This is a genomic window from Flavihumibacter stibioxidans (assembly GCF_014332695.1).
Lineage (GTDB): Bacteria > Bacteroidota > Bacteroidia > Chitinophagales > Chitinophagaceae > Flavihumibacter > Flavihumibacter stibioxidans.
Map to the genome: position 1 here is coordinate 57,672 of NZ_MBUA01000001.1, position 57,671 is coordinate 115,342.

49 protein-coding genes (2 of these 49 cut by a window edge) are annotated in these 57,671 nt (G+C 46.7%); 31 read left to right on the plus strand and 18 right to left on the minus strand.

Annotated elements, in window-relative coordinates; all coding sequences use genetic code 11:
* The 4 genes in view from BC349_RS00245 to BC349_RS00260 are tightly spaced (at most 34 nt apart) and all read left to right on the plus strand, a layout consistent with a single transcriptional unit that may run on beyond the window.
* Window positions 1-1,379: the 3' portion of a DNA topoisomerase IV subunit B gene (locus BC349_RS00245; RefSeq protein WP_187254743.1), read on the plus strand. Its footprint begins 520 nt before the window's first position; only the last 1,379 of its 1,899 coding nucleotides appear in the window; its start codon lies beyond the left edge, outside the window; it ends in the stop codon at window positions 1,377-1,379.
* Between the two features lie 34 nt (window positions 1,380-1,413).
* Window positions 1,414-2,244 carry a DUF1835 domain-containing protein gene (locus tag BC349_RS00250; protein WP_187254744.1) on the plus strand — a complete coding sequence of 277 codons (831 nt, stop codon included), beginning with the start codon at window positions 1,414-1,416 and terminating at the stop codon, window positions 2,242-2,244.
* Window positions 2,245-2,254: 10 nt separating this feature from the next.
* The gene (locus BC349_RS00255; protein ID WP_187254745.1) at window positions 2,255-2,638 is read left to right on the plus strand and encodes a VOC family protein; all 384 of its coding nucleotides are present in this window, start codon (window positions 2,255-2,257) and stop codon (window positions 2,636-2,638) included.
* A 13-nt stretch (window positions 2,639-2,651) separates the two neighbouring features.
* Window positions 2,652-5,171, plus strand: a complete 2,520-nt coding sequence (locus tag BC349_RS00260; protein ID WP_187254746.1) for a DNA gyrase/topoisomerase IV subunit A — start codon at window positions 2,652-2,654, stop codon at window positions 5,169-5,171.
* A gap of 73 nt (window positions 5,172-5,244) precedes the next feature.
* On the opposite strand, the gene BC349_RS00265 is transcribed toward BC349_RS00260, so the two are convergent.
* From BC349_RS00265 to BC349_RS00290, 6 genes are all read right to left on the minus strand, one after another.
* Entirely contained in the window at window positions 5,245-6,216 is a 972-nt protein-coding gene (locus BC349_RS00265) for a hypothetical protein (protein ID WP_187254747.1), read from the minus strand.
* 69 nt (window positions 6,217-6,285) lie between these two features.
* Entirely contained in the window at window positions 6,286-6,720 is a 435-nt protein-coding gene (gene smpB, locus BC349_RS00270) for an SsrA-binding protein SmpB (RefSeq protein ID WP_343063557.1), read from the minus strand.
* 11 nt (window positions 6,721-6,731) lie between these two features.
* Window positions 6,732-7,646: an acetyl-CoA carboxylase, carboxyltransferase subunit beta gene (gene accD, locus BC349_RS00275; protein ID WP_187254748.1), complete on the minus strand. Its 915-nt coding sequence runs from the start codon at window positions 7,644-7,646 to the stop codon at window positions 6,732-6,734.
* 20 nt (window positions 7,647-7,666) lie between these two features.
* A complete protein-coding gene (locus BC349_RS00280) occupies window positions 7,667-7,951 on the minus strand; it encodes a hypothetical protein (protein WP_187254749.1) in 285 nt (94 codons plus the stop codon).
* A 69-nt stretch (window positions 7,952-8,020) separates the two neighbouring features.
* Window positions 8,021-9,676, minus strand: a complete 1,656-nt coding sequence (pgi, locus tag BC349_RS00285) for a glucose-6-phosphate isomerase (RefSeq protein ID WP_187254750.1) — start codon at window positions 9,674-9,676, stop codon at window positions 8,021-8,023.
* A 36-nt stretch (window positions 9,677-9,712) separates the two neighbouring features.
* Window positions 9,713-10,729 carry a threonine aldolase family protein gene (locus tag BC349_RS00290; protein ID WP_187254751.1) on the minus strand — a complete coding sequence of 339 codons (1,017 nt, stop codon included), beginning with the start codon at window positions 10,727-10,729 and terminating at the stop codon, window positions 9,713-9,715.
* A gap of 397 nt (window positions 10,730-11,126) precedes the next feature.
* On the opposite strand from BC349_RS00290, the gene smc reads away from it, so the two are divergent.
* Window positions 11,127-14,645 (plus strand): chromosome segregation protein SMC, encoded by a 3,519-nt coding sequence (gene smc / locus BC349_RS00295; protein WP_187254752.1) that lies wholly within the window; start codon window positions 11,127-11,129, stop codon window positions 14,643-14,645.
* 88 nt (window positions 14,646-14,733) lie between these two features.
* The gene (locus tag BC349_RS00300) at window positions 14,734-15,063 is read left to right on the plus strand and encodes a DMT family protein (protein ID WP_187254753.1); all 330 of its coding nucleotides are present in this window, start codon (window positions 14,734-14,736) and stop codon (window positions 15,061-15,063) included.
* A 31-nt stretch (window positions 15,064-15,094) separates the two neighbouring features.
* On the opposite strand, the gene BC349_RS00305 is transcribed toward BC349_RS00300, so the two are convergent.
* The 3 genes from BC349_RS00305 to BC349_RS00315 are packed head-to-tail and all read right to left on the minus strand — an operon-like array spanning window position 15,095 to window position 18,145.
* Window positions 15,095-15,841 carry a methyltransferase gene (locus BC349_RS00305; protein ID WP_187254754.1) on the minus strand — a complete coding sequence of 249 codons (747 nt, stop codon included), beginning with the start codon at window positions 15,839-15,841 and terminating at the stop codon, window positions 15,095-15,097.
* A 25-nt stretch (window positions 15,842-15,866) separates the two neighbouring features.
* A complete protein-coding gene (gene tsaD / locus BC349_RS00310; protein ID WP_222840041.1) occupies window positions 15,867-16,871 on the minus strand; it encodes a tRNA (adenosine(37)-N6)-threonylcarbamoyltransferase complex transferase subunit TsaD in 1,005 nt (334 codons plus the stop codon).
* A gap of 32 nt (window positions 16,872-16,903) precedes the next feature.
* Complete coding sequence (locus BC349_RS00315; RefSeq protein WP_187254755.1) at window positions 16,904-18,145, minus strand: ABC transporter permease; 1,242 nt, start codon at window positions 18,143-18,145, stop codon at window positions 16,904-16,906.
* 116 nt (window positions 18,146-18,261) lie between these two features.
* On the opposite strand from BC349_RS00315, the gene BC349_RS00320 reads away from it, so the two are divergent.
* From BC349_RS00320 to BC349_RS00355, 8 genes are all read left to right on the plus strand, one after another.
* Window positions 18,262-18,639 (plus strand): hypothetical protein, encoded by a 378-nt coding sequence (locus BC349_RS00320; RefSeq protein ID WP_187254756.1) that lies wholly within the window; start codon window positions 18,262-18,264, stop codon window positions 18,637-18,639.
* 76 nt (window positions 18,640-18,715) lie between these two features.
* The gene (locus BC349_RS00325; RefSeq protein ID WP_187254757.1) at window positions 18,716-20,854 is read left to right on the plus strand and encodes an elongation factor G; all 2,139 of its coding nucleotides are present in this window, start codon (window positions 18,716-18,718) and stop codon (window positions 20,852-20,854) included.
* Between the two features lie 140 nt (window positions 20,855-20,994).
* Window positions 20,995-21,240, plus strand: coding sequence for a hypothetical protein (locus tag BC349_RS00330; protein ID WP_187254758.1), 246 nt, complete (start codon window positions 20,995-20,997; stop codon window positions 21,238-21,240).
* Window positions 21,241-21,325: 85 nt separating this feature from the next.
* A complete protein-coding gene (locus tag BC349_RS00335; protein WP_187254759.1) occupies window positions 21,326-23,929 on the plus strand; it encodes a calcium-translocating P-type ATPase, PMCA-type in 2,604 nt (867 codons plus the stop codon).
* A 21-nt stretch (window positions 23,930-23,950) separates the two neighbouring features.
* Window positions 23,951-24,979 (plus strand): AI-2E family transporter, encoded by a 1,029-nt coding sequence (locus tag BC349_RS00340; RefSeq protein ID WP_187254760.1) that lies wholly within the window; start codon window positions 23,951-23,953, stop codon window positions 24,977-24,979.
* Between the two features lie 68 nt (window positions 24,980-25,047).
* On the plus strand, window positions 25,048-26,232 hold the full coding sequence (locus BC349_RS00345) for an acetyl-CoA C-acyltransferase (protein ID WP_187254761.1): 1,185 nt from the start codon (window positions 25,048-25,050) through the stop codon (window positions 26,230-26,232).
* 205 nt (window positions 26,233-26,437) lie between these two features.
* The gene (locus BC349_RS00350) at window positions 26,438-27,808 is read left to right on the plus strand and encodes a S41 family peptidase (protein ID WP_187254762.1); all 1,371 of its coding nucleotides are present in this window, start codon (window positions 26,438-26,440) and stop codon (window positions 27,806-27,808) included.
* 120 nt (window positions 27,809-27,928) lie between these two features.
* Entirely contained in the window at window positions 27,929-28,918 is a 990-nt protein-coding gene (locus BC349_RS00355; protein ID WP_187254763.1) for a pyruvate dehydrogenase complex E1 component subunit beta, read from the plus strand.
* A gap of 71 nt (window positions 28,919-28,989) precedes the next feature.
* Here BC349_RS00355 and BC349_RS00360 read toward each other — a convergent pair whose 3' ends face one another.
* A complete protein-coding gene (locus BC349_RS00360; protein ID WP_187254764.1) occupies window positions 28,990-29,142 on the minus strand; it encodes a hypothetical protein in 153 nt (50 codons plus the stop codon).
* A 571-nt stretch (window positions 29,143-29,713) separates the two neighbouring features.
* On the opposite strand from BC349_RS00360, the gene BC349_RS00365 reads away from it, so the two are divergent.
* Window positions 29,714-30,877 carry a sigma-54-dependent transcriptional regulator gene (locus BC349_RS00365; RefSeq protein ID WP_187254765.1) on the plus strand — a complete coding sequence of 388 codons (1,164 nt, stop codon included), beginning with the start codon at window positions 29,714-29,716 and terminating at the stop codon, window positions 30,875-30,877.
* Window positions 30,878-30,880: 3 nt separating this feature from the next.
* On the opposite strand, the gene BC349_RS00370 is transcribed toward BC349_RS00365, so the two are convergent.
* Window positions 30,881-31,759 carry a MerR family transcriptional regulator gene (locus BC349_RS00370; RefSeq protein WP_187254766.1) on the minus strand — a complete coding sequence of 293 codons (879 nt, stop codon included), beginning with the start codon at window positions 31,757-31,759 and terminating at the stop codon, window positions 30,881-30,883.
* 152 nt (window positions 31,760-31,911) lie between these two features.
* On the opposite strand from BC349_RS00370, the gene BC349_RS00375 reads away from it, so the two are divergent.
* Together BC349_RS00375 and BC349_RS00380 are read left to right on the plus strand one after the other, a co-directional pair.
* Window positions 31,912-33,468, plus strand: coding sequence for a S26 family signal peptidase (locus tag BC349_RS00375; protein WP_187254767.1), 1,557 nt, complete (start codon window positions 31,912-31,914; stop codon window positions 33,466-33,468).
* A gap of 33 nt (window positions 33,469-33,501) precedes the next feature.
* Window positions 33,502-33,993 (plus strand): cytidine deaminase, encoded by a 492-nt coding sequence (locus BC349_RS00380; RefSeq protein ID WP_187254768.1) that lies wholly within the window; start codon window positions 33,502-33,504, stop codon window positions 33,991-33,993.
* Here the strand turns inward: BC349_RS00380 and BC349_RS00385 are convergent.
* Window positions 33,990-34,319, minus strand: a complete 330-nt coding sequence (locus BC349_RS00385) for a tRNA-binding protein (RefSeq protein WP_187254769.1) — start codon at window positions 34,317-34,319, stop codon at window positions 33,990-33,992. The two genes, BC349_RS00380 and BC349_RS00385, sit on opposite strands and share 4 nt — an antisense overlap.
* Window positions 34,320-34,436: 117 nt before the next feature.
* Here BC349_RS00385 and BC349_RS00390 point away from each other — a divergent pair, with 117 nt between their 5' ends.
* Window positions 34,437-35,858, plus strand: coding sequence for a Gfo/Idh/MocA family protein (locus BC349_RS00390; protein WP_187254770.1), 1,422 nt, complete (start codon window positions 34,437-34,439; stop codon window positions 35,856-35,858).
* Between the two features lie 44 nt (window positions 35,859-35,902).
* Here the strand turns inward: BC349_RS00390 and BC349_RS00395 are convergent, their stop codons facing one another.
* Window positions 35,903-36,781, minus strand: a complete 879-nt coding sequence (locus BC349_RS00395; RefSeq protein WP_187254771.1) for a transglutaminase family protein — start codon at window positions 36,779-36,781, stop codon at window positions 35,903-35,905.
* A 143-nt stretch (window positions 36,782-36,924) separates the two neighbouring features.
* Window positions 36,925-39,516, minus strand: a complete 2,592-nt coding sequence (gene topA, locus BC349_RS00400) for a type I DNA topoisomerase (RefSeq protein ID WP_187254772.1) — start codon at window positions 39,514-39,516, stop codon at window positions 36,925-36,927.
* 183 nt (window positions 39,517-39,699) lie between these two features.
* Between topA and BC349_RS00405 the strand changes: the two genes are divergently transcribed.
* Window positions 39,700-40,758 carry a DUF4407 domain-containing protein gene (locus tag BC349_RS00405; RefSeq protein WP_187254773.1) on the plus strand — a complete coding sequence of 353 codons (1,059 nt, stop codon included), beginning with the start codon at window positions 39,700-39,702 and terminating at the stop codon, window positions 40,756-40,758.
* Here the strand turns inward: BC349_RS00405 and BC349_RS00410 are convergent.
* Window positions 40,755-41,216 carry a hypothetical protein gene (locus BC349_RS00410; RefSeq protein WP_187254774.1) on the minus strand — a complete coding sequence of 154 codons (462 nt, stop codon included), beginning with the start codon at window positions 41,214-41,216 and terminating at the stop codon, window positions 40,755-40,757. The genes BC349_RS00405 and BC349_RS00410 overlap by 4 nt on opposite strands.
* A 66-nt stretch (window positions 41,217-41,282) precedes the next feature.
* Here BC349_RS00410 and BC349_RS00415 point away from each other — a divergent pair, with 66 nt between their 5' ends.
* Complete coding sequence (locus BC349_RS00415) at window positions 41,283-41,744, plus strand: nuclear transport factor 2 family protein (protein WP_187254775.1); 462 nt, start codon at window positions 41,283-41,285, stop codon at window positions 41,742-41,744.
* On the opposite strand, the gene BC349_RS00420 is transcribed toward BC349_RS00415, so the two are convergent.
* Window positions 41,745-43,049: a hypothetical protein gene (locus BC349_RS00420; RefSeq protein WP_187254776.1), complete on the minus strand. Its 1,305-nt coding sequence runs from the start codon at window positions 43,047-43,049 to the stop codon at window positions 41,745-41,747.
* A 151-nt stretch (window positions 43,050-43,200) separates the two neighbouring features.
* Complete coding sequence (locus BC349_RS00425; RefSeq protein ID WP_187254777.1) at window positions 43,201-43,635, minus strand: Hsp20/alpha crystallin family protein; 435 nt, start codon at window positions 43,633-43,635, stop codon at window positions 43,201-43,203.
* Between the two features lie 226 nt (window positions 43,636-43,861).
* On the opposite strand from BC349_RS00425, the gene BC349_RS00430 reads away from it, so the two are divergent.
* The 10 genes from BC349_RS00430 (at window position 43,862) to BC349_RS00475 (ending at window position 55,564) form a co-directional block, all read left to right on the plus strand.
* Window positions 43,862-44,275: a BrxA/BrxB family bacilliredoxin gene (locus tag BC349_RS00430; protein WP_187254778.1), complete on the plus strand. Its 414-nt coding sequence runs from the start codon at window positions 43,862-43,864 to the stop codon at window positions 44,273-44,275.
* A 130-nt stretch (window positions 44,276-44,405) separates the two neighbouring features.
* Complete coding sequence (locus tag BC349_RS00435; protein WP_187254779.1) at window positions 44,406-45,566, plus strand: prolipoprotein diacylglyceryl transferase; 1,161 nt, start codon at window positions 44,406-44,408, stop codon at window positions 45,564-45,566.
* A 361-nt stretch (window positions 45,567-45,927) separates the two neighbouring features.
* On the plus strand, window positions 45,928-48,411 hold the full coding sequence (locus BC349_RS00440; protein WP_187254780.1) for an outer membrane beta-barrel protein: 2,484 nt from the start codon (window positions 45,928-45,930) through the stop codon (window positions 48,409-48,411).
* 250 nt (window positions 48,412-48,661) lie between these two features.
* Complete coding sequence (locus tag BC349_RS00445; protein ID WP_187254781.1) at window positions 48,662-51,121, plus strand: TonB-dependent receptor domain-containing protein; 2,460 nt, start codon at window positions 48,662-48,664, stop codon at window positions 51,119-51,121.
* 84 nt (window positions 51,122-51,205) lie between these two features.
* The gene (locus BC349_RS00450; RefSeq protein WP_187254782.1) at window positions 51,206-51,700 is read left to right on the plus strand and encodes a YajQ family cyclic di-GMP-binding protein; all 495 of its coding nucleotides are present in this window, start codon (window positions 51,206-51,208) and stop codon (window positions 51,698-51,700) included.
* A gap of 130 nt (window positions 51,701-51,830) precedes the next feature.
* A complete protein-coding gene (locus BC349_RS00455) occupies window positions 51,831-52,079 on the plus strand; it encodes a type B 50S ribosomal protein L31 (RefSeq protein WP_187254783.1) in 249 nt (82 codons plus the stop codon).
* Between the two features lie 81 nt (window positions 52,080-52,160).
* Window positions 52,161-53,348 (plus strand): putative sugar nucleotidyl transferase, encoded by a 1,188-nt coding sequence (locus BC349_RS00460; protein ID WP_187254784.1) that lies wholly within the window; start codon window positions 52,161-52,163, stop codon window positions 53,346-53,348.
* Between the two features lie 15 nt (window positions 53,349-53,363).
* Window positions 53,364-54,125, plus strand: a complete 762-nt coding sequence (gene tpiA / locus BC349_RS00465; protein ID WP_187254785.1) for a triose-phosphate isomerase — start codon at window positions 53,364-53,366, stop codon at window positions 54,123-54,125.
* 6 nt (window positions 54,126-54,131) lie between these two features.
* A complete protein-coding gene (locus BC349_RS00470; protein WP_187254786.1) occupies window positions 54,132-54,599 on the plus strand; it encodes a hemerythrin domain-containing protein in 468 nt (155 codons plus the stop codon).
* A gap of 26 nt (window positions 54,600-54,625) precedes the next feature.
* Window positions 54,626-55,564, plus strand: coding sequence for a glycosyltransferase family 9 protein (locus BC349_RS00475; protein ID WP_187254787.1), 939 nt, complete (start codon window positions 54,626-54,628; stop codon window positions 55,562-55,564).
* On the opposite strand, the gene BC349_RS00480 is transcribed toward BC349_RS00475, so the two are convergent.
* On the minus strand, window positions 55,503-56,645 hold the full coding sequence (locus BC349_RS00480; RefSeq protein ID WP_187254788.1) for a glycosyltransferase family protein: 1,143 nt from the start codon (window positions 56,643-56,645) through the stop codon (window positions 55,503-55,505). The two genes, BC349_RS00475 and BC349_RS00480, sit on opposite strands and share 62 nt — an antisense overlap.
* Before the next feature lie 34 nt (window positions 56,646-56,679).
* Here BC349_RS00480 and BC349_RS00485 point away from each other — a divergent pair, with 34 nt between their 5' ends.
* Window positions 56,680-57,671: the 5' portion of a glycosyltransferase gene (locus BC349_RS00485; protein ID WP_187254789.1), read on the plus strand. Its footprint extends 28 nt past the window's final position; 992 of the gene's 1,020 nt are visible here — the first part of the coding sequence; the start codon lies at window positions 56,680-56,682; its stop codon lies off the right edge, out of view.

Sequence of the window (57,671 nt, forward strand, 5' to 3'; positions counted from 1 at the left end):
AAACCGTGTTCCGCAACTTTCATTTCCAGGAAGAATATATTGAGAACCTGCTGTGGAATTATTGTTACCTCAACGCTGGATTGGTCATCCTGTTCAATGGCAAGCGATATGTGAGTAAGAACGGCCTGCTGGACCTGCTGCAACGTAAAACCAATGAGGACGAACTTCGTTACCCGATCATTCACCTGAAGGGAAATGATATTGAGGTGGCCATCACCCACAACAATGATTATGGTGAAGAACTGTTCAGTTTCGTGAACGGCCAGTTTACCACACAGGGCGGAACCCATCAGCAGGCTTTCCGGGAAGCTTATGTAAAAGTGATCCGAGATTTTTATAAGAAAGATTACGAAGCTTCGGATATACGTGCCAGTATTACAGCTGCAGTATCTGTGCGGGTGGTAGAACCGGTATTCGAATCCCAGACCAAGACCAAGCTCGGCTCGCAATACGTGGAAGAAGGCGGGCAGAGCATGAAGAATTTCGTGTATGAATTTTTGGCAAAAGAACTGGACAACTATCTGCACAAAAACACCACTACTGCAGAAGCCCTGAAGAAAAGGATCGAACAGAGCGAACGCGAAAGAAAGGAGCTGGCGGGCATTAAGAAATTGGCCAACGAAAGGGCAAAGAAGGCCAACCTGCACAATAAAAAGTTACGCGATTGCCGCTTCCATTATAACGAAGAACCATCTGGCAAGGATAAGGAAACCGTACTGCAGAAACAACGGGAAAGCACCATCTTTATCACTGAGGGTGATTCAGCCAGCGGATCAATTACAAAAGCACGTAATGTCGAAACCCAGGCTGTGTTCAGCCTTCGTGGAAAGCCCCTGAACTGCTTCGGGCTCACTAAAAAAGTGGTGTATGAGAATGAAGAATTCAACCTGCTGCAACACGCCCTGAATGTGGAAGAAGGCGTTGAAAACCTGCGCTACAACAATATCGTTTTCGCTACCGATGCCGATGTGGATGGTATGCATATCCGCCTGTTGCTGATGACCTTCTTCCTGCAGTTCTTCCCCGACCTGGTGAAAAACGGCCATGTGTATATCCTTGAAACGCCTTTATTCAGGGTTCGCAACAAACAGGAAACCATTTACTGTTATGATGAAACGGAAAAACAGGCTGCCGTTAAAAAGCTGGGCAGCAAACCGGAGATCACTCGATTTAAGGGATTGGGTGAGATCTCACCCGACGAATTTGCCCGTTTCATTGGTGAAGACATGCGTAAACAACCGGTATTGGTAATGCCGGAAACGCATATCCAGCAACTGCTGGAATATTACATGGGCAAGAATACACCCCAGCGCCAGGACTTTATTATTGACAACCTGAAGGTGGAACTGGACCTGGTTGAAGAAGTAACAGAAGGTTGATTCATTGACAGAATGACGAAAAAAACAAGCCTACATGATTCACATTGTTTTTAACGAACCGGATATCGAAGTATTACAACAGGCCATCGCGATGGACGAAAGCCTCCAGGGTGAAGTGATGCTTATAAGAGATGACTATGCTGTTGGTCCGATCGAGAATATATATAAAGGTGAGGGCCGGGAAACCCGTCATAACTGGTGGCGAGAGGTACTGGCAGGAGGTGATTACGATGGCAAGGCGGATACCGGTGAAGTGGATGATTATAAGACCGTGGCTGAGTTGGTTGGAACCCTGCGCCGTGATCCGGAAGCGACCGTTTGGATATGGGCCGCACAGAACAAACATGATGTGAGTGGCTATTACTGGCTGCTGCATTTCATGAAAGAATTTCAGGGCAGGGTATTTATTCTCTACCTGAATAATCTTCCCTTCCTGAATGAGAAAGGCCAGTTGTTTTATCCAACCTGGCTCAGTACCATCCCGCCAAAGGAATTCCTGAAAGCAAAAAAACTTTCCAGGCCGATTACCCTCAGTGAGTTTGAAGTGGACCCCGATGAGTGGACCCGCCTTTCCAGTGAAAACAAAGGTGTTCGCATCCTGGAAGGAGGGAAGAAACTGGTGCAGTATGATTACGATTTCTTTGATGCCGACCTGCAGAAATTCATTACCGCAGAGTGGCAGAAAGCCAGCAAGATCATCCACCAGTTCCTGTCAAAGAACAAGCAAACTACCGGCGATGCCTACCTGTTATGGAGACTGAAAAAACTGGTTGCTGACGGGAACTTTGATGTTCAGGGAGAAATTAAGAACATGAAGGATTTTGAAGTGAAGGCAAAAAGCAACCTTCCCGTTGAATCAGAATAAAGATTTTTAAATGGTAAAAGCCGTTCACCATATTGCCATTATTGCAGGGGACTATGAACGCAGCAAGAAGTTCTATACCGAAGATCTCGGTCTGCAGGTTGTCAGAGAGGTCTTCAGGGAGGATCGTAATTCCTGGAAACTGGATCTTGCCCTCAATGGTAATTATATTATTGAGCTCTTCTCCTTTCCGGGCGCACCGGTCAGGCCTTCCAGACCCGAAGCGCAGGGGTTGAGACACCTGGCTTTCAGTGTGGAAAACCTTGACAGGTCAGTTGCTGAATTGGAAGCAAAGGGTGTCATTACCGAACCTGTGAGGGTTGATCCCTATACCGGTAAACGGTTTACTTTTTTCAGTGACCCGGATGGGTTGCCATTAGAATTATACGAAATATAAACAAGCAAGGATAATGTCGAAAGGGAAGCTAAACGAACAATTGTACACGAATGAATCCGGGATCCAGGGGCAGTATAAGACCTGGTTTCTCGATTATGCATCCTATGTGATCCTGGAGCGTGCGGTTCCTGCCATTGAAGACGGACTCAAACCGGTACAGCGAAGGATCCTGCATGCCATGAAGGAAATGGACGACGGCCGTTTCAACAAAGTGGCCAATATTATCGGGCAAAGCATGCAATACCATCCGCATGGGGACGCCAGTATTGGTGATGCGTTGGTAAATATGGGGCAGAAGGACCTGATGATCGAAACCCAGGGTAACTGGGGCGATGTAAGAACCGGTGACCAGGCTGCTGCACCCCGTTATATTGAAGCACGACTCAGCAAGTTTGCACTGGAGGTTGCTTTCAATAACAAGACCACCAACTGGCAGCTCAGTTATGACGGCAGAAAGAACGAACCGGTAACCCTGCCAATGAAATTCCCCCTGCTGCTGGCCCATGGAGCAGAAGGGATCGCAGTAGGTTTGTCTACCAAGATCCTTCCGCATAATTTCTGCGAACTGATTGACGCTTCCATCAAATACCTCAAAGGGAAAAAATTCGAGATCTTTCCCGACTTCCAGACCGGAGGCATGATTGATGTCAGCAATTACAACGAAGGGAAAAGAGGGGGCAAGGTAAGGGTACGTGCCCTGATCGAGGAATTCGATAAAAAGACCCTGCTGATAAAAAACGTGCCTTATGGTGTGACCACCGGCGGACTGATTGATTCCATTATCAAGGCCAACGACCAGGGTAAGATCAAGATCAAAAAAGTAACGGACAATACCGCAGCGGATGTGGAGATACAGGTTGACCTTGCACCGGGTATATCTCCCGATATTACCATTGATGCCCTGTACGCCTTTACAGATTGTGAAGTCAGCATTTCACCGAATGCCTGCGTGATCGTTGACCAGAAGCCGCGCTTCCTGAGTGTGAACGATTTGTTGACCACTGCTACCGAAAACACCAAGGACCTGCTGAAACGCGAACTGGAGATCAAACTGGCTGAACTGCAGGAAAAATGGCATTATACCTCACTGGAAAAGATCTTCTTCGAAGAAAAGATCTACAAGGAACTGGAGAAAAAACACGAAACCTGGGAGAAGGTGCTCGAAGCCATCGACAAGGCCTTCTTACCGTTCAGGAAGCAATTGAAGCGCGCTGTCACCAGGGAAGATATTGTCAAACTAACGGAAAAGCCTGTCCGCAGGATCTATAAACTTGATATTGATGAGCTGAATGCGCAGATACTCGGACTGGAAGCAGAGATCAAGCAGGTTCATTACGACCTCGAGCACCTGGTTGAATTTGCCATCGCTTATTATGAAAACCTGCTGAAAAAATTTGGCAAAGGGCGCGAAAGGAAAACAGAGATCAGGCCTTTCGAAGCCATCCAGGCCAAGCAGGTAGCCATAGCCAATACCAAACTCTATGTGAACTGGGCCGACGGTTTCATAGGAACTTCCCTGAAAAAGGATGAGCTGGTTTTTGAATGTTCCGACCTGGATGATATCATTGTCTTTACCCGGCGCGGACTCATGAAAGTAGTGCGGGTAGGCGAGAAGGTCTATATAGGAAAAGATATTATTCATGTGGCGGTGTTCACCAAGAGCGATGAACGTACTACCTATAATATGATCTATGTGGACGGCGGTACAGGAACCAGCTATGCCAAAAGGTTTAATGTTACCGGTATTACACGCGACAAGGAATATGACCTCACCCGCGGTAATGAAAAAAGTAAAGTGCATTATTTCACTGCCAATGCCAATGGTGAAGCGGAGGTAGTGACTATTGTGCTGAGTCCCAACTGTCCGGCGCGTAATAAATCCTTCGACTTCTATTTCGAAGAACTGGAGATCAAAGGAAGGAGCGCGATGGGCAACCAGGTCAGCAAATACCCGATTAAAAATGTGAAGTTCAAGGAGGCTGGCCGTTCCACACTCAGTGCCATCAAATTGTGGTTTGATGATAAATTCGGCAGGCTGAACACAGAAGAAAAGGGTATTTACCTGGGTAATTTTGATGGTTCGGAAAAATTGCTGGTGGTATACGGAGACGGCAACTATGAATTGACCGACCTGGAAATGACCCAGCGTTTTGAGCCTGATAAAATCCTGCTGATTGAGAAATTCAACCCGGATAAAATTATTACCGCGGTATATCTGGACAACGAAAAGCTTCAGTTCAATGTGAAGCGGTTCAGGATCGAAACATCCACCCTGCAGAACAGGTTCCTCTTTATCAAGGAAGGTAATGGCAACCGGCTCGAAGTGGTAACCACAGACAGTAAGCCTGTGTTGTTATTGCATACCGGCAGAGGAGCCCAGGCAAGGACACAGAAGATCAAACTCGGAGATTTTGTGGAAGTAATGGGCTGGAAAGCTGTAGGTAACAAACTGGCAGATTATAATAAGAGCACCGAAATGGAATGGGAACCGAAGGAAAAGGAAGAGGATGGACCCCAGGCATCATTGTTCTAATATAAAGGCCATCTGTAACAGATGGCCTTTAATTATTTCAGGTTGTTTAAAATCAGGTTAATCCAACCACCTACTATTTTATTGGTGGTTTTCGTCTCACCCTTACACTTCCATTTTGCTGCAGGTTACTGGAAAGGAATACTTCCTGCGGCGTATTGCCATCATATACAATCATCAGGGCAGTGTTGGGTGGAATACTGCCAAGATTCTCGGCAAACATCGCGATATCATTGAATTCCTTGGCAGGATCTAGCTTGATATAAATAGTGGTTGCCTTTGCGGAGATCATTTGTTTTTCCAGCACCGGCGTGCCATTTAAGAAAACTGTAATTGTATCTCCATCTATATCACCGTTATCATAAAAACTTACCCTGATCGAATCAGAATTAACAGTAACCTCATTTGCAACGATGGTTTGACGCTGCTTGAACCGGGAGGTTAAAGAGTTGGCATCAAGGGTTGGGCCTTTTACCACACTTCTGTTATTGCCGGCAGAAGTAACTGCATTCTTGATTTCCGGACCGTCCTTGTCATCCAGCACGATCACATCTTCAATGGATGGCTGCCAAAGCTTTTTGGCAATCCCTTCATTGATCGCCTCATCTTCCTGAACCAGGGAGTCAAGGGAGAACAGCACCCTTAGTTCCGGGCAGGTGTAACGGTATTTGCCTTCAGACATGAATGCCCCGCGAACAAAACTTCCAACCTTGGAAACACGTAATGTACCTTCGAAACTCATGTTACAGGTCACCCCGTCAATGGAATTTTCCTTGTAGAAAACCACAGGTATATCCGGTATACTTACCTGCCTGGTTTTGGGATCATAGGTTCCCTTGATATAAAAACTTTGGTATCCATTCCGAAAATAATACCCAAAAACACCCTCTACCTTATTTCCTTTTTGCTTGATAATCAATTGAGTAAGGTAGTTGTTAAAGTTGCCATCCATCACAACGTCGGCTTTCCCAAACCAGCTGCCCGCCATATTTTGCGCTGCAGCATTCAGGCTGAGGAATAATAAGGATATTAGAATTATACGATGCATACTGGAAAATTAAAGAAATAATCAGACTATAAATGGGATTTTACCTATGGATATTTTGCATGCAATAAATTACTTCAGATAGCGTTTTATGTCGCGCTCAACCTCCCGTTTTTTGATGGATTCCCGTTTATCGTGTACCTTTTTCCCCTTTCCAAGCCCGATTTCAATCTTTACAAGATTCTTGTCAGTAAAAAATATCCTTAAGGGCACCAGGGTATAACCCTTCTCTTTTATCTTGGCTTCCAGCTTTTTCAGTTCCTTTTTATGTAATAAAAGCTTCCTTTCCTGCATGGGCTCATGCCTTTGTGTAGTTCCAAATGCATATTCTGAAATATGCATGTTCTTCACAAACAGTTCGCCCTTGTGAAACTGGCAATAACTGTCATTAAAACTGACCTTGCCTGCCCTGATGGCTTTTACTTCCGTGCCCACGAGCACAATGCCGGCAATATAAGTCGATTCGAAATAATACTCATGAAATGCCGACCTGTTCTTTAATTCCACTATGTCTGTATTTAATTTTTGAACAGAAGGAGCACTGCACCCAATCGTTCTTTCAACGCCTTTCTGTCAACAATAAAATCCAGGAAGCCGTGTTCCAGGAGAAATTCACTACGCTGGAAGCCCTCCGGTAAATCACGTTTGATGGTTTCCTTGATGACCCTGGGTCCGGCAAAACCTATCAGCGCGCCAGGTTCGGCAATATTGAGGTCTCCCAACATACCAAAAGAAGCAGAGATCCCACCGAAAGAGGGGTCGGTCAGGAAAGAAATATAGGGAATACCTGCATCGGTCATTTGAGATAATTTTCCGGACACTTTGGCCAGTTGCATCAGGGAAAAAGCACTTTCCATCATCCTGGCGCCACCGGATTTGCATATGATCAACAGAGGGGTTTTATGTTCCAGGCAATAATCTACCGCCCTGGAAATCCTTTCCCCCATGACACTGCCCAGAGACCCCCCGATAAATTCAAAATCCATACAGGCCACCACAAGTGCATGGCTGTTGACATTGCCACTTGCCACCCGGATGGAATCAGTGATATCTGTCTTGGCCCAGATCTCATTCAGGCGCTTTTCGTATGATTTTAAATCGGTAAACTTCAGGAAGTCTTTGGAACGGATGTTTTCAAACATCACCTGAAAAGCTCCATCGTCAAACAGTATCTCAAAATATTCATCACTTCCGATCCGGTGGTGGTAATTGCACTTGGGGCAAACGAACAGTTGCTCACGCAGCTCGTTCATGGTGCAAATGAAATTACATTCAGGGCATTTGGTCCAAAGGCCCTCGGGAGTTTCTTTTTTCTCTGCAGTACTAGTCAGAATACCTTTTTTGATACGCTTGAACCAACTGGACTTTGTTTCCTCTGTTTGTCCTTCTTCACCAGCCAGGTTTGCATCAAAATCTTCTTCGTGTTGTGCCATGCTCCGTTTGGTTTTGGCGGCTAAGATAAGAAACCTGAAACTATTTTCTTGCTTTGGGCTTTACCGTTATTGCATTGGGTAGGTAGGAGAGCACCGCCAACAGGTTTCCCAAATATTCTTATCATTGATTCACCCGTAACAGGGGATTTGTCTTTTAACCGCAAATCCGGAAGAGCAATCATTGGTGGTTGATGGTAAATTTTCCCCGCCGGCTCAAACTTTCGACCTGGCATAGCCGGTTTTGTAATCTGGGCTGCCAGTGTTACCGAAGAACCGGTAAGGAACAGCAGGATAAAATAACGCACATATTAAATTATTATACAATTTATAAAATAAAAGCGACCTCCGGGCCGCTTTTAAATAAGAACATTTTTTTATCCCCGCATATTTTTAAACGCGTTGATCAGACCGTTGGTTGAAGAATCATGCCCGTTCACCGCTTCATTGCCCCCCAATTCCGGCAGAATCTGGTTGGCCAGTTGCTTACCCAGTTCAACACCCCACTGGTCAAAACTGAAAATATTCCAGATGATTCCCTGTACAAAAATCTTATGTTCATACAAGGCGATCAGTTGTCCCAGAGAAAATGGAGTAACCTGTTTCAATAAAATGGAATTGGTAGGTCTGTTGCCCTCAAATACTTTAAATGGCAGCAATTTTTCCAGTTTTTCGGGGTCCATGCCGGATTTCTGTAGTTCTGCCCTTGCCTCATCAGTTGATTTACCATTCATCAGGGCTTCGGTTTGCGCGAAGAAATTGGACATTAGCTTCAGGTGATGGTCGCCCAGTGCGTTATGGCTGATGACAGGTGCTATAAAATCGCAGGGAATCAGCGGTGTTCCCTGGTGGATCAACTGGTAAAATGCATGCTGCCCGTTGGTTCCGGGCTCGCCCCAGATAATGGGTCCGGTTGCATAACTCACCCGCTCACCGTTACGGTCAACCGATTTCCCGTTACTTTCCATATTACCCTGCTGAAAATAGGCTGCAAAGCGGTGCATATACTGGTCATAGGGGAGAATGGCTTCACTCTGGGCCCCAAAGAAATTCGTGTACCAGAGACCGGTCAGGGCCATCAGCACGGGAATATTCTGGTCGAAAGGGGCTGTCCTGAAATGTTCATCCGTATGATAGGCGCCTTTCAGTAAAGCTTCAAAATTGCCATATCCGATGGTAAGCGCAATGGAAAGTCCGATTGCACTCCAGAGGGAATATCGTCCACCCACCCAATCCCAGAACCCGAACATATTTTCCCGGTCGATTCCAAATTTAACCACTTCCTTCTCATTGGTGGAAAGCGCCGCAAAATGTTTGGCCACATGAGCCTCGCTGCCGGCTTTTTGCAGAAACCAGCTACGTGCGGTGAGTGCATTGGTCATCGTTTCCTGAGTGGTAAAGGTCTTGGAGGCCACCAGGAAAAGGGTCTGCTCGGGATCAAGTTTTTTCAGGGTCTCGGCAATATGGGTGCCATCCACATTCGACACAAAAAACGGCTGCATGCCATCCACCCAATATGGTTTCAGGGCTTCGGTTACCATCAGGGGGCCCAGGTCGCTGCCACCGATGCCAATGTTCACGATATAACGGATAGGCTTACCCGTGTATCCCTTCCATTCACCGGAATGGACTTTTTCACAAAAAGTTTTCATGCGCGAAAGCACCTGCTTCACATCGGGCATAACATCTTTCCCATCAGCATGTACAGCCTTACCGGAAAAATTTCTCAATGCGGTATGCAATACAGCCCTGCCTTCAGTCTGGTTAATTGGCTCGCCATCAAACATGGCATGGATGGCATCCTTCAACCGGCACTCGTCCGCCAGGTTTATCAGCAATTGCCAGGTTTTCTCTGTGATGATATTTTTTGAAAAATCGATCACCAGGTCATGGCTGCAGCGGGAAAACTTTTTGAATCGGTCCGGGTCATTTGTGAACAGGTTCCGCATCCGCACCTGTTTCATATCGTTCTGGTAATGGTCCTGCAATAATTGCCAGGCCCCGGTTCTGGTAGGGTTAACAGTAGGTAACATTAGGTTTGTTTTGCTTGCGGTGGTAAAATTAGCAAATTAGAGACCATCTATAACCGAAAGCAGTTTTTCTATCATTGCAGCACTTACATCCAGGTGGGTTACCATCCGGATCTGTGTAGGGGAGATGGCCATACAATGAATGTCGTAATGCCTTAGTGTATCGGCGAGCGTCTGCGCTGTAAACCTTCCTTTCACTTCAAAAATCAGGATATTGGTTTCTACGGGCATGATCTCTCCGGTAAAATCTTTTTTCGCAAGGGCGGTTGCAATACTTTTCGCATGTGCATGATCGTCAGCCAGGCGGTTGATATGATGATCCAGGGCATAGATACCTGCAGCGGCCATATAACCGGCCTGTCGCATTCCCCCGCCAAATACCTTGCGAACCCTGCGGGCTTTTTTAATGAATTCCGCCGAACCCGTCAGAACACTGCCGATTGGACATCCCAATCCCTTATTCAGGCAAATGGAAATACTATCGAAAACCTCACCGTATTGGGATGCTGTTTGTCCCGTTGCCACCAGTGCATTGAAAAGGCGGGCCCCGTCCAGGTGCAGCCTGAGGCCGTTCATCTGGCAGACCTGCCTGATGGCAACAATATCTTCCCAGTTATAACAGGCGCCGCCACCACGGTTGCTGGTATTTTCAAGGCAAACCAGGGAAGTACGGGCCCGGTGAATATCATCCGGATTAATTGCCCCCACTACCTGTTCCGCTGTTATCCGCCCCTGCTTTCCCGGAACAGTCTTTACCTGGGAGCCGGAATGAAAGGCAATGCCGCCTCCTTCATAAATGTACACATGCGCCTGTTGTTCGCAGATAACCTCATCTCCGGGCTGGGTATGCACTTTAATAGCCACCTGGTTACTCATGGTACCGGTGGGACAGTAAAGAGCGGCTTCCTTTCCGAAAAGAGCGGCAACTTTCTGCTCAAGCAGGTTTACACTGGGATCTTCACCAAAAACGTCATCACCCACTTCAGCATGCATCATAGCATGCAGCATTTCGGTTGTGGGCCGGGTAAATGTGTCGGAGCGGAGTTCAATTCTCATGGCACAAAGATAAGGGGGAAGCGCTGAGGGCTTTAAAGGAGAAGATAGAGCCGGGTCGAAAATATTTGAAGGGGTACCCTATGTACCAATATTGGATCAAAAGAAATGGATCAACAGACTACTAAACAATACATATCAGATAATTACAACAGTATTAATTACAAATAATAACATTAATACATTTTTAAATAATTTACATATACATTTATATTAATGAATTTCATTTAGTTATAACCTTTTAACGCCATTTAATATATTTATTATTTTCATCTTTCATCCAATATTTGGTCCCCTGTTGTGTATAACTCGTGGTAAATAAAGCGAGGCTGGTAGCGCACCCCCACACCAAGGTTGCAATCAAACCTATATATTTGCTTCCCTCTAAAATCGGATTATTGTGCGTTTAAAGAGTTTAGAAATAAAAGGTTTCAAAAGTTTTGCTGACAAAACGGTGGTTCATTTCGACCAGAATATCACCGGTATTGTGGGCCCTAACGGCTGCGGAAAGAGCAATATCATTGACAGCATCCGCTGGGTGATAGGTGAACAGAAGATCAGCCAGTTGCGATCCGAGAACCTCGATAGTCTCGTTTTCAACGGGTCCAGAACCCGCTCGGCTTCAGGACTGGCGGAAGTTAGCCTGACTTTTGAAAACACCAGGAACCTGCTTCCGACCGAATTCAATACGGTGACCATCACCCGCAAATTCTATAAAAGTGGTGAAAGTGAATACCGCCTGAACGATGTAAGCTGCCGCCTGAAAGACATCCAGAACCTGTTCATGGATACCGGTGTCAGCACCGACAGTTACAGTATTATCGAGCTGGGCATGGTGGACGACCTGATCAAGGACAAGGACAACAGCCGTCGCCGTATGCTTGAACAGGCCGCCGGTATCTCCATTTATAAAACCAGGAAAAAGGAAGCCCGCCAGAAACTGGATGCCACAGAACAGGATCTGGCACGCATTGAAGATCTCCTGTTTGAGATCAACAACCAGCTTAAGACGCTTGAAAACCAGGCTAAGAAAGCGGAGAAATACTACGAAATAAAGAAGGATTACCGAGAATTGTCCATAGAGCTGGCAAAGGCAGCACTGGAAGGATTTAATATTACCTATCGCGACCTGAACGAGCAAACCAGCAGCGAAACAGATAAGAAGGTACGCCTTGAGGCGATCATTGCCCAGGAAGAAGCCTCCATAGAACAGGAAAAAGTTGGCTTTATTGAAAAAGAAAGGATGCTCCAGAGCATGCAGCATGAGTTCAATGACTTGCTGCAGGTACTCCGCTCTAAGGAAAATGACAAGAACCTGGCTTCCCAGCGACTGAATTTCCTCCAGGAAAAGGAAACCAGCCTGCAGGAGTTCCTGCAAAAAAGTGAAGGCCAATTAATGGGACTGGAGGAAAGCATCGCCTTTACCAGCCAGCAGGTTAGCGAAGAAGAAGGCAAACTCGAAACCTTCGAAAACCAACTGGATGAATACAAACTGGCAGTTGAAGAAAAGCGCAGCATATTTGATCAGCAAAGGGCATCGGTAGACGCCATCAGGAGTGAAAACCTCCAGATCCAGCGTAACCAGTTCGAAGCGGAGAAAAAAGTGGCGGTTGCGGATACTTCCATCCAAAACCTGCAGCGTACCATACACCAGATAGAAGAGGAGCGGGAAGCGCGTGGCAGCCAGCTGAAGCAACTGGAAGAAGAGCGCACCGAAAAGGAACTGGAACTGGAAAGCCGCCAGAAAGACCTGCAGCAATTACAGGAACACCATGAACGCACCAAGGAACAGATCCTGCAGACCCAGGGCGAACTGGAAGTATTACGCCAGCACCTGGCGGAAGAAAGCCGCAAGCTGGATGCCAAAAAGAATGAGCACGATCTGCTGAAAAGCCTTATCGATTCCATGGAAGGCTATCCGGAAAGTGTGAAATTCCTGCACAATAATCCCAACTGGAACCATACTGCCCCGATACTTTCCGATATAATATATGTAAAAGAGGAGTTCCGCGCTGCTGTAGAAAATGTGCTGGAACCATACCTCAACTACTACGTGGTAAACAACCTGCAGGAAGGCTTACAGGCCGTTCACCTGCTGGATAACAATAAAAAAGGGAAGGCCAACTTTTTCCTGCTGGATAAATTCAGCGAGGTCTCTGGCATCGGCCACCAGCCGGCAGGAACCATCCCGGCTATGTCGGTGATAGAGGTGGACGGGCAATTCCGCCGGCTGGCCGAATACCTGCTGGGTAATGTTTTCATAGCCGAAGACGAGTCTGCGCTGGAAAACAGCAATGGTGCAGTGGTGCTGGAAAAGTCCGGTAAGTATGTAAAAGGAAAATATTCTCTTACAGGTGGTAGCGTAGGTTTGTTTGAAGGAAAGAAGATTGGTCGCGCCAAGAACCTGGAAAAACTGATCGAGGAGATCCATATACAGGAAACCAGGGTGAATGGTTTGAAGGCCGATATTCAACACAAACACAACGAGGTTATCGGTTTCAATGAGCAATTGAAAGAGCAGGCCATCAGGCAAAGCCAGCAGGATATCAATAACCTCACCAACCAGGCATTTGCCCTGCAGAACAAGATCGAAAACCTGCATGCGCAGCAATCAACCAGCCGCAACAGGCTGGAAGACATGCAGCAGCAGCTCGAGGCCACTCAGCAATCCATTTCCGGCACCCGCAATGATCTGGCCGAACTGTTACAGCTCATTGAAGTGACCGGCAGCAAACTGGTGGAAGTGGAAGCATCCTATCGTGCTGCAGAACAGGAATATAGCAGCGCCAATGCAGTGTACAATGAGTTCAATTTATCACTGACCCGCCAGCAGAGCCGCATTAATTCTCTTAAACAGGAACTGGTTTTCAAGAACAACCAATTGCGAGACCTGAACGTACAGATCGAAAGCAACCAGAGCCAGTTGAAACAAACACTGGAAAGCATTACAGAAAGTGCGGAATTGCTGACCCAGGCCGAGAGTGGACTGTTGGACCTGCTGCGTAAAAAGGAAGAAGACGAGAAAGTCCTGAATGAAGCCGACCAGGCTTATTATAATATGCGCAACAAGCTGAATGAAAAGGAAAGCGAACTTCGCGCGAAGGTTAAAGAAAGGGAACAACTGGAACAATACCTGGGGGGCATCAAGGACCGCCTGAATGAACTGAAACTGCAACTGGCCGGTATGAAGGAAAGACTGCAGGTGGAATTCAGGATAAACCTCGATGATATCATCGACCAGCCCCGTTCCTCCGAAACGCCGGTGGAAGAATTGCAGGAAAAAGCAGACCGGATGAAAAAGCGGCTGGAAAACCTTGGTGAGGTGAACCCCACCGCCATCGAAGCATTCACGGAGATGAAGAAACGCTATGAGTTCATCCTCGAACAAAAGAACGACCTGGTTACCGCCAAGGACAGTCTGCTGCAGACTATTGCTGAAGTGGAGAGCACAGCCAACCAGAAGTTCCTGGATACCTTCAACCAGGTAAAAGAAAATTTTATAAGGGTATTCAAGGCCCTGTTCACTGAAGAAGACCAGTGTGACCTGATCCTGGAGAACCCCGAGAACCTGGCAGAAACCGGAATTGATATCATCGCCAAACCAAAGGGTAAGCGACCTTCCTCCATCACCCAATTGAGCGGGGGAGAAAAAACCCTTACTGCAACGGCACTGCTTTTTGCAATATACCTGATCAAACCGGCGCCATTTTGTATCCTCGATGAGGTTGATGCGCCGCTGGATGATGCCAATGTTGGTAAATTCACCAATATGATCAGGCGTTTCAGTGAAGAGAGCCAGTTCATTATCGTTACCCACAACAAAATGACCATGAGCGCCGTGGATGCCATTTACGGTGTAACCATGCAGGAACCCGGAGTAAGCAAACTGGTACCGGTAGATTTCCGCAACCTGAATTGATAATTTTACTTACTTTTAATATAGTAACCGTCCACCATTATAGAAGCACTGCCGAAAGGTGGTGCTTCTTGTTTTTAATATCCCTGCCATGCGCACCATACTTCTACTACTCATCTCCAATGTATTCATGACCATTGCCTGGTATGGCCACCTGAAGCACAAGGGCATTCCCATCTGGAAAGCCATCCTGCTAGCCTGGGGTATTGCATTTTTTGAATATTGCCTGATGGTACCCGCTAACCGGATGGGCTATGCCAGTGGTTTTTCGGGCTTTCAGCTGAAAATGACTCAGGAAGTGATTACCCTTGTGGTGTTTGCAGTATTTGCTGTCTTATACCTGAAAGAACCTTTCCGGTGGAACTACCTGGTGAGTTTTGGCTTGCTGCTGGGAGCCGTATATTTTATGTTTAAAAAATAAATATGACGGTGAACAACAACCGATAAATGAATTACAGGAAGAGGTAATAGGGCTGCAGCAATGCTGAAAACCGTTCCGTGTAATTGCCTTCCCTGCGGATGCTGATCTCTTCTTCTTTCGCTATTCCCTTTTCTTTTGAAAAAATAAGCATGGTCCTGAAATAACCGTGTTTTTCCGTTTGCCTGACCATGGCTTTATTCCGGAGATGCATAGCCGCTGAATGGGCATTTTGTATGGCGTCATCAACCCTTTCTGCAGGAAGCAGCAAGGCAAAACACCCGTCCGCTGTGGTAAAAGCCTCTGCGAGCCGGAACAAAACCTGCAGATCAAGGGCTGCTTCATGTTTTGCGAGATTCCGGTGTGAGTAGACTGATTTCAGGGAGTTTTCAAAAAAAGGCGGATTCGATATCACCAGTTCATACCTGCGAAATGATTTAAAATCGAGGATATCGGCATGATGTACGGATATGCGCTGATTCCATTTACTCGCTCCCACATTTTCCTGTGCCTGGGAGAATGCGTTTTCTTCCAGTTCAACCGCATCGATGACTGCATACAATTGCCGGGCCAGCATGAGGCTTAGCAAACCTGTTCCAGCACCAATGTCCAGCACAGAATGGCCCGGGGGTAGTCCTTCATTACCTTTTGCATCAGGGAACCTGTCTGCCATTTGTTCTGCAGTCCAGGCTCCGAACAAACAGGCATCTGTACAAACCTTCATGGCTGTTCTTTCCTGGTGTATGGTAAACTCCTTGAATTGAAAATAAGTATTCGCCACCGTGCAAAATTATAGCTGAAACAGTTTACCAGTTCGCCCTGGCAGTGGGAGTGATATCCAGGCCGGCAAAATCGCCTTCAATAAATTTATAATAGGCGGTTATGGCAATCATGGCTGCATTATCAGTACAATATTCCAGGGAAGGGTAGTAGGTTTTCCAGCCATATTTCTTTCCTGCTTCCGTAAGTCCTTTTCGCAGGCCGCTGTTGGCCGAAACACCACCGGCAAGGCAAATTTCGGTTATGCCTGTTTCTATTGCCGCTTTCTTAAGCTTATTGAGCAAAATGGTTATGATCCTTTGCTGAACTGAGGCACAAATATCCGACAGTCTGTCTTTTACAAAATCGGGGTTCTCCCGGGTATGTTCCTGTAAAAAATAAAGGATAGCTGTCTTTAGCCCGGAGAAACTGAAATCAAGTCCGGGTATCTGCGGTTCCGGAAACTTAAATGCTTTCGGGTTGCCTTCCTTTGCATATTGATCAATCAGTGGACCGCCGGGATAGTGGAGTCCGAGAATCTTGGCCGTTTTATCAAAAGCCTCGCCAGCCGCATCATCAATGGTTTCGCCAATCACTTTCATGATGGCAGGCGATTCGCAATGAACAATCTGTGTATGACCTCCACTAACGGTGAGACATAGGTATGGAAAGGAAGGTGATGGTTCTTCGATGAGATTTGCCAGCACATGCGCCTGCATATGGTGCACCGGAATAAGGGGTTTATTAAGGGCAAGGGCCAGTGAACGGGCGAACTGTGCGCCTACCAGCAGGGCCCCGATCAGTCCGGGTGCCTGCGTGAACGCAATGGCATCCAGCTCATCCAGGGGAACACCCGCCGTTTTCATTGCCTGGTCCACCACCGGAACGATGTGCTGCATATGCGCGCGACTTGCCAGTTCAGGCACCACACCACCGTATTGTTCATGCACTTTCTGGGAGGCGATGATATTGGACAATATCTTACCGTCACGGCAAACCGAAGCGGCAGTTTCATCGCAGGATGATTCTATGGCCAGAACTGTTATAGACAAAATCGAAAATTTGTGGTTTGTTATTGCATTCACTACTTGCTCCTGATTGCCACTACCGGATCCATTTTAGCTGCAATGGAGGCCGGGATGATTCCAGCCAGCACCCCAACTACAATACAGATGGAAACCGCAATGAACATGATCCTGGGAGAAATTGAAATGGGGAATCCCAAACTGCCGGATATCACCTGGGTAAGGATGAATACCAGTATCAATCCGATCAGTCCACCCATGATACAAAGGAAAGCAGATTCCATCAGGAACTCCATCATGATGGTCCTTTTTCGTGCTCCGATTGCTTTTTTCAATCCGATCTGGCTGGTTCTTTCCCTCACGGTTACGAACATGATATTGGCCACCCCGAACATTCCCACCACCAGTGACAACAGGGCAATGAAGAACCCGCCCATGTTGATACCGGCAAAGATACCCGCGGCAAATTCCCCGAATGCATCAATATCATTCAGGGAGAAATTGTCCGGCTGGGTTGGTTTCAGTTTCCTGATTGAACGCATGGCCCCTGTGGTTTCATCAATCAGTGCTGCCATGGAAATGTTTTCCTTACCCTGTAACATGATCACGGGCTGAGAGCTTTCTTCCCTTACGAGTGTGCGCATATATCCATAGGGTAGCAGGATACAATTGTCAAATTCCCAACCGCCAATAATGCTGCTTCCCTGCTTTTTGATCAGTCCGATAATGCTAACATTCCTGTCATAAACCCTTACCATCTTTCCCACTGCACGTTCTGGTTTTCCGAACAGTTCTTCCGCAACTTTATAGCCGATCACCGCATGATTGCCGGCATGGTCAAAATCGGTTTGCTGCAGGTACCGGCCATCTATCACTTCAATGGTCTGTATCTTGGAAAAATCCTCAGTAATTCCATACATCCTGACATTGTCAAGTTTTTCATCCTGGAACTCGATCCTGTCCATCCGCTGCAGGGCGAAAGCAATATTGGCCGCTTCCGGGACTATCTGTTTCAGCCGGTTCATTTCCCCGATTTTAGGAATCGGACGGTTCATGAGTTTCCAGTAAGGCACCTGGCCGGTATAATCCCATTTGTCAATGAAAATTGTATTGCTGCCAAGGGCTTTGATGTCTTTCTGAACGTTCTTCTCCAGGCTTGTAACGGTGGCCATTACACCAATAATGCAAAATATTCCGATGGTTATGCCAAAAAGAGACAAAAATGTCCGTAATTTGTTAGACCTGAATTCCCCGAGGGCCATTTTAAGACCGGTTCCTAATATTTCTAGGGTTTTTCGCATGGTTCAAAAATACTGTTTAGTAAATCAAATATTACAGAAAAACAATCTTAAATTAGAAAGGGAATCCGCCCCCCGTCGAATCAGAGGAAATTATTCATCATTTAAATATAATTCCAATGGTTACTACAGACATCAGCCAAATTGCCGGAGAGTGTTCAACCTGGAGAAACACCCTCCGCGACCAAAGAAGTAACTTTACTTCCCTCAAAGAAAAACTCCAGCAACTCGCCACGAATCTCCAGGATAAAAATGCACTTCAGGACCTGGAACACCTTGAAAACCAGTTCTACATCCAGCTCATTAACATTCATGATCTCAAGCATGCCATCAAAGAGCATGAACAGATTGCCGCATGGGAGAAGGAAAGGAACGGACAGGTAACGGACGCCACGCTATCGGCCCACGAAGACCTCCACACCCAATACGAACAATTGCAGGGAACCCTGAATAATGTAAAGCAGGAGTTTAGTTCGTTTGTAAAAAAACTTCAGTAACCGGAATCAGGAAGGTAGATCCCCCTTCAACCATACACCTTCTGCATTCTGCATTTTACTTTTTAAATTCTTTTTTATGTCAGCCGAATTTGATACCAGTCATGTAAAAAACATAGTCTTACTGGGCCATGCAGGCTCAGGTAAGACCTCCTTAGCGGAAAGCATGCTTTTTGAATCAGGTGCCATCTCCCGCAGGGGAACCATTGCCGCCAAAAATACCGTGGGCGATTACCACGAACTGGAACAGGAACGCGGCAACTCCATATTCTCCAAACTCATGCACAGCCGCTGGCGCGGTTATAAGATCAACATTATAGACACTCCGGGCTACGACGATTTTGTTGGCGAGGTCATTTCCGCACTTCGTGTAGCCGACACCGGTGTAATGCTACTCAATGCCTCCATGGGCGTGGAAGTGGGCACGGATATCATCTGGCAATATACCGAACAGTTTAAAACGCCGATGATATTTGCCGTGAACCAGCTGGACCACGAAAAAGCCGATTTTGAAAAGACAGTTCAGCAGGCCAAAGAGCATTTTGGCAGCAAGGTGGTGGTGGTTCAATACCCGCTGCAGCAGGGTGAAGGGTTTCATGAAATCATTGATGTACTCAGGATGACGCTGTATAAATTCACAGATGGCGGCGGCAAACCGGAGAAACTACCAATACCTGAAATTGAAAGGGAAAAAGCAGAACAATTGCACAAGGAACTGGTAGAGGCTGTTGCCAGCAACGATGAGACCCTGATGGAGCATTATTTTGACAAAGGAGAACTAGATGAAGATGAGATGAAAGAGGGCATGAAAAAAGCGATGATCAACCACGATCTTTTCCCTTTGTTCTGTCTTTCTGCCGAAAGGAATATGGGTAGTGGCCGGTTAATGGGATTTATTGACAATGTTTGCCCCAGTGCCAATGAAATGCCACCTCAAAAAACCCGCAGGGGAGAGTTGCTGCCCTGTAAATCAGATGGTCCTGCCTGCCTGTTCATCTACAAAACCGTAACCGAACCGCATATTGGCGAACTGTCCTTCTTTAAGGTATATTCCGGTGTCATCAAGTCGGGGACGGAACTGATCAATGAAAATACCAACGTGACAGAAAAAATCACCCAGTTGTTTGTGCTGGAAGGCAACAGGCGTACCAGTGTGAATGAGTTAAGTGCCGGTGATATCGGTGCTACCCTCAAACTGAAGAACACACATGTGAACAATACCCTGCATGATAAAGGCAGGAATATTGAACTTAACCCCATTGAGTTCCCTTCCCCCAATATGAGCATGGCTATTGAACCGGTCAACAAAGGGGAGGAGGAAAAACTTTCCCCTGCCCTGCACCAGTTGGTAGAGGAAGACCCGACAGTGCGGGTTGAAATTTCTTCCGAACTGAAACAAACCATCATCCATTGTCAGGGCGACATGCACCTGGCCGTTATCAAATGGAAACTGGAACACCTGGCTAAAATGGAAGTTCGTTTTGTAAGGCCACGCATTGCTTACCGGGAAACCATCCGCAAAGGAGCTGATGCCCAGTACCGTCACAAAAAACAATCCGGTGGTGCCGGTCAGTTTGGTGAAGTGCACCTGAGAATTGAACCCTGGAGTGAGGGCATGGCTGAACCAGCGGGATTAAACGTTCGCGGTCGTGATACGCAGGAACTGCCCTGGGGTGGTAAACTGGTATATTATAACTGTATTGTGGGCGGGGCCATTGATACCCGTTTCATGCCATCTATCCTCAAAGGGGTTATGGAAAAAATGCAGGAAGGCCCGCTGACCGGCAGTTATGTGAGGGATATCAGGGTTAGTGTGTATGATGGGAAAATGCACCCGGTGGACTCCAATGACATTTCCTTTAAACTGGCAGGCCTGCAGGCATTCCGCCAGGCATTCAGGGAGGCCGACCCCCAGTTGCTGGAGCCCATATACAAAATCGAAGTCATGTGTCCCGATGAACTGACCGGGTCAGTAATGGGCGACCTTCAAACACGCAGGGCAATTGTGGAAGGAATGGAATCTGAAGGTCATTTCACCAGGATCGTTGCCAAAGTTCCCATTGCGGAAATGTTCGAATATTCCTCCTCACTGCGCTCCATTACACAGGGAAGGGCCAAATTCAGCCTGGAATTCGACAGTTATGCGCCGGTTCCATATGAATTGCAGAAAAAACTAATGGAAGAGTACAATAAAACTGAAATACTGGCAGAAGCATAACAGGAAAAATACAACTGTTCTTTCATGGGGTAAAGCCGGACAGGTTTTCGACGAACGGACACAATTAATGCTTTCAAAGGCCGTTTTTGTATTAATCCGTTTTTAATCCGATTTATACCCAAATGAAAATTTCGATGCCTATGAATGAACAGTTGTATTTCAACGACCAGGCTCACATTGCAGAAAAGTTCCAGCTGATCGAGGAACACCTGACCGACACCAGTAAAATGGCTGTGCTTAAGATCAGGAACTGGAAACTGGTAGAACACCTGCCCGAAACCAGTTTGCGCTACCAGAAGCACATGCATCAAACCTTATTCAACGTTGTTCCGAATGAATTCATACTCTGCGAAGTAGGGTATTATTTCTCCCCACTGAACAACTGATAGAAAAAGCTAAACATGTAAAGATGTCTGACACTTCTAAAATGTCAGACATCTTTACATGTTTAGCTTTTTCTATCTTTAACACATGACATGGCACCAAACAGACGCACAGCAAGTACTTGAACAACTTAATACCAGGGCAGAAGGCCTTTCCGCCGCAGAAGTGACCAGAAAACTGGAGGAAATCGGGTACAATGTCATAGCAGAAAAAAAGAAAAAGTCGCCCCTTGCTTTATTCCTTTCGCAGTTCAAAGATTTCATGATCATCATCCTGATGCTGAGCGCCGTCCTGGCCGGCATTTTTGGTGACCTGATAGATTCCATCGCCATTCTCCTGATTGTAATATTGAATGCCATTGTTGGTTTTGTACAGGAATACAGGGCTGAAAAAGCAATGGAAGCCCTGAAAAAAATGGCTGCGACTTCGGCTATTGTTATCCGCGACGGAAACGCCACACATATTCCGGCTGCAGAACTTGTTCCTGGTGATATTGTAAAACTGGAAGCAGGTAATATCGTACCGGCCGACCTGAGACTGATCGAAACCAGTCAGCTAAAAATCACCGAAGCTGCGCTTACCGGAGAATCAGAAGCTGTTGAAAAACAACCTGCGGCCATCCCGGGGGCAGATATCCCGCTTGGCGACCGGACCAATATGGCGTTTAAAAGCACACATGTGGTTTCAGGAAGATCCACAGCCATCGTGGTAGCCACCGGCATGAAAACAGAACTGGGCAAGATCGCCGGCCTGCTGCAGGGAGAGGACAGCAAAACGCCACTCCAGAAAAGACTTGCCATATTCGGGAAAAAGCTTGCCTGGGTTGTATTAGCCATCTGTGCCATTGTATTCATTGTGGGTGTCATCAGGGGGGAAGAACCTCTGCCCATCCTGCTCACCGCTATTTCCCTGGCAGTTGCTGCCATTCCCGAAGCACTTCCGGCTGTGGTTACCATCGCCCTCGCCATTGGTGCCAAAAGAATGGTAAAACAAAATGCCCTGATCAGGAAATTACCGGCGGTGGAAACACTGGGGTCAGTTACCTATATCTGTTCTGATAAAACCGGTACCCTTACCAAAAATAAGATGACGGTGGAGGAAGTGTATGTGGAAGGAAGGATTCTCGCCCCCGGGGAAATGTCAATCGACGGGTTGAATGATACAGAAAAATGGCTCCTGTATGCCATTACCCTTAACAACGATGTGATCGTTGACAACAACCGGCAAACCTTGGGTGATCCAACAGAAATAGCCCTTTATGATCTGGCAATGCTGAATGGGATCAACAAAACCGATCTGGAAAAGGAAATGCCCCGAATTGAAGAAATCCCTTTTGACGGTGACCGGAAAAGCATGACCACCATACACCGTTTGAACGGGCGCTATTACTCCTTTACCAAGGGAGCGCTGGATGTGCTGGTTACAAAATCAAACAGCCTGACAGATGAAGACAAGGCTGAAATGAAAGAAGCATCCGAGAAAATGGCCCGGAACGGGCTTAGGGTTCTTGGTTTTGCTATGAAAGAACTGGATGAACTTCCGGCGACGATCCAGGCCGACAACATGGAATCAGACCTTACCATACTGGGGGCAGTTGGAATGATGGATCCGCCGCGGGAAGAAGCAATGGCAGCGGTTCATGAATGCAAGGCCGCCGGTATCAAACCTGTAATGATAACCGGTGATCATCCGCTGACCGCACAGAATATCGCTAAGCGGCTTGGCATTATTGAATCCAATAAGGACAGGATTGTCACTGGCCCGCAACTGGCCGAAATGTCCAAAGATGAGTTCAGGGATATTGTGGGTAATATTCGGGTATACGCAAGGGTTAGTCCGGTTCAGAAAGTGGAAATCGTGCAGGCCTTGCAGGAAAAGGGCGAATTTGTGGCCATGACCGGCGATGGGGTAAATGACGCACCCTCACTAAAAAGAGCCGATATCGGTGTGGCCATGGGAATTACGGGTACCGATGTGGCCAAGGAGGCAGGGCACATGATCCTGCTTGACGACAATTTTGCCACCATCGTCAAATCGGTTAATAGCGGCCGGCGCATTTATGATAATATCCGGAAATTCATCAAGTACGTGCTTACAGGCAATTCCGGTGAGATCTGGTGTATTTTCCTGGCTCCTTTTTTCGGTTTACCGGTACCGTTATTGCCTATTCATATCCTCTGGATCAACCTCGTTACCGATGGGTTACCCGGACTGGCACTGGCCTATGAGCCGGCAGAAAGAGGGATCATGAAAAGGCCACCGCGACATCCGAATGAAAGCATATTTGCCAAGGGCCTGGGATTTCATGCGCTTTGGGTGGGCCTTCTGATGGGCGCTGTTACCATCATTACCCAGGCTTTCGAAATCCAGTCAGGAAATGAAAACTGGCAGACAATCGTATTTACCGTCCTTTGCTTCAGCCAGATGGGGCATGTATTTGCGATTCGTTCAGAAAGCACTTCCTTTTTTTCACAAAGCCCATTTTCAAACGCAAGATTGTTTTTCTCGGTGCTGATCACTTTTGTCCTTCAACTGTCGATTATTTATATTCCGGCCCTGAATCCTATATTCAAAACAGCCCCGCTATCTTTAAATGACCTGCTCATCGCAACAGCCCTTTCGTCAATTGTTTTCATAGCGGTTGAAATTGAAAAACTGGTAAAGCGCCTAAATACAAAGCAGTTTAATTAGTTTCACAAAACAATCTTTCAGATGCCCAGGTACCTTCAGATTTTATTGGCTATTGTGCTGGCAGGGATCATTCTTTATACCGGCAGGTCCTTGTTCATTCCCATCAGCTTTTCACTGCTGATCAGTTTTGTGCTGTATCCTATTTGTAAATGGATGGAAAAAAAAGGTATTGGAAAATCCACCGCTATCATTTTAAACCTGGTCCTGGTAACGGTTTTGCTGGTTGCCATTATTATCCTGCTGGTGCAGCAGTTAATGAGTTTCGGAACAGAATGGCCTCTTTTAAGGGAAAAACTTACCATGTCCTTCCAGCAACTGCAGGCCTACCTGGAAACAGAATGGAATATCAGTGCTGCCGTGCAACAGGAGTGGATTGAGCAATTCGGGAAAAATTCATCTTCCCATCTTTTCGGGCTCATTCAGCAGACCATCAGTGCATCGGTAGTATCACTGGTACTGCTTTTCCTGATCCCGATCTACAGTTTCCTGATCCTTTACTACCGTCGCCGCCTGGTTCAGGCCGTCATCCTATTCCTGCCGGTAAAGTACCGTTCCAGGATAACCGAAATCATCCAGATGGCCATTCATTCCTATTATGAATTTATCAAGGGAATGTTGGTCGTTTACCTGATTGTCGGAATCCTGAACAGCATTGGTTTACTCTTGCTGGGTGTGCCACATGCCGTCCTGTTCGGATGTATCGCGGCCATACTTACCTTTATTCCATATGTGGGTATTATGGTGGCATCCCTTTTCCCGATCACCCTTTCCTGGCTCACCCATAATTCAGCCTTGTATCCTTTGGGGGTGATCGCCATCTTCGCATTTGTTCAATACCTAGAGGCCAATATCATATTCCCATGGGCCGTATCAAGAAGACTTAACCTGAACACCCTGATAACCATTGTTGCCATCATCCTGGGCGGAATACTCTGGGGAGCAGCAGGTATGATCCTCTTTGTTCCCTTCGCAGCCATCCTGAAACTAATAGCCGAGAAGATGGAAGACGGTGAGGCATTGGTAACTTTATTGGGAGAGGATAAAACTTAAAACTACCAGTCGTTAGTTTCGCTGCCCGTTTCCTTACATTTGTACATAAACCATTTGAACGTTTGTATATGAAAAAAGAAGTCTATATTATTTCTGCTGTCCGCACCCCGATTGGAAGTTTTGGTGGCAGCTTAAAAGATTTTACCGCTACCAGGCTGGGTGCTATCGCTATTAAAGGAGCCCTTGAAAAAGCCGGTATCAGCCCGGAAAAAGTAAACGATGTATTGATGGGTTCGGTTATCCAGGCAAACCTGGGACAGGCGCCCGCCCGCCAGGCGGCCAAATTTGCCGGACTTCCCGACAATGTTAATTGTACTACCATCAATAAAGTTTGCGCCAGCGGAATGAAAGCTCTATCCCTGGCTGCCCAGAGTATTCTCCTGGGTGATGCCGATATCGTGGTGGCGGGCGGAATGGAAAGTATGAGCAATGTTCCGTTTTATGTGGAAAGTATGCGCTGGGGCAATAAATACGGGAACGCCAGCCTGATCGACGGTTTGGCTAAAGATGGCCTTACCGATGTCTATGACGGAATGGCCATGGGCAATGCTGCCGAGCTCTGCGCACGCGAATGTGGAGTAAGCCGCGAAGACCAGGATAATTTTGCTATTGACAGCTATCAGCGCAGCCAGACTGCCTGGAACGAGGGGAAGTTCAACAATGAGATTGTTCCTGTTCCCATTCCACAGAAAAAAGGCGAACCGGTTCTGTTTGCCAGGGATGAAGAGCCCTGGAATGTAAAATTTGATAAGATACCTGAATTAAGGCCTGCTTTTCAGAAAGATGGTACTGTTACGGCGGCCAATGCATCCACCATGAACGACGGTGCAGCAGCCCTGGTGCTGATGAGTAAGGAAAAAGCAGAAGAACTCGGACTGAAACCCATTGCAAAAATCCTTGCCTTTGCCGATGCAGAGCAGGCCCCTGAATGGTTCACTACCACACCTTCCCTGGCCGTTCCGAAGGCTGTAGAGAAAGCCGGACTGACCATGGAGGACATTAGCTATTGGGAACTCAATGAGGCTTTTGCGGTGGTAGGAATTGAAAACAGCCGCCGGATGAAACTCGACCCGGCCAGGGTTAACGTACATGGCGGGGCCGTATCCATCGGCCATCCGCTGGGTTGCAGTGGCGCCAGAATCATCGTTACACTGATCAATGTGTTGAAAGCAAACAATGCCCGTTATGGTGCAGCAGGTATTTGCAATGGTGGTGGTGGAGCTTCGGCCATGGTTATCGAAAATGTGAACTGACCAGGTTAGTACATAGAAATTTGCCCTCCGGTCGGGCAATAAACGGATCTGGCAGTGAGTTTAGGTGAAATGACCTGCAGCCCATAGGCTGTTGGCGCATGCGCTGCAATGAATGGTTAAATTTTTGCAGTAATTTCCCCGGTTTTGTCAAACAGCCTATCCATATATTTAACATTAACGTAAATTGACAAATAAAATATCCCATATGAAACGCATCCTGTTGCTTTCTTCTTTTGCAGTTTTGATCCTGAGTGCTTGCCAGAAAGATGTGGCAGAAGAAACCACTCCACCGCCCGGCACGGGAACGGTAAGTGCCGCCGATAAGGTTAAGGACACTTCCCTTATGATTGCGAGGGAAGCCTACCTCTGGTACAAACAAATACCTACGAGTTTCAATCCCCGTACTTATGCCGATCCCAATAAAATTATGCAGGCCATACGCCAGTATAGCAATGAACCGGGTTTTGCCGAACCTGTTGACAGGTGGAGCTTCGCGATGTTGCAGAAAGACTGGGATAATGCCAGCAGTGGCATCAGTGGCGACCTCGGTATTGGTATATTTTTCCGGTCCGCAACAGATCTCCGTGTAACCAATGTGGAACCCGAATCGGTTGCCGGAAAAGCGGGAGTGCAACGTACCTGGCGCATCACCAAGATCAATGGAAGTACGGATATCAACACCTCGGATGCCAGTATCAATTTTATTGTGAATGCTATTTATGGAGGCAATACGGCAACCATCACTTTCCTGAAACCGGATGGCACCAGCGTTGAACTGACGTTGGCCCCGGGTTCCTATCAGGAACAACCACTGGTGCTGGATACAGTTTATAAAAGCGGCGGAAAATCTATCGGCTACCTCGTGCTGAATTCCTTCCTGGGTGACCAGGACCAGATCAAGGCCGGGTTCGGAAATGCTTTCAATCATTTCACCGCAGAAGGTGTAACCGATATGATTGTTGACCTGAGATACAATGGCGGTGGTTATGTTTCCCTGCAACAGGAACTGGCCAATTACCTTGCCCCCAATACTGTCAGTGCCGGCACAGTGATGTACAAACAAACCTTTAACGATATACTTGCCCAATACAACAGTACTGTCAATTTCGCCAAAAAAGGTACACTTTCCCCTACCAAAATCGTGTTCATCATTTCCCAGAATACAGCATCTGCCAGTGAGGCGCTCATCAATATCATGAAGCCCCACCTGGAAGTAAAAACTGTAGGTCCCAGCGCTTCCAACGGTAAGCCCGTAGGTTATTTTGATATCCCAGTAGGAGAGTGGTATGTGTTCCCTGTTTCCCTGAGACTGGTAAACAGCCTGGGCCAGGGCAGCTATTTCGATGGTTTCATCCCTGACAAGCAGGTAATTGACGGACTCGATAAGCCCTGGGGAGACCTGACCGAAGATTGCCTGGCCAGCGCCATGAAATACCTGACCACCGGCGCTTTCAGGTTTGACAGCAGGGATGTCGAAAGATCATCACCTGAAGCACTTAACAGTTACAACAAAATGCAGAGCCATAAACTTAAAGTGATGGTTGAAGACAGGGTAAGGATTCCCGGTTTGAACTAAGCTGCACCTAATTAATATAAATAAAGCCCCCTGTCAGGGGGCTTTTTGCTTTTAAAGCCATCAATTTTTGCAGGTTTGCCCCCGAACCAATAAATTTGCCACTCCTAAAAAAGCAAATGAATGGCAAGATCAATCGCATTTAGAGAAGCGCTCCGCGAAGCAATGAATGAGGAATTCCGTCGCGATGAACGTGTTTTCCTGATGGGTGAAGAAGTGGCAGAATACAATGGCGCCTATAAAGTTAGCCAGGGTATGCTGGATGAATTCGGCGCCAAACGGGTGATTGACACTCCCATTTCAGAGCTTGGCTTTGCTGCAGTGGCAGTTGGGGCTGCGCAGAACGGACTTCGCCCTATTGTAGAATTCATGACCTGGAACTTCGCCGTACTGGCCCTCGACCAGATCCTGAATACAGCTTCCAAAATGCTTGCCATGAGCGGCGGACAGCTTTCCTGCCCGATTGTATTCCGCGGACCAAACGGATCAGCCGGCCAATTGGGTGCACAGCACTCCACCGCTTTCGAAAGTTATTATGCCAATATCCCGGGCCTCAAAGTGGTATCCCCCAGCAATGGATACGATGCCAAAGGCCTGCTGAAGCAAGCCATCCGTTATGAGGAAGACCCTGTTATCTTCATGGAAAGCGAGCAGATGTATGGTGAAAAATCTGAAGTTCCTGAAGAAGAATATTATATCCCGCTGGGAAAGGCTGATGTTAAAAAAGCCGGCAGCGATGTGACCATCGTTTCTTTCAATAAAATGATGAAAGTGGCACTTGGAGCTGCAGCTGAATTGGAAAAAGAAGGGGTGAACGCTGAAGTCATCGACTTGCGTTCCATCCGTCCGCTCGACTGGATGACCATACTTGAAAGCGTAAAGAAAACTAACCGACTGGTGATCGTGGAAGAACAATGGCCATTTGCATCCATCTCTTCCGAGATATCTTACCGTATCCAGAAAGAGGGCTTCGATTATCTTGATGCACCAATCCGCCGTATAACAGCTGCCGACGCTCCCTTGCACTACGCTCCAAACCTGGTTGCTGCAGCATTACCGGATGTAAGCCGTACCGTAAAACTGGTGAAAGAAGTTATGTACATGAAAAAATAAACCGGAGCATTCCCAATAAAAAAAGCGCCCTGTATTATTACCGGGCGCTTTTTTATTGAGCCGTCTGTTATTCAGCTATTGGCCAGTTTCAGCATACTGCCAATCGTTAATAAGAAACAATAACTATAAGCCATCAGCACACCTGCCAGTACCACCAATTTGGTGGTCAGTTGCCATACACTTACTTCGTGGGTTGCTTTATAGGGATGTTTTAAGGTACTCATAGGTGGATATTTTAATGATCATTCAATAGGATAATCCAAAAGTACAATCCCATTTGCCACCTGTCAAGCCAATTTCTACCCGATTTTTTATCGTACATCTACGAAAGCCATCCCTCACCATTTTACAGGCTGGTCCCACTCAAACCTCCGCTAAGGGGTAACCACAGCCAACAGCCTGTGCGGGAACCATGGCTACAGGTCTGTCCTCCCGGTGCAGTAACTATATGGATATCCTGCGCAGACATAAATCCCGGCATCACCATTAATTCCCCCCGGTATCAAAACATCCCCGACTTCCATTTCGGTTATAGATCTGCGTTTGGTCAATCGTTTCTCCACTGATAGTCTGCCAGCAACATATTCGGCACACTACTTCAGGTTTTCCACGCCAGGTGGAATATCAAAACTGCACCCGTTTAGTTTCACCTGTGAAAAGACGGGGCAGTTCAATATCTTTAATGACGGCCGAACTTTGCCATTGCTTTAAAAATGGCAAAATAATTGCCAGTACCATGGCTAATAGCATTAATCGGTAATTTTGATTTATTACAAAACATCATAAATCCCGCACATGTCACATATCCTTATCATCGACGACGAAAGAGCCATCAGGAAAACGCTGGGAGAAATATTATCCTATGAAGGATATAAAATTGAAGAAGCCTCAGACGGGGAGGAGGGCCTCAGGAAGTTTAAGGAGCGGGCCTGGGATGTGGTACTCTGCGATATAAAAATGCCGAAACTTGACGGCATAGAATTCCTTGAAAAAGCCAGGGAGGCCAATCCGGATGTACCCATTATAATGATATCGGGACATGGTACTATTGAAACAGCGGTAGAAGCTGTTAAAAAAGGTGCATTCGATTATATTTCCAAACCGCCCGATCTAAACCGTTTGCTGATCACCCTGCGCAATGCAATGGATAAGACCTCGCTGGTTACCGAAACGAAAGTGCTGAAAAGGAAAGTAAGCAAGGTTCAGGAAATGATAGGTGAATCACCTGCCATCCAGCGAATTAAGGACACTATTGAAAAAGTGGCTCCAACGGATGCGAGGGTGCTGATCACCGGCGAGAACGGTGTAGGAAAGGAACTGGTGGCCAGGTGGCTGCATGAAAAAAGCAACCGTGCTGGTGGTCCCCTGGTAGAAGTGAACTGCGCTGCAATACCGGGAGAACTCATTGAAAGTGAACTGTTCGGTCATGAAAAGGGCTCGTTTACATCGGCTATCAAGCAGCGTATCGGCAAATTTGAACAGGCAAGCGGTGGCACATTATTCCTGGATGAAATCGGAGATATGAGCCTCAGCGCACAGGCTAAAGTATTGCGCGCCCTCCAGGAAGGAAAGATCACAAGGGTAGGTGGTGATAAAGAGATATCCGTTGACGTTAGGGTGGTGGCCGCTACCAATAAAGACCTGCTGAAGGAAGTGGAAGAAAGAAACTTCAGGCTCGATCTCTATCACCGCCTGAGTGTGATCCTGATACATGTGCCATCATTGAACGACAGGAGAGATGATATTCCCTTACTGGTTGACAAATTCCTGGAAAACATCTGCGCTGATTACGGCATTGCCAAAAAGGAAATCGAAAAAGAAGCTATGGAGGTGCTGAAACAATATAACTGGACCGGAAATATCCGCGAGCTCAGGAATGTGGTTGAAAGGTTGGTTATCCTGTCGGGTAAAACCATTGTAAAAGACGATGTGGTCAATAATGTGGTTCCGCGCAACTGATATTCAATTCATTTTTGCAAAACCGATCATTTCAGCCAGGGATTTGAGACATTTCACTGAACCTGGCAGGTGGGAAGTTTTGTCAGCAAATGCCGGACCGGATACTACGATTTTTACACCTGTTATTTTTTCGGCCAGGCATTGCAGGTAGTCAGACAGTTCTCCGTTACAGAGATGGGTGATCAGGTGAAAATACAGGTGTGTCGGTTTCCTGTAAGTGCAGTAATGGGATAATGTTTCAATTGCCACTTCACTGCCCATATAAACAATATGACTACCCTGTTTTTTTAACAGGTAATGCATGTATAATATGGGTATCTCGTGTGCTTCACCGACTGGGGTAAATATCAGGACAGTCCGGCCCTTAACAGCAGCAGTTTTTTCCAGGCCATCAATGGCAACAATGATTTTTTTCCGAATCAGGTTGCAGGCAAAATGTTCCTGGGCCGGAACCACCTTATCGGTTAGCCACATCATACCCAGTTTTTCAAGAAAGGGATAAATCACATCCACCACACATTTTTCAAACCCCAGGTGTAGTACCATCAGGTTCAGGATTTTTTCAAAATGTGCCTGGTCAAATGCCTGCGCAGCTTCCATCAGTTGGTTAACAAACTGCTCATGCAGGCATTTAAGTTTTACAGATGCCGCCAGGGACAGCATTTCAGACTCCTGCATGCAGGCCAGCCTGGATATTTTATGCCCCCCTTTGTAAAGAAGGCTGATCCTGAGTAAATTCCGCAGGTCGTCATCATCATAAAACCGATGACCGCTTTCTTTGCGTTTGGCACGGCATACCTGGTAACGCTGTTCCCAGACCCTTAGCGTATGCGCCTTGATACCTGTCAGGTTTTCAATATCACTTATGGTGAAATGGTTCATTTGACTTAGCGAATGTAATCCAGGAAGAACTACCTTAACAAATTCTTTGTAATTGCACCTGTCATATTTTGAACAATTAAGTTACAAATACGCTGAATAAACACCATTTTTGATGCAGAATGGTATTTTTGCCCGAATTTAAAATTCGCTGAATGACAACGAATCAAATCCTGATCTTATCTCTGATTTCTATTTTATTGGTTATCCTGCCTGCTTTTGGACTTTCAAAGATGTTTCAGAAAGTGAGTGTTCCGGCCTGGAAAGCATATATTCCATTTTATAACACCTGGGTTATGCTGGATGTTGCCAAAAGACCCAAACACTGGTTTTTCTGGCAGTTTATCCCTGTTGCAGGCTGGTTTGTGACGATGGGTATTTTTATTGAATGGATCAAGTGCTTCGGAAAATTCAGCTTCTGGGAGCACGCACTCACCTGCCTGCTGCCTTTTATTTATTTTCCTTATGTGGGAATGGACAAAAACACCCGTTTTATTGGTCCGGAAGGCGTGAGGCATTACCAGAAATCAACCATTCGCGAGTGGGTGGATGCGGGCATATTCGCGGTTGTTGCAGCTACATTGATCCGAACCTTCATTTTTGAAGCCTATACCATTCCGACCGGATCCATGGAAAAAACACTGCTGATTAATGACTTCCTGTTTGTCAGCAAAATCAGTTACGGCCCAAGGATTCCCAACACCCCGCTGGCCATTCCATTCATGCACCATACCATACCCGGCACTTCGTCCAGGTCCTATAGTGAAATCATTAAACTGCCCTACAGCCGCTGGTTTGAAAGCCCGGTTAAAAGGAACGATGTGGTGGTTTTCAACTTCCCCACCGGTGATACTGTTATCAACAGGCCCGAGTTTCAATCAGCAGATCCCTATTATGATGTTGCCAGGAGACTGGGCAACGGAAACCTGGATGCCGGCAGGCAGATGATCCTGGGTGACCCCGATACCTATCCGCTCGTGATCAGGCCGGTTGATAAAAGGGAGAACTATATCAAAAGATGTGTGGCCATCGCCGGCGACACACTTGAAATAAGGGATGGCAGGGTTTATATCAATGGAGAAGCGGGATATGTACCCCCATTTTCCCAGATCAGTTATGAAGTGGAAACCTCGGGGCAGCCTCTCAATGCCGATGTAATGAAGGAGGACTACCACATTGATATAGAAAACCCTGAAGAAATTGCAGTGCTCAGTGGTAATAAATATATTATGCTGCTAACAGCAGACGCAGCTGAAAAAATGAAAACATCGGGACTCGCAAAAAGTATTACGCCGCAGTTGATCAAACCAGAACAGGTTGACCCAAGGTTGTGGGGCCAGGTCTGCTACCCCTACGACACCATGCACAAATGGACCATTGACGAATTCGGCCCTATATGGATTCCTGCAAAAGGCGCTACCCTGACACTGACTCCACAGAATTACACGCTCTATGAAAGGGCCATCAGGGTGTACGAAGGCAATACCCTCGAACAACAAAACGGGCAGTTCATCATCAACGGACAGCCATCCAGCCAGTATACCTTTAAAATGAATTATTACTGGATGATGGGAGATAACCGACATGGTTCCCAGGACAGCCGCTTCTGGGGTTTTGTGCCCGAAGACCATATCGTGGGCGAAGCATGGATCATCTGGATGAGTGTCAATAATGGTATCCGCTGGAACCGGTTGTTCAGGAGCATAAAATAATGTACCTTCTGCTTCAGCTAAATCCTATGTGTAATGACCAGGAACAAATATGAATTTGAATACGAGGAATATGATTCAATAGATGAATTAACTGAAGAAGATGCCTGGCTTTTGAACGAAGCGAGGGAAGTAACCGTACAGGCCTATGCACCTTACTCCAATTTTCATGTTGGCGCCGTTGCCAAACTGACCAATGGTGAAATCCTGGCAGGCTCCAACCAGGAGAATGCTTCCTTTCCCGTAGGATTATGCGCGGAAAGGGTTTTACTGGCATCCATCTCCTCCTTGTTCCCGAATATTCCGGTTGAAACGATTGCCATCAGTTACAGAAGTTCACTGGTAGAAAGCGACCATCCCATCTCACCCTGCGGTATCTGCAGGCAGTCACTACAGGAATATGAAGACAGGATGAAACACCCGATCCGGCTGATCCTTGGCGGAATGACAGGCAAGGTATACATCATCCCAAGGGCAAGCATGTTGTTGCCACTTAGTTTTACAGGCGGGGATCTCGGTGGATTTTAACCGATCTTATGACCGTTGGCAACGGGACGCTCAGGTTGCAATAAAACCACCTCATTATTTTCGTTGTAGATGCCCAGCACGAGACATTCACTCATGAAATCCGCGATTTGTTTGGGGGGAAAATTTACCACGGCGATCACCTGCCGCCCCACCAGCTCTGCAGGCTCGTACAGACTTGTGATCTGCGCCGATGAACGGCGTATGCCCATACTACCGAAATCAATGGTTAACCGGTAGGCCGGTTTCCGGGCTTTGGCAAAAACCGTGGCCTCTGTAATAGTTCCCACCCGCATATCAACTTTTTCAAAGTCGTTCCAACTGATCATTTTTTTATTTCGAATTTACAATACCACATGTTGAATTCACCCAAATATTATTACAATGATATGATGCTATGATGTAAATTCAATACTCATTAATAATCAACCAAACCGATTCTAATTATGCCTCGTTCAGATGCTTCACGCAGAAAATTCATCCGGAATTCGACTGTAGCTGCCGCGGGATTTTTTATTGTTCCCCGGCATGTTTTAGGAAAGGGCCATATCGCGCCGAGTGACACCCTCAATGTGGCTGGAATTGGAGTAGGCGGTAAAGGACAGGGCGACCTTGCCGAGTTCTTCAAAACCAAAAAAGTCAACATTGTTGCGCTTTGCGATGTAGATGACAGGGCCGCAGCCAAAGCCAGGCAAGCCTATCCGAAAGCACCATATTATGCCGACTTCCGGGAAATGCTGGCAAAGGAGAAAAATAATATTGACGCAGTATCCATTTCCACCCCCGACCATACACATGCCAATGCCACCCTTGCGGCCATGCAACTCGGCAAACATGTGTACACGCAGAAACCATTGACACATGATATCTATGAAGCAAGGTTACTAACGGAAGCGGCTAAACGCCATAAAGTGGTAACCCAGATGGGTAACCAGGGAGGCAGCGGAGAGGGCGTCAGAAGGGCCAAGGAACTTATCGACGCAGGCCTGATCGGTGAAGTACACACTGTGCATGCCTGGACCAACCGGCCGGTATGGCCGCAGGGTATACCCACACCTTCCGGCAATCACCCCATCCCAAAGGAACTGAACTGGGACCTCTGGCTGGGACCTGCCCAGCACATCGATTACAATCCTGCCTACCTGCCTTTTAACTGGCGTGGATGGTGGGCATTCGGTACCGGTGCCCTTGGCGATATGGCCTGCCATATCCTTGACCCTGCTTTCAGGATCCTGCCAATTGATTATCCAAGCTCGGTGGAATGCAGTGTGGCCAATATCTGGAAAGACATGTGGGTGGAAGGAAATTATTCCGATGGATGTCCGCCTTCATCTATCATACACCTCACATATCCACGTACCGACGGCAAGGGCAATATCAAAATATCCTGGCATGATGGCGGCCTGCTGCCCAACCGTCCGGATGAACTGTTGCCGGAAGAAGCATTTGGCAACTGGGATGGTGGCATCCTTTTCGTCGGCGACAAAGGCAAATTACTGGCCGATTGTTACGGCGAAAATCCTCGTCTACTCCCAACTGTAAAAATGAAGGAGCAACTTCCCGCACCAACACTGCCACGTGTTCCTGAAGGACACTATGCACAATGGGTGAACGCCTGTATCGCAGGTTATGGGAAAGCGGTTACCAGTTCGCCATTTGAATATGCAGGACCATTTACCGAAAGTATCCTTATCGGAAACCTGGCCATCAGGAGCTGGATGCTGAAAAACCCCAACCTTAAAGGATGGGGAGATAAATACCTTGGCAGAAAGACCCTTCTCTGGGATGCCAAAAACATGCGGATTACAAACTTCGAAGAAGCCAACCAGTATGTGAAAAGGGAAAGAAGGAAGGGCTGGGAGCTTTAACAATACGGAAGGTAGATTTTGAATAAAATCTACCTTCTTTTTTCTCACTCCTCACCAAGTAAAGCAGACAACTGCATCAGCTCCTCAAACTTGTACAACTGCTTGTCGTCTTCGAAACATTTGGCGAATTCCTCCAGCAGCAGTTGAATGATGCGCAGATTGGAATAAGGCCTGAAAAAAGATGCCGTTGCAGGTACTGAGATACGTCTGAAATAGGTTTCAACATCTTTCTGGGTAAATACCTGCCCGCTCATGGGGTCAATATAAAACTGGATCAGGCTTGACGGGTTGGATGGCAGTTGTTCCCACTGCCCGGGTTCGACGTCAAAATACGCCAGGATAAATTGCCTGGGGATGGGAATCGCCCGAATGGGTATATCCAGCAAATCAGCCAGGATAAGGTAAAGAATACCATTACTGATCGAATTGCCATTTTTGGATTCCAGCACTTTGTTCAGCAGGAAGCCATTTGGTTCGCCGTAATTAATCTCGGTTCCCTTTAGGTTATAATAATTATAAAGGATGGTAGTCAGTACATTGGTTTGTTCCAATGGGGTCAGGTAACTGTTCAGTTCCAGCCAGATATTGCGCCTCATTTTTTCTATATCCTGCAAAACCTGGCTGAGATCCAGGTCGGGATACTGAAATTTTGCCACCAGCAGGGCGCCCCCCAGCAAGTCGGGTTCAGGCATTTTTTTCCACCGGTTGAATTCCTGGGTAAGATCACAGTAATGAAGCCGGTGAATCAGCAACTCAATCCTTTCCTGGACACTTTCATCGGGAGTTGTTTCCCACAAATGCTCCAGGTTGGGGATGATATTGGCTCCCATGGAAATGATTTTGTCACTCACGGTTGAAAACACTTCCGCATCGGGGTCATCGATGAGATGAAAAAGGGCAGATATTTCACGGGTTTCTTCCATTCACACGGGCTTAGTGGATCACTTTCCAAATAATGACGTTCTGATCTCATTATTTATTGTTAGTGATCTGCCAATAAATTTCGTGTGTGGCCCAATACCCCGGTTGGATAGTTTTCCACACGCGTGGATAAGGCCATCCCGGGCTATTTCTTTTTAGCCGCTTTTTTAGCCGGGGCTTTTTTAGTTGCCGCTTTTTTTGGAGCGGCTTTTTTAGCCGCGGGCTTCGCCTTCTTTTCAAAAGCTCCCGGAATTTCCGCTTCGATCATTTTCTTTACTTCTTCCACGGTAATAGCTCCCAGGTCGGCTTCCGAATATTTGCTGCCGTCGGCTTTTTTACCCAGTTTCAGCATTTTTTTGCCAAACCGGATAAAAGGTCCCCATCGGCCATTTTCCAGTGCAATCTTATCAGCAGGCCATTGCCTGATAAAACGGTTGGCTTCTTTTTCCAGTTTTTTAGCGATCAGTTCTTCACAGTCCTTCTGGGATAAACTGTCGAAATTATAGGCCCTTGGGATATTAATGTAGAGATCATTCCATTTGATAAACGGACCGAAGCGCCCTTTGCCTTTGGTAACCGGTAATCCCTCATAGGTAGCAATTGGTGCATCGGCCAGCTTTTTCCCGCTGATCAGCGCAACCGCACGATCCAGGTCCACCGTCATTGGGTCTTCACCTTTTGGAATGGATACAAACTCCTCGCCCCATTTAACATAGGGGCCAAATCTGCCCACGTTCACCGATACCTCCTGGCCTTCATATTCACCTATGGTTAAGGGAAGTTTGAAAAGATCCATGGCTTCATCGTAGGTGATGGTCTCAATGCTCTGGCCTGATTTCAACTTGGCAAACCTTGGTTTTTCCTCTTCCGCTGCGTCACCGATCTGCACCATCGGGCCATACCTGCCCATCCGGGCTACCACTTTCCTGCCACTGGCCGGATCACTTCCCAGTTCCCTTTCTCCCTTGATCCTTTCCGCCGTTTCGATGGTCTTGTCCACATCCTTCTTGAAGGGATTGTAAAACTCATCTATCATCTTATGCCATTGGCGCTTTCCCCGGGCAACTTCGTCAAATTCTTCCTCTATTTTGGCAGTGAAGCCATAGTCCATTACATCATTGAAATACTGCGACAGGAAATCTGTCACCACCAATCCCAGGTCTGTAGGGAACAACTTGGCTTTTTCAGTTCCCGTGGTTTCCTGCGACATTTCCTTTGAAATCCTGTCAGCAACGAGTTTCAGGATCCTGAAATCACGTCTTATCCCTTCCTTATCGCGTTTTTCCACATAACCTCTTTTCAGAATGGTGGTAATGGTGGGGGCGTATGTTGAAGGGCGGCCGATGCCCAGTTCTTCCAGCTTTTTAACCAGGGATGCTTCCGTATAACGCGGCGCCGGTCGGTTGAAACGCTCAGTAGCGCTCATTTCCTTCAACGGCAGCTCCTGCTTTACCTGTAAAGGGGGGAGCATGCTTTCATTGCCATCCTCTTCAGTCAGGTCTTCTTCATCACGATCCTCCATATATACTTTCAGGAACCCGTCAAATTTCAACACTTCGCCACTGGCAGTCAATTCCTCCTTATTGGTGGAAATGCTGATTTTAGCAATGGTCTTTTCCAGTTCGGCATCAGCCATCTGTGAGGCCATGGTGCGCTTCCAGATCAGTTCATACAGCCTTTTGGTTTCCGGATCATCCACCGAGGTGGTTTCCATATAGGTAGGCCTGATGGCCTCGTGCGCTTCCTGGGCTGATTCGTTGCGGTTCTTGTATTTACGTGGCTGGAAATAGCGGTTACCAAACTGGGCAGTCACCTGCTGGCGAATGCTGTCCATGGCAGTTTCACTCAGGTTAACGCTGTCCGTACGCATATAGGTAATCTGACCGCTTTCATACAGTTTCTGCGCAATCAGCATGGTCTTACTTACCGAATAGCCGAGTTTTCGGCTGGCTTCCTGCTGAAGGGTGGATGTGGTAAATGGTGCCGCCGGTGATTTCCGGCCAGGTTTTACCTGGATATCAGCAACCGTATAATCTGCACCCACACAGGATTCTAGGAATTTTTCCGCACCTTCCTGGTTGTTGTATTTCTGTCCTTCAGCCTTAAAGTTTACGGGTTTGTGGTTCAGGTCCTTTGCAGTGAACCAGGCATCGATCCTGAAATGGCTCTGGCTTTTGAAATGGTTGATCTCCCTCTCGCGCTCTGCGATCAATCGTACCGCCACACTCTGAACCCTGCCGGCACTGAGAGAAGTTCCCATGCTCATTTTCCGCCATAAAACAGGGCTGAGCTCAAAACCTACGATCCTGTCCAGTACCCGGCGGGCCTGCTGGGCATTCACCAGGTCCATATTCACGGTGCGTGGCTGTTGTACCGCTTTCTGGATGGCTGGTTTGGTAATTTCATGGAAAACGATCCGTTTGGTGGTGTAAGGGTCTAGTCCGAGTACTTCGCAAAGGTGCCAGCTGATGGCTTCTCCTTCACGGTCCTCATCCGTTGCCAGCCACACTTCTTCGCTCTTTTTTGCCAGCTGCTTCAGTTCCCTTACCACTTTCTCCTTCTCGTCCGGAACAATATAACGGGGTTTGTAATGATTATTTATATCAATGCCCATTTCGCCTTTTTCCAGGTCGCGGATATGTCCATAACAACTCTTCACCTCAAAATCCTTACCCAGGATCTTTTCGATGGTTTTGGCTTTCGCCGGCGACTCCACTATCAATAAATTCTTAGCCATGTAACAAAAATCGTTTAATTAATTGGTCCGGAGCCTGCAAGTTTAGTGTATAAGACCGAAAATACCAATTCAGGTATATTTAATATCCTTATCATTCCTTTAAGAAATATTCCCTGCGAAACACCGTTCTTTGTACTGTTCCACTTCTACCAACTCAACATTTCACACACTTAAATTAATTGTATGACGCAGCCTGCGGCAGGCCGTGGCAATGATATTGCCGGCTACGACTCCTTTTCCGGTAGCAAGGGAAACAACCCGTTTTTATGGTGGTGTGCCGGAGCGCATGCCCCTACACTGGAACAATTTCCGACCGAACATCCCAAATATAATACCCTGGGCGGGGTGTTGCTGGCCACATTTGCCCTCGCAGCCCTCTCGTCGGGTTATGCCTTTTATACCATTTTTGGCAGCCTGGGATGGGCAGCGGGATTTGCGGTCTTATGGGGACTGATCATTTTCAATTTTGACCGCTTCATGGTGGCAACGATCAGGAAATATGGCATTTCTGCCGGAAGGCAATGGCGGATGGCCCTGCCCCGGATCATACTGGCCGTTATGATCGGCATCACCATTGCAAGGCCGCTTGAACTTAAACTATTCGAAAAAGAGATCAACCTGAAAGTGGCGGAAAACCTGCAGGAAAAGATCAGGGTCTATAACGGGCAGCAGGACACCATTCACGAGGCCAAGGTTGCTGCAGTGCTGGCAGAAAGGAACCTCCTGGCCGGCCGCCGTAAAGCCATGGAAGACACCCTGCTGAAATTACAGCAGTCCTATGTACAGGAGGCAGACGGAACCGGCGGTTCAGGCAAGAGGGGAGTGGAAAGCATTACTCTCCTGAAACAGGGAGCCTACCGGCAAACGGCAGAACAGTACCAACAGAATTTTCATATTCTTGATTCCACCCTGGGAGCTCATGAAAGCTTTTTGTCTGCAGCCACAACCGAACTGAAAAAAGACAAGGAAGATTTTGCAAAAGCGGCTTTTGAAAATGTCGGATTCCTGGAAAGGAACAAGGCCCTGCACAACCTGTCAGAGGAAGAATCAAGTGTTTTCCTGGCCACCTTCCTGATCAGCCTGCTCATCATCATCATAGAAACGGCCCCTGTTATAGCAAAACTCCTGCTGCCGGTAGGGCCATATGATATAGCCCTGGCAAAACAGGAGTTGGTTCCCATGGCGGGCATCGAACGCAGCCTTATAGCGGAACAGGAAAAAGCAAGGATGTCGGCGGTTTAATACCCCCTTTGCCACTGCGAATATTCATGATCGTTATACCTCGCCATCCTTACATATTTTACATCAAGGTACAGCCGGCCATCGCGACCCAGCCAATAGTGCATTCCGGCGGAATTGCGGTAGTAGTAACGATTATGTCCGTAACGCATGATCGGCAGGTTGCGGGTTTGGATAATGATCAGGGGATAACCGGCATCACGGTGATACTTTTTGCGTTTTTTATGGCTCTGTTTGTGTTTACAGCCATAATCACAATCATGGTCATGCCTGTCATAACGGTCATCATGGTCATAGCGGTCATCATGGTCATAACGACCACCCCTGTCGCGATGATCATCAATAATTACAACTTCCCTTTGCGGATAAGGAGGATAATAACCGCGTGGCTGAGCATAGGAAACTTCAGTTCCGGTTGCGAGGATTGCGGTGAAAATTACCGCTGGTAAAATTTTAAACATAGGGATCAACTTTGGTTATACATTAGTTGACTGAAACAATTACTCACAGTTTAAACCTACTGCCGCATGAAGTTGCTATTTAGCCTATTATTAACAGTTTTTGCCCTTCCGGGCATCGCACAGCAAACTAATGAAGAAAATGCCATCAGGGCAACCATCGACCGCCTGTTTACGGGTATGCGTACCAGTGATACAGCGATGCTGGCATCAACCTTTTCCCCCACAGCAGTGATGCAAACCATCGTTCAGAAAAACGACGGCGTAACAGTGGTAAGGACCGAAACCGTAATTGATTTTGTGAACGCTGTAGGCAAGCCCAGGACCGAAATACTGGACGAAAGAATCAGCTATGGTGCCATTCACATCGACGGTACACTGGCTGCCGTCTGGACACCTTATGAATTTTATGTGGGCACAAAATTCAGCCATTGCGGGGTGAATTCTTTCCAGCTGGTAAAACTCAACGGTGACTGGAAGATCCAGTACATCATCGATACCAGGAGGAAAGAATCCTGTAAGGGCAATTGATTATTTTGCCGAAAGCTTGTACTTCCTGTTAACTTTTGGATTGTTGAAGTATTCGTTCAGTTCTTCTTCGCTCAAGCCACCGGTATCCACCATCGGAACATCGATCAGTTGAGTTTGAACCTGCTTCAGGTCACTTCGCAATTTGGCAAGTTTGGTCAGTACTTCGGCATCCCTTTCCCCAACCAGGGAATTCTCTGAAACGCTGTACTCCAGGCGTTTGATGCTGGCACGAACCTGTGAAGCCGCATTGGACTCGTAGGTTTTATTGGGAGCGGCAGCTTCTTTTACCGGAACAATGGCAACGCCCACACTCGGCATTATCTTTCCCAGGTTTTTATCGCTGGTAGCTGTGCTGGTTGACAAAACAGTGCCGCTAAGTGCCGCTACACCTGAGGAGATATCAAAAGTTGAGCGGGAAGTCTTTGTCCTGCGCACTTTTTTATCCAGTTCCTTAAAGGTAAATTTCAACTGCAGAATATACCTTTCAATTTCCTTCACCACCCTGGCATGTTCATTCTTCCGGAATGGATAATTGACAGCATCCCTGATGGTTACTTTTATTACTGCCGTATCGCGGTTGTGGAATTTATCTGAACCCACGAACATGACACTGATGGTCTTTGACTTTTCACGGTCTGTTTCCTTTACAAAATCGTATGGTATGGCCCAGTTGAAAATATCGTCGCATTTTTTTACCGGGTCATAACCTTTTATGGATGCATCCACCAGGGTAATGATTTCATCAATCGGGAAACTGCCTCTTTCACACTGGATCGGAATACTCAGCGTATCGCCTTCATCCATGGTCAGGTTAGCACTGACACCCGGTTTCAGTTTTGAAAGGATGATCTCCGTGTTATAGAAAAGCAGGGTAATGAAAGTGTCAACCCTTTCCTGGGGGTTCCCCAGGTTTTGCACACCGAGGAATACCTTATATTCCTGGTCATATTTCAGCCTGCCCGACATGAAATAGGATTTTTCCGCTTTGAAACTCAATCTCCCATCGTCCTTGTTAATCTTGAGTCCCACCGGCGCATTACGCAGGTACCAGAAATACCTGGCAGAGTCACGGTTGATATCCAGCTTATAATTAATGGATGAATCAACATGCAGGGTTATATACGGTGTCAGGTTTATGATCCTGAGGGCAGTATCAATAAGTACCGGTGGAATTGTATCTGTTGGTTTCGCCAGGGTATCGGTAACAACCATCTTGACAGTTGTGTCAACCTGGGCAGACACAGAGCCGTAACCAAAAATAACCAGGATACTTATCAAAAAAATCCGAAAACGAATTGTCGACATTCTCTGAAAGTTTTGTGGAAGCTGAAAAGTGTGGCAATATTAGGTTATTTTCTACAAACGCCTGTTTAACACTTTGTTACAATACATACAAAAAAAACCCCGGGGTAAACACACCGGGGTATAACCAAAACCAACTGCTTATGAGAAAAAATTATTGAATCGTAATGGCCCTGGGCTCCTGCTTTACCTCAGCTTTTTTAGGCAGGTAGAGCTTCAGCAGGCCATTTTCATATTTTGCCTGGATGTTTTCCGCATTGATTTTTTCATCCAGTGAAAAGCTTCTTTTAAAAGAACTGTATTTGAACTCCTTTCTGATAATTTTCAGGTCTTCGGATTTATTCTCTTCCTTGTGTTCATAGGAAATCGTCAGCAGGTCATTTTCCACTGAAATCCTGAAATCTTCCTTAATACGACCGGGCGCATTTAATTCAAGATGGTAACCATCGGCTGTTTCCACAATATTTACCGGAACAGACTGAACTGCAGGAACCCCTTCCTTATTGCGGAAGGCAGGCAAATCCTGGAATAATTCATCCAGCAGGCTACCAAAAGGACGGGCGGGTTGTTGTACTTTCAAGAATGTCATAGCTATTTTTTTTATTGTGTAATGATTAATCGTTTGAGGATTATTATTCAAACCATATACCACCTGGTTTATGCTGCCATCTTGTAAGATTTTACCGGACAAACAAACCGAATTAATGCCATTATAGCATACCAATACCTTTAATAGGCGCCATTTTGACATATTCGAACCATTCCGCCTGCTTTATTGTTTTTCCAGTAGTTTTGCAACTCTTAAAAACAATACAATGTATCCAGCAGAGATAGTAATGCCCATGAAAGAGGAGTTAACCGAACATGGTTTTATCGAACTCCTGACCCCTGAAGCAGTAGATAACCAGATGAAGCAGCAGGGAACAACCCTGGTGGTGGTTAACTCTGTGTGCGGCTGTTCAGCCGGTACCTGTCGCCCGGGTGTACTGATGGCGGTTACCAACAGCGCGAAGAAACCCGATTACCTGGCAACCAGTTTTGCAGGTTTTGACATTGATGCAGTAAGGAAATTAAGGGAATACCTGCTTCCTTACCCGCCGTCTTCCCCGTCTATCGCGCTTTTCAAGGATGGACAACTGGTTCATTTCATTGAACGTCACCAGATCGAAGGCCGTTCGGCACAGATGATCGCGCACAACCTGATTGCAGCGTTTGAACATTATTGTTAACAGGCTGATCCTATCAGATATTCTTTTTAAAAAATAGCCCCTTCCGTAGCGAAGGGGTTATTTTTTAATGGTATGCAATCTTATTTCTTATCATTGCGCATTATTTTGGTTTACATTTTAATCAGACTACATGTATCCTAATCTATATTATGCATTTAAGGACCTGTTCGGTGTTGAAATACCCGGACTGCGTTTTGTTAACTCGTTTGGTTTTTTTGTAGCCCTGGCTTTCCTCGCGGCTGCATGGGTCCTTACAATGGAACTGAGAAGGAAAAGCCAGCAGGGACTGCTGCAATACGTGGAAACCAAAATAACCATTGGCCAGCCGGCCAGTGCGGGCGAACTCCTTACCAATTTTATCCTGGGCTTCCTGCTGGGTTATAAAATCATCGGGGCATTTGTAATCGGTCCGGCTGACCCACAGGAATTCATTTTCTCTTCCCAGGGTTCCTGGCCGGCAGGGATATTTACAGGGCTGTTATTTGCCGGATTGAAATGGTGGGAAAAGAACAAACAGAAACTGGCCAAACCGGAGGAAAGAACTATCAGGATCTGGCCCCAGGACAGGGTGGGGGACATTGTGGTATTTGCCGCCATCTTTGGTTTTGCCGGAGCCAAGATCTTCCATAACCTGGAAAACTGGAATGAGTTTGTGGCTGATCCGATAGGCGCCCTGCTTTCCTTCAGCGGACTGACTTTTTATGGTGGATTAATCTGTGCAGCCATCGCTATTGGCTGGTATGCCCGCAAACACAAGATCGGATTACGCCATCTGTGTGATTCTGCCGCACCGGCCCTGATGCTCTCCTATGCAATAGGCAGGATCGGCTGCCATGTGTCAGGAGACGGCGACTGGGGAATTGTAAACGACAAACCCAATCCATATTCCTGGCTACCAGACTGGATCTGGGCTTACCAATATCCGCATAATGTTATCAATGCCGGTGTGCCGATTCCCGGTTGCGAAGGCAATTACTGCAACCAGCTTCCCCTGGCGGTTTACCCAACAGCATTTTACGAAACCCTGATGTGCCTGGCCTTATTCGGGCTGCTCTGGTTCTTCCGGAAAAAAATCCATATTCCGGGTCGCATTTTTGCCCTCTACCTGGTGGTAAACGGAATCGAACGCTTTTTCATCGAAAAAATCCGGGTGAATACCAAGTACGATATTTTCGGTTTCCATCCTACGCAGGCTGAATTGATTTCTTCCGCCATGGTAATCGGGGGTATCCTGCTCTGGGTCTGGCTGGGAAAATACGCGCTGAAAAAACCCGGAAAGGCAATCAAATAAATCTTTCTCCCCAATTGTATCCGCGAAAGCCTGTGTCAGCACACAGGCTTTCTGCATTTTCTAGGGGTTAGCCTTCCTCATTTCTTATTAAGTGGTGCCCCCATACAGTTAGTCATAAATGATTACGCTGATGTAAAAAATACGCCTGCTCCGTTCTTCCGGCATATTAACCACTCATCCGAAAATATGCCGTTTTTGTAACCAATGCCTGGCTTCTCCGTCACATTACCATCATTGCATTTGCCGAAAATCAATCCTAATAACCATTCGGCACAAAACAATGTACATTGCATTACATAGTACCTACCTTTGACCTGTAATAAACCTTAAACGGTACCAAACTAATTAAAGAACCTTAGTTATGAAAAAGACACTCGCTTTACTGACACTCGCTTTAACCACCTTATCCCTGGTGAGTCAGGCCCAAACCAAAACAGTTTCCCTCAGGGGAAATGTTACGGATGGAGCAAGCAAACCAGCTGAAGCAGTTACCGTTAGCCTGCTGCACGCCAAAGATTCCTCTGTGGCCAAAATCCAGTCTACTGACAGGTCCGGGAAATACAGTTTCCTGGATCTGTCTGCAGGCAAATACCTGATCATGGTATCGGCAGTGGGCCATGAGAAATCCTATTCCGCCCACATTTCACTGGATGGCGACAAACCTGAGGTGGAAGTTCCGGCCATGCATCTGGTTACCGCCGGCAAGGAACTCGGTGCAGTTACCGTTACCTATCGTAAGCCATTTATCGAACAGAGGATTGATAAAACAGTGTTGAATGTGGATGCTGCTGTGACCAACGTTGGCGCCACTGCACTGGAAGTGCTGGAAAAAGCACCCGGGGTAATGGTTGACAAGGATGGTAATATCAGCCTGAAAGGGAAACAAAGTGTAATGGTAATGATGGATGGCCGTCCCACCTACCTGACCGGTGAACAGCTGGCCAGCCTGCTGAAATCCATGCCCGCCAGTAATATTGAACAGATAGAACTGGTAACCAATCCCTCCGCCAAATACGATGCATCAGGCAATTCCGGCATCATCAATATCAAGACCAAAAAGAACAAGCAGAAAGGTTTCAACGGAAACCTGGCACTTAACTACGGCCAGGGGGCTTACTGGAAAACCAATAACAGCCTGAACCTGAACCTGCGTACCGGCAAATTCAATTTTTTCGCCAATGGCGGATACAGCATCTGGAATACATACCAGGTACTGGATATCAAACGCAATTACAGGGATGCCGGCACCAAGGAACTGACTGCCATATTTGAGCAAAGCTCATTCATGAAAAATGACAACAGGAATTACAATATGAAGTTTGGTGCGGACTATTATCTTTCGAAAAAAACCACCCTCGGTATAGTTGGCAGCGGTAATTTTTCACCTGAAAAGTGGACCAACCGGAACACCAGCTATATGATGGATCCTCATTCTGTAACAGACTCTATGGTGCTGGCTGACGGTTATAGTGAGGACCTTTGGAAAAACAAAAGCATCAACCTGAATTTCCGTCACCAGTTTGATTCAACCGGCAGAGAACTTACCGCAGATGCCGATTTTATCACCTATGGTTCCAACAGCAAGCAAAGATTTACCAATACCAACCTCGACGCTGACCAGACCCCGAAATATACCGAGCAACTTCGAGGCAGCATTCCGATTGATATCGATATTTATTCTGCCAAACTGGATTATACCCAGCCCCTGAAAAAAGGTGCCAAAATGGAAGCGGGATTAAAGACCAGTTTCGTAAATACCAATAATACAGCTGACTATTCCAACCTGGGAAATAACGGCTGGGAAAATGATTACGATAAATCCAACCAGTTCCAGTATAAAGAGAACATTGTTGCAGGTTACCTGAATTACAGTACACAAATAAAGAAATTCGGTATCCAGGCCGGATTGAGGTATGAGCATACCCGTTACGAAGGCAAGCAATTCGGCAATCCGACCAAACCCGATTCATCTTTCAGCCGCAACTACGGAAGCATCTTCCCTACACTCTTCGTGAGTTATAAGGCAAATGAGAAGAATCAGCTGGCAGTTTCCTATGGCAGAAGGATCGACCGTCCGGCCTACCAGGACCTCAACCCATTCATGTTCTTCATCGACAAGTACACTTATGTTCGTGGTAACCCTTACCTGCAACCGCAGTTCACCCACAATATTGAACTGACCCACACTTTCAAAAATTTCCTGACTACCACCCTGAACTATAGTTATACAAAGGATTATTTCAGTGAAACATTCTCACAGGGCAATCCGCAGTACAATGAACCGGAATATGCCACCATTGTACGCCAGGGAAATATTGGTTCCCGTCAGAACGCCGGTATGTCCATAAGTGCACAGGTGCCGGTTCAGAAGTGGTGGACAGCCATTCTTTACAGTAACTATAATTACAATGAATACAGCGGAACCCTGAACAATGAGGAAATAAAAGTATCTGCCGGAACCCTTATGTTCAATGTAAACAACCAGTTCAAATTCAACAAAGGCTGGAGCGCAGAACTGAGTGGCTGGTACCGCAGCAAAGGTGTGGAAGGACAGATACTTATCAACCCCATGGGTGCAGCATCAGCAGGCATTTCCAAACAAATCCTGAAAACCAAAGGAGCTTTGAAACTAAACATCCGTGATATGTTCTATACACAGAAGGTAAGCGGTAGCATGAATTTCCAGACCACGGAAGCAAGTTTCAACAACCGTCGTGATTCAAGAGTGGTAAACCTGTCGTTTACCTACCGTTTTGGCAAACCCATCAAAGGAGCACAGCCCAGAAGAAAAATCGGTGGTGCAGGCGATGAGCAGAACCGCGTAAAGATGGGCGGCAACAACTAAAGAAAGAAGTAAACGATTGAAGAAATCACCTTCATCATATTTTCCATTGATCATTAAACCTTTCCTTTTCAAACAGCCAGTTACAACGGCCTGTCCCGATTCAGGGCAGGTCGTTTAACAAATCTTTTACGCACAAGATAAGTTCAATACGTATTCTTTCGTACTTGATTTTGACCGCCTGAAACAATTCGCTTTTCACCTACCCGAAGCTTGTGGAATTTTACATTCATAAACCTTACAACCTTTCCTGATGAAAAATATTTACACCTTGTTCTTTCTGCTAATAGCAACCACCAGCGTGGTTTTTGCGCAATCAGCAGGTATTCTGAAAGGACAGCTTTCAGATTCAAAGGGAGCCGCCATTGAAGCTGCTACCATCTCTGTATTAAATGCAGCAGATAAAAAACTGGTGAAGATTACCACCTCCGATAAGGAGGGTAAATTTGAACTCAACAACCTGGCGGACGGCGAATACCTGGTGCAGATTTCTGCCATGGGATTCAACACCTTCAACAGTGCAGTTCAAACCATAAAAGCAGGTCAGGAAACCATCCTGGGAACCCTGAAGCTGGAACCGGCAAGTGCCGATCTTAAAGCAGTTACAGTTACAGCAAGGAAGGCTATGGTGGAAGTGAAGGCCGATAAAACAGTTGTAAATGTGGATGCTTTCATTTCCAATGCGGGTGGTACCGCCCTGGAAGTGCTGGAAAAATCCCCTGGCATTTCAGTTGACCGGGATGGGAATATCAGCCTGAAAGGCAAGCAGGGCGTTATTGTGCTGATAGATGGCAAGCAGACTTACCTGGGAGGCCAGGACCTGGCAAACTACCTGCGTAACACCCCCTCCAACCAGTTGGAAACAGTGGAGATCATGACCCAGCCTTCCGCCAAATTTGACGCCTCCGGAAACAGCGGTATTATTAATATCCGTACCAAAAAAGGCAGGCAGAACGGCTTTAACGGATCCGTAAACCTGGGTTATATCCAGGGCGTTTATCCCAAGTCCTCCAACAGCCTCAACCTGAACTATAAAAAGGATAAGATCTCTGTTTTCAGTACCCTGAGTTATTCTTATTGGCAGGGATTCAACTCCCTCAACCTGGACCGTAAATTCAGGGTTAAGGACAGCGATGACCTTTCGGCGGTCTTCGACCAGAAAACAGATGGTGGCTTCAACAGCACAAATGCCGGCCTGAGGGTTGGAGCAGACTACCAGATCGATAAAAACACTTCTTTGGGTGTGCAGGTGAATGGCACTTATAACCCGCGTAATTTCATGGCAGACAGCCGGGCAGATATTTATGATGGGAAGGGACTGCTTGATTCATCCAACCGTGCGTTTAGCGAGAACACCGACAAGTGGAAAAACTATGGCGCAAACCTGAACTTCCGCAAAAAGCTTGATACCACCGGACGGGAAATATCTGCTGACCTGGATTATATCTGGTACGGTTCGAAGGCAAAACAAACATCAGACAACTATACTTTTTACCAGCCGGGTAACATCCTGACAGATTCATTCCTCCTGAAAGGGGACCTTCCTTCCGATATCAGGATATACAGTGCCAAGGTCGATTATGTACATCCTTTGGGAAAGGCCGGCAAAATTGAGGCCGGTGTAAAAAGCAGTTATGTAAAAACAGATAATGATGCCCGTTATACCACCTGGGATGCCGACAGCAAAACCTGGGAAATAGACCAAAGCCGCAGCAACCATTTCCTTTACGAGGAAAATATCAACGCGGTATATGTAAACTACAACCGGGAATTCAAAAAATGGTCCCTGCAGACAGGACTGCGAATGGAGCATACCAACGCTAAGGGTAAGCAGCTATCAAACAACGAAAGCTTCAAGCGTGATTATGTGCAGTTATTTCCAACCGCATTTGCCAGCTATAAACTGAACGACAAAAACCAGTTGAACGCTTCCTACGGAAGAAGGATAGAAAGACCCAATTATAAGGACATGAACCCGTTCCAGTATTTCCTGGACCAGTATACCTACCAGGCGGGTAACCCTTATCTCCAGCCGCAGTTCAGTCACAACATAGAATTTTCGCACAATTACAAAGGCGTATTGAATACCACACTGAACTATACCATGACCACCGACATCATTAATGATATCCTGAAACAGAACGACTCCACCAAAGTCACTTTCCAGACAAAGGAGAACATTGCAAAAAGAAGGAATATCGGTCTTGCCATCAGTTACAACCAGCCACTGACCAAGTGGTGGACAGTGTCAGTATTCGGCAATATATTCCACAACCAGTTTGAAGGCATGGTCAATAACCTGCCCCTGGATGCAGGTTTCACTTCCTTCATGGGCAACATTAACAACCAGTTCAAATTCGGAAAATCATGGGGTGGCGAAATCAGCGGCTTTTACCGGAGTAAAGCCCAGGAAGCCGGCATCCTGATCGCAAAACCGATGGGGATGTTTTCGTTCGGCCTCTCCAAACAGGTGCTGAAAACAAAGGGTACAATCAAACTGTCTGTGAGCGATCCCTTCAGGCTCATGAAATTCAGGGGTGAGACAGTATTCGGTCCGATTGATACCAAGATCAATGCACAATGGGACAACAGGAGGGTGGCCCTGAATTTCTCCTACCGTTTTGGCAAACTGCAGAACGGTGGTCCCCAGCGCAGGAAATCCGGCAGTGCAACAGATGAACAAAACCGTGTCGGCAGCGGCAACCAGCAATAATTTTTCTCTATGAGTGTTAGTTTAAGGTTCAGACGTCCTGTTTCTACAGGACGTTTTTCTATTTTTGCCGGGTAAAACTTTATTATGCCATCATTTGATATCGTCAGCAAGGTTGATATCCAGACACTGGACAACGCTATTAATACTGTGAAAAAGGAAATCACCAACCGTTTTGATTTCAAGGATTCACACGTCCAGATTGAACTGAATAAAAAGGATTATACCGTTACCCTGGAAGTGGAAAGTGATATGAAACTAAACCAGGTGACCGATGTTATGATCAGCCGCACCATCAAGCAGGGGCTGGATGCCAATATCTATGATTTTGAGGCAAAAGAGGCTTACCAGAGCGGTAAACTCTGGAAAAAGGAAATACCGGTCCGCAATGGCCTGAAACAGGAGGATGCCAAAAAGATCGTGAAACTCATTAAAGACTCGGGACTGAAAGTGCAGCCGGCCATAATGGATGATATCGTAAGGGTAACTGCCAAGAAAATTGACGACCTTCAGGCGGTGATCCAGGCCAGCAAAACCTGGGGACTGAATTTCCCCCTGCAGTATATAAATATGAAAAGCTGATTATCAGCCGATTGCGCCGGAAAGCTTTTTTTCATATTCCTTGGGAAATCCACAGGAATACGCTAATTTTGCACTTCCATAAAATTAAAAACAGTACGGCAAAATCCGTACGGCCTTAAAAATAGCAGTTATGAAACAAGGTATCCATCCGCAGAATTATCGCTTCGTAGTGTTCAAGGACATGAGTAATGGTTTTTCTTTCCTGAGCAAATCTACCGCCAACACAAAAGAAACCATTCAGTGGGAAGACGGTAACGAGTATCCGCTGATCAAGCTGGAAATCTCCAACACTTCGCATCCTTTCTTTACTGGTAAGAATGTTATGCTGGATACAGCAGGACGTATCGACAAGTTCAAAAAGAAATACGCAAAGAAATAAGAAAAAAAGCCGGCACCAGCCGGCCTTTTTTTTGGGTCACAGAGAAATTTCTCTATCACCCAAATTCTCTACCTTTATTTCATGCAATGCATTATTTTTTCTGAAGAATATTGTCGCCCTGAAAACCTTTTCCCTTTCACCCTGACAAGGCGCATGCAGGATATCAGGATCGGTATTCTGACCATCCGGGAAAAATGGGAAAAGATACTGAACCTTCCATCCTTCGACAGGTGGGAGGGCGATTATAAGGAAAGTGACCGTTCCCTGGTCATTGATTCTGGCATTGAGGAGGGTAATTACCTGCTCGTACATGCGAACATTATCCCAACTGATTCACTGATTGCGGCGGTAAAAAAACTTCAGAAAGGCGAATTGCTGGTGCATCCGGATGCCGGAGCCATAGCCATGCATTTCACCAAAGAGGAAGTTACCGGGCTGCATAAGATTAAAGTTCATAATACCCTCGCATTTGAAGAGGATATTTTTTGTGTGAACAATCCCTGGGACCTTTTCAAACTCAATGACCTCGCCCTGAGACTGGATTTTGAACTGATGACCCGGGGTCGCAGGTCTGCCCCCATCAGTGCCACCAACCGAATCACCAATCCCGAACAGGTATTCCTGGAAGAAGGTGCAGAAATGGAACATTGCATCATCAATGCTGCTATGGGTCCGGTTTATATTGGAAAAGACGCCCAGCTAATGGAAGGCTGCTGCATTAGGGGACCATTGTCAGTTGGAGAAAATTCTGTTATAAAAATGGGTGCAAAAATATACGGCGCCACCACCATCGGACCCTATTGCCTGGCCGGTGGTGAAATCAAGAACAGCATCCTGATGGGTTATTCGCACAAGGCCCATGATGGTTACCTGGGAGATGCCATCATTGGCGAATGGTGCAATCTGGGAGCAGGCACATCTGCATCCAATATTAAAAACAATGCCGGCCAGGTAATGGTCTATCACCCTGCCAGTGAAGGCGGCCGTGGATTGGCCGGAATGAAATGCGGTCTGATAATGGGCGATTACAGCAGGTCTGCCATAAACACTTCCTTCAATACGGGATCCGTTGTAGGGGTTTCCTGCAGTGTATTCGGCAATGGACTCCTGCCAAAATATATTCCCAATTTTTCATGGGGGGCTGAAGGTGTACGCAAATATGAGTTTGATAAGTCCTTAAGGGATATCAGAAACTGGAAAGCACTGAAAGGCATGGACCTGGAGCCAAGGGAAGAGAATATTCTGAAATATATTTACGATAATTTTTAAACCAATACCAATCGAATGAGAAAGCAAATTGCAGCGGCGAACTGGAAAATGAATCTGACCTACCAGCAGGGTGAAAAACTCCTGAATGATATCCTGAAAGCCAAACTGCAACCGGAAGGACATCAGCAAGTAATCTTTACCGTACCTTTTCCGTACCTGATCATGGCCAGCAGTGAAGTTGCCAACGAACCCAACTTTGCCGTTGCTGCCCAAAACTGCTATCATAAAAAATCTGGTGCATTTACTGGTGAAGTTTCAGTTGAAATGCTTCAATCCATCGGAATCCGTTACTGTGTGATCGGGCACAGCGAAAGAAGGGAATATTTCGGGGAAACCAATGAACAGCTGGCAGAGAAAACCAATCTCCTGCTGGAGCACAATATCCAGCCGATCTTCTGTTGTGGGGAGCCGCTTGCCATACGGGAAGCCGGCACACAAAATGACTATGTGGAAAGCCAGATTGCAGCTTCCCTTTTCCATCTTTCTCCCGAGCAGCTCGAAAAAGTGATCATTGCGTATGAACCCATCTGGGCCATCGGAACAGGAAAGACCGCAACAGCAGCACAGGCACAGGAAATGCATGCACATATCAGGGGTGTGATTGCGGCCAGATACGGTTCTGCCATTGCAGCCAATATATCAATCCTATATGGCGGAAGTGTAAAAGGCGCCAACGCCAGCGAAATATTTGCCGGTGAAGATGTGGATGGTGGCCTGGTTGGAGGAGCTTCACTTATTGCAGATGATTTCATTGCCATTATCAAGGCACTTAAATAATTGATTATGCAAAGAGCGGATGTATTACAACCATTATCAAGACAGCATAAAGCCGCATTAATGACCTGTTTGCTGATCCGGAAAGGGATCAGCAAACAGGCATCCGTTGCAGTAATGACCGATTTTTTTCTGCAATGCTGGGAGAAGGACCTTGCCCCCCATTTCAAGGAGGAGGAAGAACAAATCATACCCCTCCTGCAAAAACACGAAGCAGGGAAACCCCTTGCAGATACTATCCTGCGGGATCACGACCTCATCAGAACTGCCATCACCCACCTTAGCCAGGCCCATGTAAATGAGCGCCTGCTGGAAGACCTGGCTGATCAGCTTGAACAGCATGTACGGTATGAAGAACGCATCGTTTTTCAATCAATGCAGGAATTCATTCCTGCACAACAACTTCTACAACTGAAAATTCACGAAGACGACCACCAGCCTGTTTGTAATCTTTATTCCAACCATTTCTGGGAATAGGCCTACGGCCATAATATATTTGTACCATGCCGGAAAAAGAACAGGTACTTATAATCAAAACATCGGCCATTGGTGATGTAGTCCGAACAACCGCTGTCCTGAACGCATTTCCGGATGCAGTAATCACCTGGCTGACAAATGAAAACTGCTTCCCTTTATTTGAAGCTGACAATGGCGGTAATATAAATATTCAAAATATTAACGCAGTTCCTGGTAGTGTACTCACCGGGAATTATAATCTTGTACTGTCACTGGAAGAAGATAAATGCTGTGCTGAACTGGCTGGCACAATACGAACTAAAAAATTCACCGGTGTCTACTGGGATGGCAGTTTGAACTATACCGAAGATGCAGCGCCCTGGTTTGACATGAGCCTCATCAGCAAATACGGTAAGGAATATGCGAACAGGCTGAAAATGGCAAACCAAAAAACTTACCAGGAGTTCCTTTTCGGCATGATCGGGAAACCCTTTACAGGACAGCCATACAAGATATTCCAGCCACCAGCCGAACGCAACATTAACAGAATCGGTATAGAATCTGCTGCCGGAAACCGCTGGCCCAATAAGCGATGGGCCGGTTATAAAAATCTGGCGGATATGCTGGCAGCATCAGGTTTTGAGATCATGTTCTTTGAAAGGAAGGATCATTTACGGCAATATATGGCCGAAATTGCCTCATGTGGAATCATTGTTTCTGGCGATACCCTCGCCATGCATCTCGCACTTGGTTTCCGGCTTCCTGTCGTTTCAATTTTCAACTGCACGAGCCCCGCAGAAATTTATGACTACAACCTGCTCAGAAAGATTGTTAACCCAAGGCTGAATGACTTCTTTTATGCAACAACATCCAACCCGGACCTTATTTCACTGATTCCGGCGGACCAGGTTTTCCAGGAAGTTATTAAAAGCTGGCAGCACTGGTACCGGTACGCCCCTCAAACAAAGGATACTGCTTCGTCCTGACCTTTTCTATGGTAAACAACCGGCTGGCCCTTTCCGCTTCGGTTGCCCATTTCCGGTAGAGACCCGGGGTTTCAAGGATCAGTTTCAGTTCATACACGAGATTTTCCAGGGAATTATAGGAAATGCCTGCTGACCGCAGTTCATGCTGCACACAGAGCGTTTCAGGGTAAATGAACGGTTTGGCATGTTTGATGATATCAAAGATGTTTCCCGAGGATTTTGTTATGCCATAAATTTCAGGAATGTCGCCACAAATCCTCGTATCCACCACCGAAGGAATCCATAAGAAATGAGCCCGGTCAAGTTCTTCATCGAAAATATGCTGGTCAACGATTCCGGTATCGAACCAGCGAAGCCGACCGGAACCGATACTGCGGCACCTGGCCCTGATTGCAATCGCATCATCCTCCTTCCCACCACCCAGCAGGGTGAAATTTAGCGGAAGACCCGCTGTCATTTCATGGAGTCTGAAAACCTGTTCATAATCCCGGCGTTTACTGTCGAGGCTGCCGGGAATTACGATTTCTAAGCCTTGCCCCACGGGTACAAAGCGCCCTGGCTTTTCGTAAACCGCCCCCGGAACAGTAAACACCCTTTTGCCTTTTCCCGCAAGGGCCGCCAATGCAGGCTTTACGGTTTCAGAAACTGTATTGAAAGCACTTATGCAACGGGTAAGCCATTTCTTCCCAAGATACCGCGCAAACCGGCGGGGTTCAAGGGAGAACTTTTCATGAAACAGGCAGTTCACATCATGAACTGTGAGCACCGATTCAACCCCTTTGAGTTTTGCCAGCATGCGGGCATAAAAAATATGGTGCTTTGATACGGTATTAAGATATAGCAGGCTAACCTGGTTTTCCTGCACCGTCCGGCCTATGCGCCGGCAGAAACTGTGGGTAGATTCATTTTCCTGCTGGATGATCCATTCAAACCGGTTCGCATCCTCACCAAAAAGGTCCAGCAGGCGGTGATACACCGTTTTGTTCACAAAAAGAAACAAACGGTTCCTACCCGTATCAAATAACCTGATCACCGGGTATACCCCTTCGAAATGTTCCATTTCCTGGATGCCTACATTCATTGCAATACTTACTTTTACCCGGACAATAATACAGATGAAAAATAAGGCGGTACTACCAGGCGGGCATAAATATTTTTTGGAAGCCTATAAAGGAATTCGTTTTCAACATGGCGGAGTGGGTAATTCTGATGTGGAAAAAATTCTCCTGGAGGAGGGGTACCAGCCAATCCGTTTTCCCGAAGGCAGGCGTTTCTGGATTACTTTCAAACGGTTTCAGGCCATGAACAGGTGGCTTCGATGCATCCCGGATGGGGCTGAAATCGTCTGCCAGTTTCCCGTTTATCCCAGGATGTACCGGTTGATGATGAATAAATTGTCGGGGCGCAATATCCGGCTGGTCATACTCATTGCAGATATTGACGGACTTAAAACCGGCAATAAGGAAATGCTGGAGGAGGAGATCAAACTACTTAAAACGGCGAAGAATTTCATCGTACATAATTCCAATATGGAAGCCTGGCTGCGACAATATATTCCCGCTGCCAATGCCAGCCAGTTGGGGCCATTTGATTTTTTAGCCGCACCGGCCTCAGCCAACAGAACAAAAAGCAGGGAGATCTGTTTTGCTGGAAACCTGGCTAAGAGTGGTTTCCTTGAACATCTTGCGGGCATACCCGGTTTGAATTTCCACCTCTACGGAAAAGGGATCACCAGCGATATGCTGTCCCAGGATAATTGCCGGTATCATGGCATATTTGAACCCGCTGTCATGCCAGGCATTATAAAGGGGAGTTTTGGTTTGGTATGGGATGGTGAATCCGTTTCCGGACCCTCGGGTAGTCTTGGAGAATACATGCATTACATTTTCCACCATAAGGTTTCGCTTTATATCCTTGCGGGAATGCCCATCATTGCACCGGTTTTTGCCGGTTCCGCGGAATATATCAGGTCGGAGGGAATTGGCTGGCTGGTCAGGAGTCTGGAAGAAATTCCGGATCTGGTCAATAAAATCACCGAAGAGGAATACCGGCTGGTAATTGAAAGGATGCGCCCCCTGGCAGCGGAAATTTCAACAGGCAGGCATTT

Coding starts and splice junctions, on each gene's coding strand:
- BC349_RS00250 (WP_187254744.1), top strand. CDS start 1,414: ATGATTCACATTGTTTTTAACGAACCGGATATCGAAGTATTACAACAG.
- BC349_RS00255 (WP_187254745.1), top strand. CDS start 2,255: ATGGTAAAAGCCGTTCACCATATTGCCATTATTGCAGGGGACTATGAA.
- BC349_RS00260 (WP_187254746.1), top strand. CDS start 2,652: ATGTCGAAAGGGAAGCTAAACGAACAATTGTACACGAATGAATCCGGG.
- BC349_RS00265 (WP_187254747.1), bottom strand. CDS start 6,216: ATGCATCGTATAATTCTAATATCCTTATTATTCCTCAGCCTGAATGCT.
- accD (WP_187254748.1), bottom strand. CDS start 7,646: ATGGCACAACACGAAGAAGATTTTGATGCAAACCTGGCTGGTGAAGAA.
- pgi (WP_187254750.1), bottom strand. CDS start 9,676: ATGTTACCTACTGTTAACCCTACCAGAACCGGGGCCTGGCAATTATTG.
- BC349_RS00290 (WP_187254751.1), bottom strand. CDS start 10,729: ATGAGAATTGAACTCCGCTCCGACACATTTACCCGGCCCACAACCGAA.
- BC349_RS00300 (WP_187254753.1), top strand. CDS start 14,734: ATGCGCACCATACTTCTACTACTCATCTCCAATGTATTCATGACCATT.
- BC349_RS00315 (WP_187254755.1), bottom strand. CDS start 18,145: ATGCGAAAAACCCTAGAAATATTAGGAACCGGTCTTAAAATGGCCCTC.
- BC349_RS00320 (WP_187254756.1), top strand. CDS start 18,262: ATGGTTACTACAGACATCAGCCAAATTGCCGGAGAGTGTTCAACCTGG.
- BC349_RS00325 (WP_187254757.1), top strand. CDS start 18,716: ATGTCAGCCGAATTTGATACCAGTCATGTAAAAAACATAGTCTTACTG.
- BC349_RS00330 (WP_187254758.1), top strand. CDS start 20,995: ATGAATGAACAGTTGTATTTCAACGACCAGGCTCACATTGCAGAAAAG.
- BC349_RS00335 (WP_187254759.1), top strand. CDS start 21,326: ATGACATGGCACCAAACAGACGCACAGCAAGTACTTGAACAACTTAAT.
- BC349_RS00340 (WP_187254760.1), top strand. CDS start 23,951: ATGCCCAGGTACCTTCAGATTTTATTGGCTATTGTGCTGGCAGGGATC.
- BC349_RS00345 (WP_187254761.1), top strand. CDS start 25,048: ATGAAAAAAGAAGTCTATATTATTTCTGCTGTCCGCACCCCGATTGGA.
- BC349_RS00350 (WP_187254762.1), top strand. CDS start 26,438: ATGAAACGCATCCTGTTGCTTTCTTCTTTTGCAGTTTTGATCCTGAGT.
- BC349_RS00355 (WP_187254763.1), top strand. CDS start 27,929: ATGGCAAGATCAATCGCATTTAGAGAAGCGCTCCGCGAAGCAATGAAT.
- BC349_RS00360 (WP_187254764.1), bottom strand. CDS start 29,142: ATGAGTACCTTAAAACATCCCTATAAAGCAACCCACGAAGTAAGTGTA.
- BC349_RS00365 (WP_187254765.1), top strand. CDS start 29,714: ATGTCACATATCCTTATCATCGACGACGAAAGAGCCATCAGGAAAACG.
- BC349_RS00370 (WP_187254766.1), bottom strand. CDS start 31,759: ATGAACCATTTCACCATAAGTGATATTGAAAACCTGACAGGTATCAAG.
- BC349_RS00375 (WP_187254767.1), top strand. CDS start 31,912: ATGACAACGAATCAAATCCTGATCTTATCTCTGATTTCTATTTTATTG.
- BC349_RS00380 (WP_187254768.1), top strand. CDS start 33,502: ATGACCAGGAACAAATATGAATTTGAATACGAGGAATATGATTCAATA.
- BC349_RS00385 (WP_187254769.1), bottom strand. CDS start 34,319: ATGATCAGTTGGAACGACTTTGAAAAAGTTGATATGCGGGTGGGAACT.
- BC349_RS00390 (WP_187254770.1), top strand. CDS start 34,437: ATGCCTCGTTCAGATGCTTCACGCAGAAAATTCATCCGGAATTCGACT.
- BC349_RS00395 (WP_187254771.1), bottom strand. CDS start 36,781: ATGGAAGAAACCCGTGAAATATCTGCCCTTTTTCATCTCATCGATGAC.
- topA (WP_187254772.1), bottom strand. CDS start 39,516: ATGGCTAAGAATTTATTGATAGTGGAGTCGCCGGCGAAAGCCAAAACC.
- BC349_RS00405 (WP_187254773.1), top strand. CDS start 39,700: ATGACGCAGCCTGCGGCAGGCCGTGGCAATGATATTGCCGGCTACGAC.
- BC349_RS00410 (WP_187254774.1), bottom strand. CDS start 41,216: ATGTTTAAAATTTTACCAGCGGTAATTTTCACCGCAATCCTCGCAACC.
- BC349_RS00415 (WP_187254775.1), top strand. CDS start 41,283: ATGAAGTTGCTATTTAGCCTATTATTAACAGTTTTTGCCCTTCCGGGC.
- BC349_RS00420 (WP_187254776.1), bottom strand. CDS start 43,049: ATGTCGACAATTCGTTTTCGGATTTTTTTGATAAGTATCCTGGTTATT.
- BC349_RS00425 (WP_187254777.1), bottom strand. CDS start 43,635: ATGACATTCTTGAAAGTACAACAACCCGCCCGTCCTTTTGGTAGCCTG.
- BC349_RS00430 (WP_187254778.1), top strand. CDS start 43,862: ATGTATCCAGCAGAGATAGTAATGCCCATGAAAGAGGAGTTAACCGAA.
- BC349_RS00435 (WP_187254779.1), top strand. CDS start 44,406: ATGTATCCTAATCTATATTATGCATTTAAGGACCTGTTCGGTGTTGAA.
- BC349_RS00440 (WP_187254780.1), top strand. CDS start 45,928: ATGAAAAAGACACTCGCTTTACTGACACTCGCTTTAACCACCTTATCC.
- BC349_RS00445 (WP_187254781.1), top strand. CDS start 48,662: ATGAAAAATATTTACACCTTGTTCTTTCTGCTAATAGCAACCACCAGC.
- BC349_RS00450 (WP_187254782.1), top strand. CDS start 51,206: ATGCCATCATTTGATATCGTCAGCAAGGTTGATATCCAGACACTGGAC.
- BC349_RS00455 (WP_187254783.1), top strand. CDS start 51,831: ATGAAACAAGGTATCCATCCGCAGAATTATCGCTTCGTAGTGTTCAAG.
- BC349_RS00460 (WP_187254784.1), top strand. CDS start 52,161: ATGCAATGCATTATTTTTTCTGAAGAATATTGTCGCCCTGAAAACCTT.
- tpiA (WP_187254785.1), top strand. CDS start 53,364: ATGAGAAAGCAAATTGCAGCGGCGAACTGGAAAATGAATCTGACCTAC.
- BC349_RS00470 (WP_187254786.1), top strand. CDS start 54,132: ATGCAAAGAGCGGATGTATTACAACCATTATCAAGACAGCATAAAGCC.
- BC349_RS00475 (WP_187254787.1), top strand. CDS start 54,626: ATGCCGGAAAAAGAACAGGTACTTATAATCAAAACATCGGCCATTGGT.
- BC349_RS00480 (WP_187254788.1), bottom strand. CDS start 56,645: ATGAATGTAGGCATCCAGGAAATGGAACATTTCGAAGGGGTATACCCG.